A 56,470-nucleotide genomic window follows, 5' to 3' on the forward strand; every position below is an offset into this window, starting at 1 on the left:
GAGATCCCCGCCGCGATGTACAGCTGCGGCGCCACGATCTTGCCCGTCTGACCCACCTGCAGGTCATTGGGGGCGTAGCCCGCATCCACCGCCGCGCGGCTCGCCCCGATCGCCGCACCCAGCTTGTCCGCCAGCGGCGTCATCACCTCCTGGAACTTCTCCGCGCTGCCCAGCGCTCTTCCGCCCGACACCACGATCTTGGCCGCCGTCAGCTCCGGACGGTCGCTCTTGCTCACCTCCCGGCCCACGAACGCGCTCTTGCCGCTGTCGGCCACCGCGTCCTTCGTTTCGATGGCTGCGCTGCCGCCCGTGGCCGCGGCCGCATCGAAGCCCGTCGTGCGCACCGTGATCACCTTCTTGGGATCGTTGCTCTGCACCGTCGCGATCGCGTTGCCCGCATAGATCGGCCGCTCGAAGGTGTCGGCACTGACCACCTTGGTGATGTCGCTCACTTGCGCCACATCCAGCTTCGCCGCCACCCGCGGCGCCACGTTCTTGCCGCTGGCCGTGCTGGGGAACAGGATGTGGCTGTAGTCGCCCGCCAGGGCCAGCACCTGGGCTGCCAGGTTCTCGGCCAGGCCGTCCGCCAGGCTGGCCCCATCCGCATGGATCACCTTGCCCACCCCGGCGATCTGGCTGGCCGCCTTGGCCACCTCCCCGGCGTTGTGCCCGGCCACCAGCACGTGGACGTCGCCGCCGATGGCGCTGGCTGCGCTCACCGTGTTCAGCGTCGCGGGCTTGAGGCTCTGGTTGTCGTGTTCTGCAATGACGAGTGTGGTCATGGTCGGCTCCTCAGATCACCTTGGCTTCGTTCTTGAGCTTGTCCACCAGCGTGGCCACGTCCGGCACCTTCACCCCGGCGCCGCGCTTGGGCGGCTCGCTGACCTTCAGGGTCTTCAGGCGCGGGGCCACGTCCACCCCCAGCTCTTCCGGCTTGAGCGTGTCCAGCTGCTTCTTCTTGGCCTTCATGATGTTCGGCAGCGTCACGTAGCGCGGCTCGTTCAGGCGCAGGTCCGCCGTGATCACCGCCGGAACGCTCAGGGTCACGGTCTCCAGGCCGCTGTCCACCTCGCGGGTGACCTTGACCTTGTCGCCTTCCACTTCCACCTTGCCGGCGAAGGTGCCTTGCGGGAGATCGGCCAGCGCGGCCAGCATCTGGCCGGTCTGGTTGGCGTCGTCGTCGATGGCCTGCTTGCCCAGGATCACCAGGCCGGGCTGCTCCTTGTCCACCAGGGCCTTCAGCAGCTTGGCCACCGCCAGGGGCTGCAGCTCCTCGGCCGACTCCACCAGGATGCCACGGTCCGCGCCGATGGCCATCGCCGTGCGCAGCGTCTCCTGGCACTTGGCCTCGCCGCAGCTCACCGCGATCACCTCCGTGGCCACGCCCTTTTCCTTCAGCCGAACCGCCTCCTCCACCGCAATCTCGTCGAACGGGTTCATGCTCATCTTCACGTTCGCTATGTCCACCCCCGATCCATCGCTCTTCACGCGGACCTTGATGTCCTTGTCCACCACCCGCTTGACGGGCACCAGTACTTTCATGGCTTGACTCCTAGGAAATGAAATCGGAAATCAGTGAGGCGGGGCGCTCGGAGCCCGCAGGGTCCGGGGCATTCTAGGGTTCGGGGTCTTCCGCGATCCCCATGCGCCGCATGGACGGGATGCGCAAAAAAGAACGATCGTGCTTTTTCGATTATAGGCGAGCCTCGTCCACCGCCCCGGAAAGCCGACCGTCCGGCATGGACTCGATGCGCACCACGCGCTGCGGATACGGGATGTCGATGCGCGCGGCGCGCAGGCCTTCCAGGAGGGCGATGTTGATGGCCGAGCGCAGGTTGTCCCTGCCCTTCTCCGGGTCGCGCACCCAGAAGTGCAGCGTGAACTCCAGCCCGTCGGCCACGAAGCCGGTGAGGTAGGCCACGGGCGCCGGCTCGGCCAGCACCCGCGGCTGCGCCCGGGCCGCGCCGGTGAGGATGGCCTGCACCTGCGCCACGTCGCTGCCGCCGCCCACCACGATGCTGGTCGTGATGTTGAACTTCTGGTCGGCCAGCGAGAGGTTCTCCACCCGGCCGGTGATGATCGACTCGTTGGGCACGATGGCCTCGCGCCCGTTGCCGGCGCGGATGAGCGTGTAGCGCGTCTTGATGTCGGTGATGCGGCCCTCGAAGGTGTCGACCTTGACGTTGTCGCCGATGCGGATGGAGCGCTCCAGCAGGATGACGAAGCCGCTCACGTAGTTGGCCGCCAGTTTCTGCAGGCCGAAGCCCAGCCCCACACCGAGCGCGCCGCCCAGCACCGACAGCGCCGTGAGGTCCACCCCCACCGCCGACAGCGCGAACAGCAGGCCGATCAGCAGCAGGAAGGCGCGCACCGCGTTGGAGGCGACCTTGCGCATCGATAGGTCGGCCACCGCCTCGCGCAGGACGCGCTTCTCGATGGTGGCGGCGATCCACAGCGCGATGGTCAGCACCACGGCCGCCGAGAGCGTGCCCTCGAAGATCGTGCGCACGCTCACGCTCGTCTTGCCGAAACCCAGGGTGATCTCGTCGAGCTCGGCCAGCACCGGCGGCAGCAGCCCGACGATCCACAGCACCGCGGCGATCCACGCCAGCCAGGAGACGGTGCGCTCGATCAGCCGCGCCAGGGTGGAAGCCGGGAACACCGCATGCAGCACCCGCGCGAAGAGGCGGATGACCGCCAGCGCCAGGAACACCGAGACGCCCACGCGCAGCACCAGCACCGGATGGCCCAGGCCTGCCAGCCCGCGGCGCGACAGGTCGGCCAGCAGCAGGGCCAGCAGCGGGAACAGCAGCCCGTCGATGGTGCGCACGCCGAACCACACCGAGTCCCTGGGCTGATCGCGCCCGAACCAGCGGGCCACGGCCCAGGCCAGCGCCACGGCGGCCAGCAGCAGCGCCACTTCCAGCGACAGGCTGCGCGCGTCGGCGCGCGACAGCCGTTCGACGAAGCCGTTCCAGTCGGTCATGCGCGCGGGCAACGGGCGGCGTCAGAGATCGGCCAGCACGCGCACGTGGGTCTCCACGCTGCGCGCCAGGGCGTCGAGGTGGTAGCCGCCCTCCAGCAACGACACGATCCGCCCCTTGGCATGGCGCCTGGCCACGTCGCGGATGCGCTCGGTGATCCAGGCATAGTCGTTCTCGTTCAGGCCCAGCTGGCCCAGGTCGTCCTCGCGGTGCGCGTCGAAGCCGGCGCTGACGAAGATCATCTGCGGCCTGAAGGCCTCCAGCCGCGGCAGGCAGACCATGTCGAACACCTCGCGCACGTCCATGCCCTTTGTGTAGGCCGGCACCGGCACGTTGGCCATGTTCTCGGCCGGATGCTCGGTGCCGCTGAAGGGATAGAAGGGGTGCTGGAAGATGCCGGTCATCAGCGCGCGCGGATCGCCGGAGAGGATGTCCTCGGTGCCGTTGCCGTGGTGCACGTCGAAGTCCACGACGGCCACGCGCGAGAAGCCGTGCTCGTCCAGCGCATGGCGCGCCGCGATGGCGACGTTGTTGAGGAAGCAGAAGCCCATGGCCTGCTCGCGGCAGGCATGGTGGCCGGGCGGGCGCACGGCGCAGAAGGCGTTGGCCAGCTCGCCCCGCGCCACCGCGTCGGTGGCGGCGATGGCGGCGCCGGCCGCCCGGCGCGCCGCCAGCAGCGTGCCGCGGTTCAGCGCCGTGTCCGGGTCGACCTGGGCGTATTCGGGGCCGCCCACGCCTTCGTCGGCCACCAGGCGCTGGTGCAGGGCTTCGAGGTGTTCCAGGTGGGCCGCCGAATGCGCCCGCGTGATCTGCGCCAGCGTGGCCAGCGGCATGTCGTCGTGGCGGGCCAGCGCATCGGCCACGCCAGTGACGAGCAGGCGGTCCTCGATGGCGTCCAGCCGCTGCGGGCATTCGGGGTGGCCCCGGCCCATCTCGTGCTTCCAGAAGTCGCGATGGATGTAGTAGCCGGTGGATGCCATGTCTCGGGGCTCGTGCGCGCTATCGCTATACCTCACACGGCACGGGGCGATGGCCGTGGGGTATCGTCTGCAGCATATGGATACAAAGATGGACGTGGCGACCAAGCTCGCCAGCCTGCTGGGTCAGCTTAACACGGTGATCGTGGGCAAAGAGGCGCAGGTGCGCGACTGCGTGGCCTGCCTGCTGGCCGGCGGCCACCTGCTGATCGAGGACGTGCCGGGGGTGGGCAAGACCACGCTGGCGCACGCGCTGGCCCACACCTTCGGCCTGCAGTTCTCGCGCGTGCAGTTCACGGCCGACCTGATGCCTGGCGACCTCTCGGGCGTGGCGATCTACGACCGCGGGCAGCAGGGCTTCGTCTTCCATCCCGGGCCGCTGTTCACGCAGGTGCTGCTGGCCGACGAGATCAACCGCGCCAGCCCGAAGACGCAGAGCGCGCTGCTCGAGGCGATGGAGGAGAAGCAGGTCACGGTGGAAGGCGAGACGCGTCCCCTGCCCTCGCCCTTCTTCGTCATCGCCACGCAGAACCCGCAGGACCAGCTGGGCACTTTCGCGCTGCCCGAGTCGCAGCTGGACCGCTTCCTGATGCGCATCTCGCTCGGCTACCCCGACCGCGCTGCCGAGCGCGAACTGCTCGCCGGCGCCGACCGGCGCGAGCTGCTGGCCGGACTGTCGGCGCTGCTCACCGCCGCCGAGCTGGGCGCGCTGCAGCAGCGCGTGCTGCAGGTGCATGCGGCCGACCCGCTGCTGGGCTACCTGCAGGACCTGGTGGCAGCCACGCGCTCGGGCCACTGGTTCCTGCAGGGGTTGTCGCCGCGCGCCGCCATCGCCGTGCTGCGCGCGGCCAAGGCGCAGGCGCTGCTGGCCGGGCGCGACTACGTGGCGCCCGACGACGTGCAGGCCGTGCTGCCGCAGACCATCGCGCACCGCCTCACACCGGTCGGCGATGCCGGCCGCGGCGCGGTCGAGCAGGTGCGCGCGATGATGGCGGCGGTGCCCTTGCCGTGAATCCGGCCGCCGCGCTGCGCCGCCGGCTCGACGGCTGGTTCCTGTCCCGGCGCCCGCCATCGGACCGCCTTCGGCTGACCCAGCGCAACGTCTACATCGTGCCCAGCCGCGCCGGCTGGATGCTGGGCGCGACGCTGGGAGTGCTGCTGCTGGCCTCCATCAACTACCAGCTCAACCTGGGCTACCTGATGACCTTCCTGCTGGCCGGCTGCGCGGCGGTGGGCATGCACGTGTGCCACGCCACCCTGCGCGGCCTGGGGCTGCACCTGGCGCCGCCGGAGCCACAGTTCGCCGGTGACAGCGCCACGCTGCGCGTCACGCTGCACAACGAGCGGCGCGGCACGCGCCACGGCATCGGGCTGGCGGTGCGCGGCAGCGGCCAGTGGTCGTGGACCGACGTGCCGGCCCAGGGCACGGCGACGGTGGACGTGGCCTTCCGCGCGCCGCGGCGCGGGCGGCACCCGGTGCCGGTGCTCACCGCCGAGACGCGCTTCCCGCTGGGCACCTTCCGCGTCTGGACGGTCTGGCGGCCGGCGGCGCAACTGCTGGTCTACCCGAAGCCCGAAGCCCATCCGCCGCCCCTGCCGGCGCCCGAGCCGCGGCCCGGCGAGGCGCCCGCCAGCCTGCGCGCACGCGCCGGCGGCGACTTCGACGGCGTGCGTGCCTACCACCGCGGCGACCCGCTCAAGCTGGTGGTGTGGAAGCGCGTCGCGCGCGCCCAGGCGGCCGGGTCGGACGAACTCGTCAGCCGCGACGCCGACGAGGCCCGCCGGCACGAACTCTGGCTGGATGCGCAGGCCGCCGGCCTGGCCGACCCCGAGGCACGCCTGGCCCGCCTCGCGGCCTGGGTGCTGCAGGCCGAGCGCCTGGGGCTGGACTACGGCCTGCGCGCCGGCGGCCGCACGATCGCGCCGGCGCAGGGCGAAGCCCACAAGCGCAGTTGCCTGGAGTGGCTCGCCACATGCTGAAGCTGCCGCGCCAGATGCCGCGCGACACGCGCGACACGCTGTTCCTGCTCGGCGTGATCGCGCTGATCGTGCTGCCGCAGTTGCCCAACCTGCCGCTGTGGTGCATCGCGCTGGCGCTGGTCGTGCTGCTGTGGCGCGGCGCGCTGGCCTGGCAGGCGGCGCCGCTGCCCGGGCGCTGGTGGCGCATCGGCCTGCTCGCGCTGGCGCTGGGCGCCACCTTCGCCACCCACCGCACGCTGCTGGGCAAGGACGCGGGCGTGACGCTGGTCGTCGTGCTGCTGGCCCTGAAGACGCTGGAGCTGCGCGCGCGGCGCGACGCCTTCGTGATCTTCTTCCTGGGCTTCTTCGCGATGCTCACGAACTTCTTCTACTCGCAGTCGCTGCTCACCGCGGCGGCGATGCTGGTCGCCCTGCTGGGCCTGCTGACGGCGCTGGTCAACGCCCACATGCCGGCCGGCCGGCCGCCGCTGATGCAGGCGGCGCGCACGGCGGGCTGGATGGCGCTGGCGGGCGCGCCGGTCATGCTGGCCCTGTTCATGTTCTTCCCGCGCCTGGCGCCGCTGTGGGGCACGCCCAACGACAACATGACGGGGCGCACCGGCCTGTCGAACACCATGCAGGTGGGCACCATCGCCGAGCTGGCGCTGGACGACGGCATCGCGGCGCGCGTGCGCTTCGACGACGGGCGCATGCCGCCGCGCGACCGGCTGTACTTCCGCGGACCGGTGCTCTCCAGGTTCGACGGCCGCGAATGGACGGCGCTGCCGCCGTGGGAGCGCGGCTTCCTGCCGGCCAACCTGCGCGTGCGCGGCGAGCCGGTGCGCTACGAGCTGACGCTCGAACCCAGCAACCGCCCCTGGCTGCTGACGCTGGACGCCACGCCCCAGGCGCCGGCCGTGGAGGAACTGCGCATCTTCCAGACGCCCGACCTGCAGTGGATGAGCAGCCGCCCCATCGGCGACCTGCTGCGCTACCGGGCCGAGAGCTGGACCGACTTCGACAGCGGCCCGCAGCGCCGCCTGCCCGGCCTGCAGGTCTACACGGCGCTGCCGCCGGACCGCAACCCGCGCACCGCCGAGCTGGCGGCGCAGATGCTAGCGCAGGCGCGCGCCGAGGCCGGCGGCGGCGACGCCACCGCGGCGCTGGTCGCCCTGGCCCTGCAGCGCCTGCGCACCGGCGGCTACAGCTACACGCTGGAGCCGGGCGTCTACGGCGACGAGACCGCCGACGAGTTCTGGTTCGACCACAAGGCCGGCTTCTGCGAGCACATCGCCTCGGCCTTCGTCGTGCTGATGCGCGCCGCCGGCGTGCCCGCGCGCATCGTCACCGGCTTCCAGGGCGGCGAGATCAATGCCGTGGACCGCTACTGGACCGTGCGCAACAGCGACGCCCATGCCTGGGCCGAAGTGTGGGAGGAAGGCCGCGGCTGGGTGCGGGTGGACCCCACCGGCGCCATCTCGCCCGACCGCATCGGCCAGTTCCGCCGGCTGTCGCCGCAGCCGGGCCTGCTGGCCGGCGCCATCGGCGCCATGAGCCCCACGCTGGCGCAGAACGTGCGCGCCATCTGGGAAGCGATCAACAACGGCTGGAACCAGTGGGTGCTCAACTACACAAAGAGCCGCCAGCTCGACCTGCTGAAGAAGCTCGGCTTCGACAGCCCCAGCCTGGCCGACCTGGCCTGGGTGCTGCTGTGGCTGCTGGTCGGCGCCAGCCTGGCCGGCGGCGCCTGGACGCTGTGGGAGCGCAGCCGCATCGACCCCTGGCTGCGCCTGCTCGGCCGGGCGCGCGCCCGGCTGCTGCGCGCCGGCATCGAGCTGCCGCCCCAGGCGGCGCCGCGCCTGATGGGCGAGCGCCTGGCCGAGCGCTTCGGCGCCGAGGCCAGCGCGCCGGTGCGCGCATGGCTGCTGCGCCTGGAGGCGCAGCGCTACGGCCGCGCGCCCACCGAGTCGCTGCGTGCGCTGCGCGCGCAGTTCCGGCGCCTGCGCTGGCCCGCGGCCGGCGGGTGAGCCCGGGCACAATCGGCGCATGCGCTTCCCGCCCTTCCGACGACTGCGCCCGCTGGCGCTCGTGCTGATCGCCGCCACGGCCCACTTCGCTGCCGCCGCCCCGAAGGGCGCTCCCGCCAAGAAGCGGCCTGCCGCGGCCGCGCCGGCCGCCCTCTTCTACGCCCAGCGCGGCGACGCGATGCAGTTCGCCGACGAGGTGGCCCGCCGCCACGGGCTGGATGCCGCCTGGGTGCGCGACACCATCGGCCAGGCGCGCTTCCTGCCCAACGTGCCGCGCCTGATGCTGCCGCCGCCGCGCGGCACCGCCAAGAACTGGGTGCGCTACCGCAGCCGCTTCGTGGAGCCGGTGCGCATCGCCGCCGGCGTGCGCTTCTGGCGCGACAACGAGGCCACGCTGGCGCGCGCCGAGCGCGAGTTCGGCGTGCCGCCGGAGATCGTTGTCGGCATCATCGGCGTCGAGACCATCTACGGCCGGAACATGGGCAGCTTCCGCGTGCTGGACGCGCTGGCCACGCTGGCCTTCGACTTCCCCGACGCGCATCCGCGCGCGGACCAGCGGCGCAGCTTCTTCCGCGAGGAGCTGGAGAGCTTCCTCTCGACCGAAAGCCGCACGCACGACGACCCGACGCGCCCGCTGGGCAGCTACGCCGGCGCCATGGGCATGCCCCAGTTCATGCCCAGCAGCATCGCCAAATACGCCGTGGACTACGACGGCGACGGCCGCATCGACCTGGTGAACAACCCGCAGGACGTGATCGGCTCGGTGGCCAGCTACTTCAAGGCCTTCGGCTGGCAGCGCGACGTGCCCGCCACCTTCGGAGTGCAACTGGACGGCGCCCGGACCAACCTGCCCGTGCTGCTGGAGAAGGACATCCTGCCCAGCCTCAGCGCCGACGCCTTCGTCGCCGCCGGCGCGCAGCTCGACCGCGAGGGCCAGCGCCACCCCGGCCTGCTGGCGCTGGTCGAGCTGCAGAACGGCCCCGACGCGCCGCCCACCTACGTGGCCGGCACGCAGAACTTCTACGTCATCACCCGCTACAACTGGAGCAGCTACTACGCGATGTCGGTGCTGGACCTGGGGCAGGAGGTGAAGGCGGCGATGGCGCAATGAGCGATTTGCCGCGGACGCACTGGACCGAGGCCTGGCGCGCGCTGGACACCGAACCGCCTGCCGGGCTGCTCGAGCAGCTGCTGGCCGCCTACGCCGAGCCGCAGCGCCACTACCACGGCCTGCAGCACCTGGCCGAGTGCATGGCGCACTTCGGCCGCGAGCGCGTCGCCGCCGCGCATCCGGCCGAGGTGGCGCTGGCCCTGTTCTTCCACGACGCCGTCTACGACGTCCACGCGCACGACAACGAGGCGCGCAGCGCCGACTGGGCCCGCGAGGCGCTGCGGCAGGCCGGCGCCGGCGACGAGGCCGCACAGCGCGTGCATGCCCTGGTGATGGCCACCTGCCACGACGCACAGCCCGAGGGCGCCGACGCGCAGCTGCTGGTCGACATCGACCTCGCCATCCTCGGCGCGCCGCCGGCGCGCTTCGCCGAATACGAGCAGCAGATCCGCCGCGAGTACGCCCACGTGCCGCCCGAGGTGTTCGAGCCGCGCCGGCGCGCCATCCTGGGCCGCTTCCTGGCGCGCGATCCGCTGTACCTCACGCCCGGCCTGCGCGCGCGCTGCGAGGCGCAGGCGCGAAGCAACCTGCGCGGCGCGACGGCGCAGGCGGGGTGAGCAGCCGGCCTCGCGCCCGGTGCCCGCACTCAGGCGCCCAGGCCGTTCATCAGCCCGGTGCGCGGATGGCAGTTGACGTATTCGTAGAACTGCTCGTCCGGCCCGAGCACGGCCACCTCGTGGTACAGACGCAGCTTCAGGTCGAGATTCAGCGCCTGCACGTAGCGCATGAAGGCGCCGAAGATCTCGACATGGGTGGGGTGGGATTCGGACCAGCGCTCCATGTCGGCCAGCGCACGCCAGAAGCTCAGCCCGAATGACTTCTCCTGCGGCTGGCCCGCCGCGTCCAGGTGCCGCATGTAGCGGTTGCTGTAGCAACCCACCTGCAGGCCCTGGCGCTCCAGGAAATCCATCCCCGCGCGCAGCACCGGCTCGATCTGCTCCAGGTACAGCATGCGCTCCCTGCCTTGGGTCCCGCTCCAGTCCTGGCCCGAGCGGATCAGCGCGAGGTGGTCGTGGCCGGCGATGCGAACGCGCCGGCCGGGCTCCGGCACATCGGCGGCCACGGCACGCGCGCCCGACGGCCTCATCGCATCGGTCTGCGACAGCGGCAGGCGGTCGCGCATCGATCCCCAGTAGCCATGCTCCTGGATCTCGCCGCTCAGGCGCCCCATCGCCACGCCCGCGCCCTCCAGGGCGTCCGGCGTACTGAACAGGGTTTCGAAACGCGCCACGTGCGGCGTGGCGATCTCCCTGAAGTAGCCGATTCCCTCGTGCAGCCGTTCCTCCGACTGCCACCAGCCGCGCACGGCCGGCGCATCCCGCCAGCGGGCGAAGGCCTGGGCATCGGTCCAGTAGCCGATGGCCACCATGTTGTCGAATCCATCGGCGTCGACGCCATGCGTCAGGTCGTGATGCAGCGGGCCGTCGGGCGCCGCGAACCCGGCGGCGATGCCGCGCAGCGCGGCACAGGCCTGCCCCAGCCGCCCGGCACCCCGCGACTGCACGCCGAACAGGCCGATCACGACGCGGGTGACCGCGGCCGGTGCGTGCGCCGCCCAGGCCGGATAGGGAGGCGCATAGTCGTCCTCGACGCGGCGCTGGCGCGTCCGGGGGCATCGCAGGTGCTCGGCGATCGCGGATTCCATGGCAGGCTCCCCGTGCGTCAGGCCGCCACCGGCACGTGCACCGCCGGCGTAGGCTCGGAATCGTCCTGCGCGATTTCGACGGCATCGGCCTCCGGCCGGCCCTGCAGGACGACGGGCCGGCGGCGCGTGCGGTCCAGCAGCAGCCGCGTGACGTCGGGGCGGGCGTAGTGGCCGCTGGGGTCCGCGGCGGTCTTGGCCAGCGCGATCGCGCCGAGGTCGATGTCGACGACCAGCAAGCCCTCCTGGTCCTCGGCCAGCGGCGTTCCCAGCGAGGTGCCGTCCGGGCCGTAGATGCGCGCGAAGCCGCCGCCCGCCTTGAGCAGTTGCTGCTTGGCGGGGTCGGTGCACATCAGCTCGACCATGGCGGGAGAAACCGTGGCGCAGGGCGCGAGCACGAAGCACTGGCCCTCCACCGCGTAGATCTGGCTCGCGGCGTTGTTGACCTCCGGGCCCAGCGCATGCGCGGCGCCGCGGTACAGCGAGAAGCTCGGCCAGGCCGCGCAGTGGATCTGCTCGTTCTGCGCGTACAGCGCGTACTTGCTCAGCGGCTGCAGGTGCTCCCAGCAGCACAGCGAGCCGATGCGGCCGAGCGGCGTGTCCACCACCCCCAGGTCCGAGCCGTCGCCCTCGCCGTAGACCGTGCGCTCCACGTGCGTGGGCTTGAGCTTGCGCCGCGCCTGCACGGTACGGCCGTGGTCGTCGATCAGGGCCTGCGCGATGTACAGGCTGCCGCCCGCCTTCTCGCTGTAGCCCAGCGAGACCCACAGGCCATGCTCGCGCGCGGCCTGTGCGATGCGCTCGAATTCCGGCGAGCCCACCACCAGCGAGTTGTCGGCATAGCGCTGCGCGAACTGCATGCCCCAGGCCGGCGAGTCCAGCCAGATCCACCAGGGATAGCCCGGAATCCAGGTCTCGGGGAAGGCGATGAGCTTCACGCCCTGCGACGCCGCCTGCGCCATCAGGGCCAGGGTCTTGTCGATGGCGCCGTCGAGGTCGAGGAAGGCGGGTGCGGCCTGAACGGCGGCAACGCGGAGTTGGGGATGGATGGTGCTGGGCATGCGGGCCTCCGATGCGTGTGGTGGATGCGGTCCCCGTGCCGCACGCGCCGGGTTTGCGCTGTGGCATGCGGGTTGCATGAAGCGTAGATTTGCCGTGCCGCGACGCCTTGACCACGGCTTGCAGCGTTCTTGTCCCTGCGTCGCATTCCGCTCCCCAGGAGGTTTCCACGATGACCCCGTTGCTCAGCACCGATGCCGTGCCGCGCGCCCAGCGGCTGGCCTACTGGACGGACATGATCTGCAACGTCTACGTGCAGCTCGGCTGCGACCCGGTGCGCGGCGAGCGGCCCGGCGACTTCCAGGGCAGCATCCATCAGCACGCGCTGCCGGGGCTGGACCTCTCGGTGGTGCGCTCGGAGCCGCAGAGGGTGCTGCGCACGCCCGGCCACATCGCCAGATCGGGCGACGACTGCTTCCTGGTGAGCATCCAGGCGCGCGGGCGTGGCGTGGTGCGCCAGGACGGCCGCGACGCGATGCTGCAGCCCGGCGACTTCGCGCTCTACGACAGCACGCGACCGTACGAGCTGCTGTTCGAGAGCCGCTTCGCGCAGATCGTGCTCAAGCTGCCCGGCGAGCGGCTGCGCGGCGAACTGCGCGACACGCAGGCGCTGACGGCCACCACCGTCTCGGGCCGCGAAGGCGCAGGCCATCTGCTGCTGGGCATGGTGCGCACCCTGCACGAAGACGTCCATCGGCTGCCGCCGGCCTCGGCGCTCGCCGTGGCACAGGGCGTGCAGAGCATCCTGGTGGCGGGGCTGCAGAGCCTGCCGGCGGCGCGCGTGCCGGCGCCGAGCCGCCTGGCGGCCTACCACCTCGCGCGCGTCAAGCAGTGCATCGAGGAGCGGCTGTGCGACCCGGAGCTATCGGTGAGCCGGCTGGCGGCGGGCCTGGGCGTCTCGGCGAGCCACATCCACCGGGTCTTCCGCAGCGAGCCGCTGACGCCGGCGCAATACATCTGGGAGCAGCGGCTGCAGGCCTGCAGCCGCGACCTGCTCGACCCGCGCCTGGCGGGCCGGCCCGTGGCCGACATCGCCTATGGCCGCGGCTTCAGCGACGCGGCACACTTCAGCCGCGCCTTCCGCGAACGCTTCGGCCGCACGCCGCGCGAATGGCGGCGCCAGCAGGCCGCGCCTACAGCAGGAACGGAATGAAGCGCCGCGTGCGCGCCATGTAGTCGCGGTAGGCCTCGCCGAAGTGCGCCAGGCACTCCTGCTCGTCGCGCAGCGCGGTGAGCACCAGCAGCAGCGTGGCGGCCAGCACCAGCGCCGTGCCGGCCCACGAGGGCTGCTTGAGGAAGGCGGCCCACGCCAGCGCGATCAGCGCGGCGTACATCGGGTGCCGGATGTAGCGGAAGGCGCCGGAGGTCACCAGCGCGCTGGTGCGCTCGAAGCCGTAGAGCGCGGGATCGTCGTCGCGCTGCGCACCGGGGCGGCCCTCGCGCCGCAGCCGCCGCACGGCATGCAGCGGCAGCCAGGCCGACAGCACCAGCAGCGGCCACGACAGCAGCTGGTGCGGCGCCAGCGGGTCGTCGTGCCACACGGGCAGGTTCAGCACCACCAGGCCCAGGATGCATTCCCAGGCGAAGAAGCGGTAGAAGCCGTGCGAGCCGGGCCGGCGCAGCGGCCGGCGCGAGGCGTACGCGAGCGCGGCGGTGCCGGCGATGAACAGCAGGACCTGGAACTGGAGCATCGGGCGACTCTACTCCGGCACCCAGCGCTGCCAGGCCGTGCGCAGCCGGTCGCCGTCTTCCTCGACGCGGCCGAACAACAGCCCCGCGGGCGCCGCGCCGGCCAGCGCCAGCCGCAGCAGCGCCTGCGCGTCGCGGCCGGTCACGAAGGCCGCATCGCCGCGCCAGCCGAGCGCCTGCCCCAGCGCCGCCAGCATCATCGCCGGCTGGCCCTGCATGAAGTGGAAGGGCATGGGCAGCAGGCCGGCGCGCACCTGGCCGATGCCGGTGCGCATGGCGCCTTGCGCGCCGCTCAGGCTCCACACCCGCACGCGGGCCGCGGGCGGCAGCGCCGCCTCGCCCGCCTCGTCCAGGCAGCGGCATGCGCCGTACAGCGCCAGCTCGGCCCACACGCCAATGCGGCGCGGGCGCTGGCCGAGGCGCTGCGCCAGCGCATCGCGCCAGTCGGCAGGCAGCGCGGGCAGGTCCACCTGCGCCGCCAGGCGCCAGCCGGGCATTGGGGCGATCGCGTTCATGCGTCGCCGTCCTCCAGCACCAGCGCGGCATGGCCGCCGCCGAAACCGATCGACAGGGCCAGGATGTGGCGCGGGTGCAGGGGCCCGTCACCCGCGAACGCCACGCCCAGCGCGGGTTCGGCGATTTCCTGCATCGCCGGCCAGGCCTGCGCCTCGGCGCAGCCCATCAGCAGCGCCAGCTCGGCCGCGCCGGAGGCGCCCAGCGCATGCCCGATGGCGCCCTTGAAGCTCGCCATCGGCGGCGGTGTGCCGAACAGCGCACGCAGCGCGCCGGCCTCGACCGCGTCGTTGGCCGGGCTGCCGGCGGCCTGCGGCTTGACCAGGCCGATGTCGGCCGGCTGCAGGCCGCTGCGCGCCAGTGCCTGCCGGCACACCGCGACGATCGTGTCGTGCTGCGCGCCCGTCGGGTTGCGGCCGTCGGCGATGTTGGCGCCGCCGCGCAGCCGCCAGCGCGCCGGCGCCGCCGTCAGGTGCAGGGCGGCCACGGCCTCGCCGAGCACCAGCCCGTCGCGCTCCGCGCCGAAGGGCCGGGCGTGCTGCGGCGAGAGCAGCTGCATCGCGCCGAAGCCGGCCACGGAGAAGCGGTTGCGCAGTTCCACGCCCAGCACCAGCGCCTGCGTCGCCTCGCCGGCCTGGAGCAGGTCCATCGCCGCCAGCACGGCATTGAGCGACGAGGTGCAGGCGGTCGAGACGGTGAAGACCGGCCCGCGCCACGCCAGCGCCTGCGCCACGGCCTCGCCGAAGGTCTGCAGGTCGCCGGCGAAGGGGCCGGCCGGCGCGCCGCCCTCCTCCTCGAAGCCGGCGTCGAGCGAGGAGGAGCCGATCAGGAGCGGCACGTCCGCGCGCGGATCCACACCGCCACACTGCGCCGCCACCTCGCGCACGTGAGCGACCAGCCGGTCCAGCCACGCGCCGCCCGCATCGGGCAGGCGGTGGACGGGCCACGCGAAGCCTTCCGCCACATCCACATGCTCCGGCGCACCCTCACCAAGACGCAGCGCCTCAACCACGCCCGGTACGCCCTCGCCCAGTGGGCAAACGAGGCCCATGCCCGCAACGTAGACGCCGTGGCTCACACGCGCCGCTCGATCAGGTGCTGCGCCAGGCTGGCGATGGAGGCGAGCGCCCGGCGCGTCTCCTTGCTGTCGGGCATGCGCACGCCGTAGCGCTGCTGGATCGCCATGGAGATCTGCAGGGCGTCGAGCGAATCGAGGTCCAGCCGCGCGTCGGGGCCGAACAGCGGCTCGTCGTCGCGCAGGCCGCCTTCGGGCGGCTCCTTCTCGACGGCCTCCAGCAGCACCTGCCGGAGTTCGTCCGCCAGCGCGGCGGCATCGGGGGAAAGGGCTTCGTTCATTCGTCGTCAGGGAGTCAAAAGCCGCGTCGGCGGAACAGCCAGGCCGCCAGCGCCAGCATGGCCAGGCCGAACACCACCAGCCGCAGCACGTGGGGCGCCGCCTCCGCCAGGCCGCCGCCGCGCAGCAACACGGCCAGCAGCCCTTCCAGGCCCCAGTTCATCGGCGACCACTCGGCCACGCGCTGCATCAGGGGCGGCATCACGAAGCGCGGCACCATGATGCCGCCCACCGCGCCCATCAGCACGTTGAGGATCGGCCCCACCGTGGCCGCTTGCGCATGGGTGCGCACGGCGCAGGCCAGCGCCAGCGACAGGCCCACCGCCGCCACGCCGGTCGCCAGCAGCACCACGGCGAGCGCGGCGCCGTCCACGCCGGCCAGCGACAGCGCCTCGCCGCCCAGCAGCGGCATCACCCACACGCCCACCGCCAGCATCAGCAGCGCCTGCAGCGCGTTCACGCCCAGGTAGGGGATGGCCTTGGAGGCGAGCATCAGCGCCGGCGGCACGCCCAGGCTGCGCAGCCGCGCCAGCGTGCCACTGCTGCGCTCCTGGATGAACAGGCTGGACATCGAGGCGACGACGAAGAACATGCCGAACACCAGCCAGGCCGGCACGTTCTGCTGCACGGCCGTGGGCCGCACGGCGCCGCCGGCGAAGCGCTCGGCCTGCACCAGCGCGGCCATCGACGCGCCGGGCGAGGCGCCGGCGCTCATGTATTCGAGGCGCGCCTTGGCGTCGCCGGCGGTGCCGACCAGCTCGGCGCGCAGGGCGTTGAAGAAATGGCCGTCGATGCCCGGTTCGGTCAGCAGGCGCAGGTGGGCGGCGGTCGGCAGCGCGGGCGCATCCAGCGCGGCGGACAGGCCCGGCTCCAGCACGACGACGTACTTGAGTTCGCCGCTGCGCAGCGCCTCGCGCCAGTCGGCAGGCAGCGGCCGCGGCTCGCCGTGCGCGCGCACCCACAGGCCCTGCACCAGCCGCGCCGCGTCGCCGGCGTCGCGCACGTCCAGTGCGTACGGCAGCGACGCGGCCGGCGGGTTGTAGTAGTGCTGCAGTGCCAGCGACATCAGCACGATGAAGATCATCGGCATGACGAACAGCGCGCCCAGGCCGTGCAGGTCGCGGCGCAGGGCCAGCAGCTCCTTGCGGATCAGCGCGGCGAGGATGGCCCCCACGCTCCCCGCTTCGCGTGGTTCGCTGCCCCCCGAGGGGGCGCTCGCGCCTTCGGGCGGCCGGGCGGCGCTCGGGCGCAGCCCATCGTCGGCGGGTCGCCTATTCAGCATCGCGCAGCGAGCGGTGGGTGAGCGCCATGAAGAGCTGCTCCAGGTTCTGGCGCCCGAAGTCGATGTGCTGCGGCTGCACGCCGGCGGCGTCCAGCGCCGCCAGCACCTCGGCCGGCCGCGCCGCGTCGTCGAGCTGCACGCTCCACTCCTCGCCCATCCGCGCGACCCGGCCGAAGCGCGCCAGCGTGTCGGCATGCAGCCCCGGCGCGCGCAGGCGCAGGACGCGCCCCCCCTCGGACAGCAGCTCCGCCAGCGGCCCTTCGCGCAGCAGCCGGCCCTGGTCGAGGATCGCCACGCGGTCGGCGATGGCCTCGATCTCCTCCATGTAGTGCGAGGCGTAGATGACGGCCATGCCCCCGTCGGCCAGCGCGCGGATGGCGTCGAGCACGAAGGCGCGCGACTGCGGGTCCACACCCACGGTCGGCTCGTCGAACAGCACCAGCTGCGGCTCCGCCAGCAGCGCGATCGCCAGGTTGAGCCGGCGCTTGAGGCCGCCGGACAGGCGCTCCGCGCGCACGTCGGCGAAGGCTTGCAGTTGCGCCGTCGCCAGGCAGGCGTCGACGCGGGCCGCCCGCCGCGCCCCCGTCAACCGCGCCGCGGCGGCGAAGCAGGCCAGGTTCTCGGCCACGGTGAGCATCGGGTAGAAGGCGTAGTCCTGCGGCGCCACCGCGATGCGCGTCGGGGCCTCGGCGCGCAGCGCGGCAAGCGGCATGCCGTCCACCTCGACGCGCCCCTCCTGCACCGGCAGCAGGCCGGCCAGGATGGAGATCAGCGTGGTCTTGCCTGCGCCGTTGGGCCCGAGCAGGCCCAGCACCTGCCCCCGCTGCGCGCCGAGCGACACGCCGGCGAGCGAGCGCCGCGTCGCCGCGGGGTAGCGGAAGCCGAGCCGGTCGAGGACGAGCATGGCGTCGCTAGGCCACGGCGCGCCGCAGGTCGCGGAAGAAGGCCTCCTCCTGGTCGGCCTGCGCGCGCAGCAGTGCCGCCAGCCGAGGCGGGTCAACCGCCTCGCGCCCCTTGACCATGCGCGCCGCCTTCAGCGCGAAGGCGCGCCAGCCGTCGCCGATCGCGGTGAGCCGATCGGAGAAGGCCGCCAGCTGCGGCATCGCCACCGCGTCCGCCGCTTCCTGCAGGAAGGCGGCGTAGATGAAGCGGAAGCCCGCGCCGCCGGTGCCGATCTCCTCCTGCATGCGCACGAGGTGGCCGATGTAGTCGACGGTGTGCGCCGCCTGCGGCGGCAGCGCCTGCAGCCGCGCAGCCAGCCGGCGCATGCCGCGCACGCCCACCAGCGGGATCGGCGCCAGCATGCTGCGCACATTGCGGCGGATCGCCTGCGCCACCATCGCCTGCGTCAGTTCGGTGCGCGGCACGGCCTCGGGGTAGTACATCATCCCCTTGGGGGCCAGCACGCCCTTGGCGAAGCGGGCGCGCGCCAGGTCGGCGGCGGCGCAGCGCATCGGCGTCTCGAACACCGGGTCGCTGACGAGGTAGTCGTCGCCGTCCTTGCCGTAGACCAGCAGGTTATGCGCGTTGAAGTGGAAGCGCATGTCCGGCGGGAAGTACGGCAGCCAGTACACCGAGGTCTGCAGGCCGACCAGCCGGCCTTCGGCCAGCAGCGCGTCGAGCCGGCGCTGGCCGGCCTCGGGCGTGCGGAAGGTCTCGAAGCGGAAGCGCGCCGAGAGCGGCCCCAGCAGGCCCTTGATGATCGCGCGCGGCGGCATGCGGTACGAGACCAGCGGCAGCCCCGACAGCTTGACGAAGGGCAGGTACGCGAAGGACAGGCCCGCCGCCAGCCCGAAGGCCAGCGGCTCGGTCATCGGCACACCGTGGTGGCGCAGCATGTTCGAGATGACGCCGCTCTCGCAGTGCGCCGCGTGCCGGTGCTCGAAGCGCGTAAGAGTCGGTGCGATGGCGTTCATGGCAGTGTGCGCAGTTGCTGGACGTCCAGGCCCAGCGCCTCGGCGTAGCGCGCCAGGTGACGCAGCGGCAGGGCCGCGAAGTGGCGCGGCTGCAGGTGGCGCCGCACGCGCCACTGCCAGAAGCCGGTGACCTGCGAGAGCAGCGCCACGTCCATGCGGCGCCGGTACATCCAGTATTCCAGCGGCGAGGCGGCGCCGGCGCGCACGCGCTCGCGCGCCTCGGCGGCCTGGGCGTCGATGACCTCGATCGCGTGGCGGGTGACGATCTCCTCGGCCTCCCAGCCGCGTGAGCCGACCGCCACGCTGCGGCCCTCGGCATCGCGCGCGTACATCAGCTTGCGGTGGCCCGCCAGCGTCGCGTTGCCTTCCTGCGGTACGCCCTCGATGTCCATGGCTAGACAGCTTCCAAATGGATGAAGCCGCTGCCGAAGCGGCCGCTCTCGGGCACGAACATCAGCAGCTTGTGGCCGCGCTCGATGCGGCCCGAACGGAACAGCTCGTCGAGCATGATGTACGGCGAGGCCGAGCCCGTGTTGCCGCGCGTGGCGAGGTTGGTGAACCAGCGCTCGCGCGGGATCGGCAGGCCGACCTCCTCCAGGCACTGCTGCAGCGGCCCGGCGAAGTAGTGCGAGGACAGGTGCGGCAGGAACCAGTCGATCTGCGCCGCGCGCAGGCCGCGGCGGTCGATCAGCGCGCGCAGCGGCTCGCCGAGCGTGGCGCGCACGATGTGCTCGTTGAGCAGGCGCACGTCCTGCTTGATGGCGAAGGTGGACTGCGCCTGCCACTGCTGCGGCGGGATGCGCATGTAGCCCTGCAGCACGCCGTGCTCGTCGCGCTCGCCGCCGGCGTACATGCACACGGGCAGCTCGTGCGCCGCGGAGGACAGCTCGATCCAGTCCACGCGCAGCGACAGCGGCCCGCGCGGCGCACGCTCCAGCAGCACCGCGCCGGCGCCGTCGGAGAGCATCCAGCGCAGGAAGTCCTTCTCGAAGGCGATCTCCGGGTGCTGCTCCAGCGCCTGCACCTTGTGTGCGTGCTCGGCCTCGAAGTGGGAGGCCATCAGGAAGGGCGACACCAGCTCGGAGCCCGTGGCCACGGCACGCTCGGCCTCGCCGGCGCGCACCGCCAGCCACGCATGGCGCAGCGCCGCGGCACCGGCCAGGCACACGCCGGCGCAGGAGACGACCTCCAGCCGCGGCCAGCCCAGCTCGCCGTGCACCATCACGCCGTGGTTGGGCAGCAGCTGGTCGGGCAGCGAGGTGCCGGTGGCCAGGCAGTCCACGCGGCCGATGTCCTCGCCGAGCGCGCGCACGGCCTGCGCGGTGAGCTGCGCGTTGCTCATGGCCGGCAGGCCGGTGGCGCGGTCGATGGCGTAGTGGCGCGAGACGATGCCGTTGCTGCGCAGGATGAGCCGCCGCGCCCGCGAGGGTTTGCCGCCGACGCGGCCCAGGACGTCCTCGATCTCCTCGTTGCTGACCGGTTCGAAAGGCAGGTGGGCGGCGGTCCGGGTCAGGAAGACATCAGTCGTCATACAGGCGGCAGCGGTCGGTGGCCGAGCCGGAAGGGAGCTCGAATCGGTGTTTCATTCTAGTGAGCGCCCCGCGGAACAAGGGCCGCAGCAGGGCCTGCAGCGCCAGGCTCAGGGGCACCACCGTGACGATCAGCACGAACAGGAAGAGCACGTACAGCGCCACCACCGGCTGGCGCGCCGGATGGCCCGGCCCGCCGATGGCCATGATCAGCTTGCCCCACAGGTAGAAGCTGCGGGTGCCGGCCTTCTCGCTGACGTACAGGCGCGGCTGCGCCTGGACCGCGCCCAGGCCGGCCAGCAGCGGGCCGGGGCCGCGCTCCTCGCCGCGCGCCAATGCATCGCGCAGCGCCAGGCCGAAGCGGCGCGCACCGGCGATCTGCGCCGGCGTCAGTCCCGCATCGGGTAAACCCCAGAAGCCGCGCTTGCGTCCGGTCAGCAGCCACACGGGTGTGGTGAGGAAGGTCGCGAAGGTCGAGCCCGGGTCGGTCAGCACCACGTTGTCGATCAGGCGCGCGCCGGTGGCGGCCAGCAGCGCCTTGAGCTTCTCGTGCGCCATCAGCCACATGTTGCGGCAGGCGATCACGGTGACCACCGGCCGGCCGGCGAGTACCTTCGCCGCCACCGGGTCCTGCAGGAAGGCGGTGACCGGCTGCGAGGGCGCGAGGAACCACACCTGGTACGGCAGGATGACCAGGTCGAACACCTCGTCGCCGCGCAGGCCCGGCGGCTGCAGCGGCGCCGGGCGCAGGTGGGCCGTCTCGGGGAAGGCGTCGAAGAAGCGCAGGAAGGGCCAGGGAAAGGGCCAGGGCGTCGCCGGCCGCAGCACTTCCTCGTGGATGTGCACATGGCCGGCCTCGCGCAGCGGCGCGATCAGCCGGTCGGTGACCGCGTCGAGCTGGCCCGTCTGCGAATAGCGCACCACCAGGATGCGCTTGGGCGGCGAGGCAGGCGGATTCGGCGGGACGGACATCGGGAGCAGGCAAACAAAGGGCTCAAATGTAGGACAAGCCGGCCCCTGCGCCGCTCCCCCCGGCGCGGGGGCCCGCCGGCCTCCGTCGCGCGGGCGACGGCCGCCCGTTCAGGCGCCGCCGCGGGCGAACCAGGCCTGCACCTGCTCGCGCTGCTGCGGCGTGTAGCGCAGGCCGAGCTTGGAGCGGCGCCACAGCACGTCGTCGGCCTGCGTGACCCACTCCTCCTCGCGCAGGTAGCGCAGTTCGCGCTCGAACAAGCCCGGCGCCACCTCGGCGCCCAGGTCGGCCAGCGAGGCGGCGTCGCCGAGCACGCGCTCGATGCGCGCGCCGTAGGCATGCGCGAGGCGCTGCGCCAGCGCCGGCGGCAGCCACGGGTGGCGCTGCTGCACTTCGGCCGCGAAGCGCGCGAAGGCCTCGTCGGGCCGGGTACGGCGATCGGTCGGGCCGATCCACGGCGACAGGTCGCCGCCGGCCAGCCAGGCGCCCTCGGTCCAGGCCGGGCGCGCCTCGCCCAGCATGCGGCCGATCTCGCCGGCTGCGTCCTCCGCCAGCTTGCGGAAGGTGGTGATCTTGCCGCCCCATACCGACAGCAGCGGCGCCGCGTCGGCGTTGGTCTCCAGCAGGTAGTCGCGGGTGACGGCCGAAGGGTCGCCCGAGGCGTCGTCCAGCAGCGGGCGCACGCCGGCGTACGTCCACACCACGTCGGCCGGCGCCACGGGCCGGGCGAAGTAGCGGCTGGCCTGCTCGCACAGGTAGGCGACCTCGTCCTCGCCGATGCGTGCGGCGCCCGGGTCGCTGCCTTCCAGCTCCACGTCGGTGGTGCCGATCAGCGTGTAGTCGCCCTGGTAGGGGATGGCGAAGATGATCCGCTTGTCGGGGTTCTGGAAGATGTAGGCGTGGTCGTGCGTGAAGATCCGCGGCACCACGATGTGGCTGCCCTTGACCAGCCGCAGGTGCCGTGTGGCCAGCGCGCCGCCGCGCACCGGCCGCGCCGTCTGGCGCAGGAAGGACTCGGCCCACGGCCCCGCCGCGTTGACCAGCGCCCGCGCGCGCACGGTGAAGGCGCGGCCGTCCGCGCCCACCAGCGTCGCCAGCCAGTGGTCCTGGCCGCGCTGCGCCTCCACGCAGGCGGTGCGGGTGAGGATCTGCGCGCCGCGCTCGCGGGCGTCGATGGCGTTGAGCACGACCAGGCGGGCGTCGTCCACCCAGCCGTCGGAGTAGACGAAGCCGCGGCGGTAGTGCGCCTTGAGCGGCTCGCCGGCGGGATGGCTGCGCAGGTCCACCGAGCGCGAGCCGGCCAGCACCTCGCGCCGCGCCAGGTGGTCGTAGAGGAACAGGCCCGCGCGGATCATCCAGGCCGGCCGCATCGACGGGTCGTGCGGCATCACGAAGCGCAGCGGCGCCATGATGTGCGGCGCGCTGCGCAGCAGCACCTCGCGCTCGGCCAGCGCCTTGCGCACCAGCGAGAACTCGTAGTACTCCAGGTAGCGCAGCCCGCCGTGGATCAGCTTGGTGGAGGCCGAGGAGGTGTGCGAGGCCAGGTCGTCCTTCTCGCACAGCAGCACCTTCAGGCCCCGGCCCGCCAGGTCGCGCGCGATGCCGCAGCCGTTGATGCCGCCGCCGACGACGAGCACGTCGCATTCGAGCGGTGCCATGCGGGCCGAAGGCGCCTGCGCCGCCGGAAAGGTGGGCGCGAAGACGGCAGAATCCGCAGAGGAAGTCGATTCGCTTTGGTTCATTTCGATTCCTTATTGCGCGAATTATCTCAATATTTCCCCTGATTCGCTTCGGTTTTTTTCGTTTTAAAGTGATTTCCGTGAACGAGTCCAACCCCCGCCAACTGAAGCTGCTGGCCGCGGTGCGCGAGCGCGGCGCCGCCACCGTGGAGGAACTGGCCCAACTGCTCGACGTCACCCTGCAGACGGTGCGGCGCGACGTGCAGCGGCTGGCCGAGGCCGGCCTGCTGGCGCGCTTTCACGGCGGGGTGCGGGTGCCGGGCTCGACCACCGAGAACATCGCCCACGGCCAGCGCGAGGCGCTCAACGCCGAGGGCAAGTCGCGCATCGCCCGCGCCGTGGCCGGCGAGGTGCCGAACGGATGCTCGCTGATCCTGAACGTCGGCACCACCGCAGAAGCCATTGCCCGCGCGCTGCTGCGCCACAGCGGCCTGCGCGTCATCACCAACAACCTGAACGTGGCGGGCATCCTGGCGGCCAACGCGCAGTGCGAGGTGATCGTGGCCGGCGGCACGGTGCGCAGCCGCGACCGCGCGGTGGTGGGCGAGACGGCGGTGGACTTCATGCGCCAGTTCCGGGTCGACATCGCCGTCGTCGGCTGCTCGGGCATCGAGGCCGACGGCACGGTGCGCGACTTCGATCTGCGCGAGGTGAAGGTGGCGCAGGCCATCCTCGCCCAGGGCCGCGAGGTGTGGCTGGCCGCCGACGCGAGCAAGTTCAACCGGCTGGCGATGGTGCAGCTGGCCGAGCTGTCGCGCTTCGACCGCCTGTTCACCGACGCGCCGCCGCCGGCGCCCTTCCCCGACCTGCTGGAACGCGCGCAGGTGCGCTGCGTCGTTGCCGGCGCAGACGCTACAGGAGACCCGACACCATGACCTACCTGCTCGCCCTCGACCAGGGCACCTCCAGCTCGCGCAGCATCGTCTTCGACGCCGCCGGCCGCATCGTCGCCATGGCGCAGCGCGAGCTGCCGCAGATCTACCCGCAGCCCGGCTGGGTGGAGCACGACCCGATGGAGATCTGGCAGGGCCAGCTCGCCACCGCGCGCGAGGTGCTGGCCAAGGCGAAGCTCAAGCCCACCGACATCCGCGCCATCGGCATCACCAACCAGCGCGAGACCACGCTGGTGTGGGAGCGCGCCACCGGCCGCCCGGTGCACCACGCCATCGTCTGGCAGGACCGTCGGGCCGAGCCGCTGTGCGCGAAGCTGCGCGCCGACGGCATGGAGGACACCATCCGCGAGAAGACCGGCCTGGTGATCGACGCCTACTTCTCCGCCACCAAGCTGGTCTGGCTGCTGGACAACGTGCCCGGCCTGCGCGCGCGGGCCGAGCGCGGCGAACTGGCCTTCGGCACGGTCGACAGCTGGCTGATCTGGCAGCTCACCGGCGGCAAGGTGCACGTGACCGACGTGAGCAACGCCTCGCGCACCATGCTCTTCAACGTGCACCGCAACGCATGGGACGCCGACCTGCTCGCGGCGCTGAAGGTGCCCGCCGCGCTGATGCCCGAGGTGCGGCCGTCGAGCTGCCACTTCGCCGATGCGGATGCCGCGCTGCTGGGCGCGCCGCTGCCCATCGGCGGCGTGGCCGGCGACCAGCAGGCCGCCCTGTTCGGCCAGGCCTGCTTCGGCCCCGGCATGGCCAAGAACACCTACGGCACCGGCTGCTTCCTGCTGATGCACACGGGCGAGAAGTTCCAGCCCTCGCGCAACGGCCTGCTGGTGACGAGCGCGGCGCAGACATCGGCGCAGCCGCAATACGCGATGGAAGGCAGCGTCTTCGTCGGCGGCGCCGTGGTGCAGTGGCTGCGCGACGGCCTGCAGGCGATCCAGGGCAGCGGCCAGGTGCAGGCGCTGGCCGAGAGCGTGCCCGACGCCGGCGGCGTGATGGTGGTGCCCGCCTTCACCGGCCTGGGCGCACCCTACTGGAAGGCCGACGCGCGCGGCACCATCACCGGCCTCACGCGCGGCACCACCGTGGCCCACATCGCCCGCGCGGCGCTGGAGAGCATCGCCTACCAGAGCGCCGCCCTGCTCTTCGCCATGAGCCGCGACGCCGAAGCCGCCGGCGGCGCCCCGGTGGCCGAGCTGCGGGTGGACGGCGGCGCCAGCGTGAACGACCTGCTGATGCAGTTCCAGGCCGACCTGCTGGGCATCCCGGTGGTGCGGCCGGAAGTCGTCGAGACGACGGCGCTGGGCGCCGCCTACCTGGCCGGCCTCGCCTGCGGCGTCTACGCCGGCACGGAGGAGCTGAGCCGCCAGTGGCGCGCGCAGCGCCGCTTCATGCCGACCATGAGCCGCGCCCAGGCCGACGAGGCGATGGCGCGCTGGGAGCACGCGGTGCGCCAGGCGACGGCCGCCTGACCCACCCTGCCGCCTACCGGCTCAGCGCCCGCCAGACAAGCTCCACGCCGGCGGCCCACAGGTCGACGGTGCCCTCGCGCCGTGCCTTCTCTTCCTCGCGCAGCGCACGCTGGCGGTCGCGCTCGATCGCCACCAGCGCATCGGCCAGGTCGACCTGGCCCGCCGCCGGTGCGACCGGCCCGCGGGCCGCGTGCGCGGCGCCGTCGGCGTGGCGCCTGAGGGCCTGCTCCACCGCCTGCGGATCGAGCAGCGAGAAAGGCGCGCGGCAATGCGGGCAGGCATGGTCGCGGCGGATGTCCACCGGCGCGCCGCAGCCGCTGCAGTAGATGGCCTGCACCCGCTTGGCCAGGTCCTCGATCTCGGGCTTCGTCATCATCCGCACGAAGCCCTTCTCGATCATGAAGGACGAGAAGGTGGCGAAGCGCCCGTGCCGCTGCGGGCAGCGGTAGGTGACGTAGCGGCCGCTCTTCACCACGTCGAAGCCGTGCAGCAGCGTGCGCCGGCAGTGCGGGCAGGCCAGCGAGGCGCCGAGCGGGCCGTGCGCGTCGTCGCGGTGGTCGTGCAGCCGCTCGAACAGCTCCAGCACGGCGGCCGGCGCCAGCCGCTGGCTCTCCTGCGGGTCGAACCACAGGCCCTGGCAGGCGAAGCAGATGTCCAGCTCGGTCGGCACGCCGGTGTGCGTGGCGAGCTGGTGCACTTCCATCGGCTGGCGGCAGGAGGGGCAGGCGGGCGGCGAGGACGACATGGCCCGTGGAGCATACTGGACGGGACCATGAACACGCCCACCCTGCCCGGCCCCGACGGCCGCCTGCGCTGCCACTGGTGCGCCGCCACCCCCGAGTACACGACCTACCACGACCGGGAATGGGGCTTCCCGGTCGACGACGACCGGCGCCTGTTCGAGAAGCTGAGCCTGGAGGGATTCCAGTCGGGACTGAGCTGGCGGACGATCCTCGCCAAGCGCGAGAACTTCCGCGCCGCCTTCCACCGGTTCGACATCGACCGCGTGGCCCGCTTCGGCGAGCGCGACGTCGAGCGGCTGCTGCAGGACGCCGGCATCGTGCGCCACCGCGGCAAGATCGAGGCGGTGATCCACAACGCCCGCTGCGCGCAGGCGCTCATCGCCGGCGAGGGCTCGCTGGCCGCCTACGTGTGGCGCCACGAGGCGCCGCCGGCCGAGGCATCGGCGCCGGTCTCGACCTCGGCTGCCTCGATCGCGATGTCGAAGGACCTGAAGAAGCGCGGCTGGAAGTTCGTCGGCCCCACCACCGTCTATGCCTTCATGCAGGCGATGGGCCTGGTCAACGACCACGCGCGCGACTGCGTGACACGCGCCGAGGTGGAGCGCGCCCGCGCCGCTTTCCGACGGCCGGGCGGCCAGCCCGGACTCAGAAGGTGTGAATGAATCCGGCGTGCCCGAGCAGGCCGTCAGAACGTGCCCGATCAAGGCGCAAAGCGCAGCCATAGCTCGGGCTATGGCGAGCATTTGCAACGCGGAGCGGGTGCGTTTTGGCGGGATGAGCGGGCATGTCGGTTCGCTCACACCTTCTCAGTGCGCCGGCACCAGAAAGTCCTGGCTGATGCGCCCGCCCAGCTCGTTCACCCGGTCGAGGAACTGCGTGAGGTAGGCGTGCAGCCCGGTGGCGAGGATCTCGTCCACCCGGCCGTACTGCAGCTCGGCCAGCAGCTTGCCGGCGCGGCGCAGCGTCTCGGCGCTCTGGTCGTTGGCGACCTTGCCGAGGTTGTTGACCACCTCGTTCAGGCTGTGGTGCAGCGAGCGCGGCATGTCCACGCGCAGGATGAGCAGTTCCGCCACGCGCTCGGGCTTGATCACGTCGCGGTAGACCTTGCGGTAGACCTCGAAGCCGGAGACGCTGCGCAGGATCGCGCTCCAGTGATAGAAGTCGTACTCCTGGTGCTCCTCGGTGGTGGCGCCGAAGAACTCGCTGCCCATGGCGTGGAACTTCACGTCCACCAGCCGCGCGGTGTTGTCGGCGCGCTCCAGGAAGGTGCCCAGGCGCGAGAAGTGGAATGCCTCGTCCTGCAGCATGGTGCCCAGCGTCACCCCGCGCGAGAGGTGCGAGCGGTGCTTGACCCACTCGAAGAAGGCGCCGGGGTCGCGCTCGAACTGGCCCGGGCGCAGCATGCGGTTGACCTCCAGCCAGGTGGTGTTCTGCGTCTCCCACGACTCGGTGGTCAGCGCGCCGCGCACGGCGCGCGCGTTCTCGCGCGCGGCCTTCAGGCAGGAGATGATCGACGAGGGGTTGCTCTCGTCCCCGACCATGAATTCCATGACGCCCTCGGGCGTGATGGCGTCGTGCTTGGCGAAGTAGGCCGGCCGCAGCTCGCTGATGGACAGCACGCCCTGCCAGCCGAGCTGCGCGACCTCGGCCGACTGCGGCAGCATCGAGGTCTGGTAGTTGACGTCGAGCATGCGGGCGGTGTTCTCCGCCCGCTCGGTGTAGCGCGACATCCAGTAGAGGTGGTCGGCGGTGCGCGAAAGCATGTTCTGGTCCTCCCCCGGGTTCAGGCCGACTGGCTCTGCGTCTGGCTCTGGCCGCCGCCCTGGCGCTGCGACTGCGACTGCGATTGGGACTGCGAGCCGAAGCGCCCCTCGGGCTCCAGGATCCAGGTGTCCTTGGTGCCGCCGCCCTGCGAGGAGTTGACCACCAGCGAGCCCTCCTTCAGCGCCACGCGCGTCAGGCCGCCGGGCACCATCTGCACCTCCTTGGCGCTCAGCACGAAGGGCCGCAGGTCGATGTGGCGGGGCGCGATGCCCGATTCGACGAAGGTGGGCGAGGTCGAGAGGCTGAGCGTGGGCTGGGCGATGTAGCCGTCGGGCTTGGCGCGCACCACCTCGCGGAACTCGTCGATCTCGGCCTGCGTGGCGGCCGGGCCGATCAGCATGCCGTAGCCGCCGGCGCCGTGCACTTCCTTGACCACCAGGTCCTTCATGTTCGCCAGCACGTAGTCCAGGTCTTCCTTCTGCCGGCACATCCAGGTGGGCACGTTCTTCAGGATCGGCTGCTCGCCCAGGTAGAACTCCACCATCTTCGGCACGTAGGGGTAGATGGACTTGTCGTCGGCCACGCCGGTGCCCACCGCGTTGCAGATCACCACGTTGCCGGCCTTGTAGGCGCGCATCAGGCCGGCGCAGCCCAGCGTGGAGTGGGGGCGGAACACCTCCGGGTCGAGGAAGTCGTCGTCCACCCGGCGGTAGATCACGTCCACCCGGCGCGGGCCGCGCGTGGTGCGCATGTAGACGAAGTCGTCCTTGACGAACAGGTCCTGCCCCTCGACCAGTTCCACGCCCATCTGCTGCGCGAGGAAGGCGTGCTCGAAGTAGGCGCTGTTGTACATGCCGGGCGTGAGCACCACCACGGTGGGCTCGGCCGCGGTCGGCCAGGCGCTGGCGCGCAGCGTCTCCAGCAGCAGGTCGGGGTAATGCGCCACCGGCGCCACACGGTTCTGCGCGAACAGCTCCGGGAAGAGCCGCATCATCATCTTGCGGTTCTCCAGCATGTAGCTCACGCCGCTGGGCACGCGCAGGTTGTCCTCCAGCACGTAGTACTCGCCCTTGCCCGAGGAGTCCGGCGCGCGGACGATGTCGATGCCGGAGATGTTGGAGTAGATGTCGTTGGGCACCTGCACGCCGATCATCTCGGGCCGGAACTGCGCGTTGCCCTCGATCTGCTCGGCGGGCACGATGCCGGCCTTGACGATCTCCTGGTCGTGGTAGATGTCGTGGATGAAGCGGTTGAGCGCGGTGACGCGCTGCACCAGGCCCTTCTCCATCGCGGCCCACTCGTCGGCCGGGATGATGCGCGGCAGCAGGTCGAAGGGGATGAGGCGCTCGGTGCCGGCACCGTCCTCGTCCTTCGCGCCGTAGACGGCAAAGGTGATGCCGACGCGGCGGAAGATCATCTCCGCCTCCTCCCGGCGCGACCGCATCACTTCCGTGGGCTGCTTCGCAAGCCATTGGTCGTACCGTTGATAGTGCTGCCGGATGCCGGCGCCCTCGTAGGGCAGCCGGTCGTACATTTCATCGAACTTGTGCATGGAACGACCGATCTCCTTGACCATAGCTTAGCAAGTTCAGGACCAGCTTCACGCGCACTGCAGGTGGCTTTTGTCGGGCATGTCACGGCAGCGGCGGCGGCGCGTGGTGCCAGTAGCGCCGCCGCACGCTGCGCTCGCATTGCACGGCACCGGGCTGCGCGCTGTGCCAGCCCAGGGCGCCGCAGCGCGGTGAATCGACCACCTGCGCGCCCTGCCTGCGCAGGCGCGCCACCACCTCCGGCGCCGGATGGCCGAAGCGGTTGCGCCAGCCGGCCTGCACGATGGCCAGCCGGGGCCGCACCGCCGCCAGGAAGGCCGCGCTCGACGAGGTCTTGCTGCCGTGGTGCGGCACCAGCAGCACGTCGGCGCGCAGCGCGGCGGCGCTGTCGGCCACCAGCGCCAGTTCCTGCGGCCGCTCGATGTCGCCGGCCAGCAGCGCGCTGGTGCGGCCGTTGTCCACCCGCAGCACGCACGACACGGTGTTGGGCCGCGCGCCCTCGACCGCCTGCCCGGGCTGCGGATGCAGCACGGCGAAGCGCACGCCGTCCCATTCCCATTGCAGCCCGGCCGCGCAGGGCTGCTGCGGGCGCAGCGCCCGCAGCGGATGGCCCGCCTCCAGCGTGCCCAGCAGCGCGGCGCCGGGCTGCATCGCCAGCACGGCGGCGGCGCCGCCGGTGTGGTCGGTGTCGCGGTGGCTCAGCAGCAGCGTGTCGACGCGCGCGTCCAGCGCGCGCAGCAGCGGCACCAGCACACGGTGGCCGGCATCGCTGTCCTGGCTGTAGCGGGGGCCCGCGTCGTACAGCAGCGTGTGCCCCGCGGTGCGCACCAGCACGGCGTTGCCCTGGCCGACGTCGACGGCCAGCAGTTCGAACTCGCCTGGCGGCGGACGCGGCGCCTGCCACAGCAGCACCGGCAGCAGCAGCGGCACGCCCATCAGGCGCAGCGAGGGCGGCAGCCGCATCACCAGCAGCAGGCCGCCCAGCACGCCCGCGGCCCCGGCCCACAGCGGCGGTGCGGCGGCCGAGAAAGTGGCGCCCGGCCACGCCGCGAGCGCCTGCAGCAGCCATCCGAGCAGCCCGACCGCGCCGGCCGCGGCATCCCACAGCGCCGGCACCAGCACGCCCAGCATCGCCAGCGGCGTGACCACCAGCGTCACCCACGGAATGGCGACCAGGTTGGCTGCCAGCCCCACCAGCGACACCTGCTGGAACAGCAGCAGGCCCAGCGGCGCCAGCGCCAGCGTCACGACGGCCTGCTCGCGCAGCAGGCGTACGAGCCGTGCGCCGGCATGCCGTGCCGCCCCCGCCTGCGCGGGCATGGCGCCGGCATCGGTGGCGAACAGCACCCCCACCGCGACGAAGCTGAGCCAGAAGCCGGCCTGCATCAGCGCCCACGGGTCCAGCGCGACGACGCCCGCGCACACCAGCAGCCAGGCCAGGGGCCAGGGCCAGCGGCGCGCGCCCAGGCGCAGCAGCGCCGCCAGCGCCAGCATCCAGACGGTGCGCTGCGCCGGTACGCCCCAGCCGCTGAACAGGGCATAGGCCGCCGCCAGCGCCAGGCCGCCGGCCAGCGCCGCCTGCTGTGCCGGCAGCCGCAGCATCAGCCGCGTGCTGCGCCGCCACAGCGCGCCGACCACGGCGCCGGCCAGCCAGGCGAACATCGTCACGTGCAGGCCCGAGATCGACATCAGGTGCGCCACGCCCGTGGCGCGGAAGATGTCCCAGTCGGCCCGGTCGATGGCGGCCTGGTCGCCGGTGACGAGGGCCGCGACCACGCCGGCGCGCTGGCGGTCGGCCACCCGTTCGAGGATCGCGTCGCGCACCGCCTCGCGGGCGCGCTCGACGGGCCGGCGCAGGGCGGCGCGCGAGCCATCCAGGCGCTCGGGCGCCGCATCGCGCGGCCCGGCGCGCACCGTGCCGGCGGCCTGCACGCCCTGCTCCCACAGCCACAGTTCGTAGTCGAAGCCGTGCGGGTTGAGCGTGCCGTGGGGTGCGCGCAATCGCACGGTGAAGCGCCAGCGCTCGCCCGCGTGCACGGCCGGCAGCGGCGCGGCGGCGTCCGCGTCCTGCGATCCCGCCCACGTGCCGGGCGCATACCAGCCCAGCGCCAGGCTCGGCGGCAGGCGAGGCGCCGGCGCATCCGGCCCGCCCGCGGGCCAGCGAGCCGATGCCACGTCGAGGCGGAACTGCTGCCCCGCAGCATTGCGCCGGGGCATCTGCGCGACCACGCCGACCACCTCCACGTCGCGCCCCTCCATCCACGCCGGCAGGGCATCGGACAGATGCATGCCGGCGCGCAGGCCGGCGGCGGCCAGCCCCAGCGCGATGCCGCACAGCATCGCCGGCAGGAACGCAAGGACCGGCCCCGGCCGCAGGCGGCGCAGCAGCCACAGCCCGGCGAGCGCACCCAGCGCCCCCGTCGCATAGACCGCGGCCGGCCAGAGCGCCGCCTGCTGCAGTTGCAGCGCCGCCCCCGCCACCGTGCCCGCCAGGCACGCCATCCGCGCATGCCACGCGGCCGCATGCCGCCCCGCGATGCCTCCCGCCATCCTGCCTGCTCCCTGTGCTTTGCCGCCCCGGACCGGCAGGCTCCGTGGCGCATTAATTGCTTTTGCGTCGGCTAGTATGACGCCGCGCCTGCACCGGGCGGCTTTGCGTCATGCACACGATCCAGCACGAGACCTCATCAGCCATGTCGATCCACGCCGCCCTCCACCACGTCACCCGCTACACCTACGACCGCCCCGTGCAACTGGGCCCGCAGGTCGTGCGGCTGCGGCCGGCGCCGCACTGCCGCAGCAAGATCGTCTCGTACTCGCTGCGCGTCGAGCCCGCCGAGCACTTCATCAACTGGCAACAGGACCCCTTCGCCAACTACCAGGCGCGGCTGGTGTTCCCGAAGAAGACCACCGCGTTCACGGTCACGGTGGACCTGGTGGTCGAGATGGCGGTCTACAACCCCTTCGACTTCTTCCTCGAACCGCATGCCGAGACCGTGCCCTTCCAATACGCGAAGGCGCAGGCGGAGGAACTGGCGCCCTACCTCGCCGCCGAGCCGCTGACGCCCCTGGTGGCCGCCTACCTGGAGAAGATCGACCGCAGCGAGCAGCGCACGGTGGACTTCCTGGTCAAGCTCAACCAGCAGGTGCAGCAGGACGTGCGGTACCTGATCCGCATGGAGCCCGGCGTGCAGACGCCGGAGGAAACGCTCGCCAACGCCAGCGGCTCCTGCCGCGACTCCGGCTGGCTGCTGGTGCAGCTGCTGCGCCACATGGGCCTGGCGGCGCGCTTCGTCTCGGGCTACCTGATCCAGCTCACGCCCGACGTCAAGTCGCTCGACGGCCCGAGCGGCACCGACCACGACTTCACCGACCTGCACGCCTGGTGCGAGGTCTACCTGCCCGGCGCCGGCTGGATCGGCCTGGATGCCACCTCGGGCCTGCTGGCCGGCGAGGGCCACATCCCGCTGGCCTGCACACCCGCACCCTCCAGCGCCGCGCCCATCGAGGGCCTGGTGGACGAGGCCGAGGTCGACTTCGGCCACGAGATGAAGGTCACGCGCGTGTACGAGTCGCCGCGGGTGACGCGGCCCTACACCGACGACCAGTGGGCCGCCGTGCTGGCGCTGGGCGACGCGGTCGACGCGCGCCTGGCGGCCGGCGACGTGCGCCTGACCATGGGCGGCGAGCCCACCTTCGTCGCCAGCAGCGACCGCGATGCGCCCGAGTGGAACACCGACGCCCTCGGCCCCACCAAGCGCGGCTACGCCACCGAACTGGTGCACCGGCTGCGCGAGGAATACGGCCAGGGCGGCTTCCTGCACTTCGGCCAGGGCAAGTGGTACCCGGGCGAGCAGCTGCCGCGCTGGGCGCTGTCGATCTTCTGGCGCGCCGACGGCCAGCCGGCCTGGCACGATCCGGCCCTGTTCGCCGACGAGCGCCAACCGGCGAACTACACCAGCGCCGACGCCGAGCGCTTCACGCACCGGCTGGCGCAGAAGTTGGGCCTCGCGCCCTCCTTCATCCAGCCCGCCTACGAGGACGTCTACTACTACCTCTGGCGCGAACGCCGCCTGCCGGTGAACGTCGACCCCTTCGATTCGAAGCTGGACGACGAACTGGAGCGCGCCCGCCTGCGCCGCGTGTTCACGCAGAAGCTCGATGCGGTGATCGGCTACGTGCTGCCGCTGGAGCCGGCCTCCAACGCGAGCGGCAGCCCGCAGCTCACCGGCCCGCGCTGGAAGACCGGCCCCTGGTTCCTGCGCGACGACCGGCTCTACCTCGTGCCCGGCGACTCGCCCATGGGCTACCGGCTGCCGCTCGATTCGCAGCCGTGGGTGAGCAAGGGCGAATTCCCCTACCTGATTGAGCGCGATCCGAATGCGCCGCCGACGGCACTGCCCCCGGCAGACGACCTGCGCGGGCGCTACGCCGGCCAGAGCGTGCCGGCCACCGACCTGGGCGACGTGCCCTACGCCTTCGGCCCGCCGCCGCAGCCGGGCGCCGCGCTGCGCATGCAGCACCCCGGCGCCGCCCCGCTGCCGCCGGCCGGCGACGACACGCGAGCGCCCGGCCGCTTCCAGTCGGCGCACGGGATCACCCGCACCGCCCTGTGCGTGGAGGCGCGCGATCCGCGCCGCGCCAACGGCCCCGCCGCGGAAAAGCAGGGCAGCGCCTCCGGCATCCTCTACGTCTTCATGCCGCCGCTGGCCTTCCTGGAGGACTACCTCGACCTGCTCGCCGCCGTCGAGGCCACCGCCGGGGAACTGAGCGTGCAGATCGTGCTGGAAGGCTACCCGCCGCCGCGCGACGCGCGCCTGAAGCTGCTGCAGGTCACGCCCGACCCCGGCGTGATCGAAGTCAACATCCACCCGGCCCACGACTGGGGCGAGCTGGTGCAGCACACCGAGTTCCTCTACGACGCCGCCTTCCAGACGCGCCTGGCGGCCGAGAAGTTCATGACCGACGGCCGCCACACCGGCACCGGCGGCGGCAACCACTTCGTGCTGGGCGGCGCCACGCCGGCCGACAGCCCCTTCCTGCGCCGGCCCGAGCTGCTGGCCAGCCTGCTGCTGTACTGGCACAACCACCCTTCGCTGTCGTACCTGTTCTCGGGCCTGTTCATCGGCCCGACCAGCCAGGCGCCGCGCGTGGACGAGGCGCGCAACGACCAGGTCTACGAGCTGGAGATCGCGCTCAAGGAAATCGGGAGGAGCCGCGAGATCTACGGGCAGGCGAGCAGCGCCGGGCCGTCCCACGCCGCGAGCGCCCCCTCGGGGGGCAGCGAGCCACACGAAGTGGGCGAGCGTGGCGGCTATTTCGCGCCCTGGCTGGTCGACCGGCTGCTGCGCAACATCCTGATCGACGTCACCGGCAACACGCACCGCAGCGAGTTCTGCATCGACAAGATGTACTCGCCCGACGGCCCCACCGGCCGGCTGGGCCTGCTGGAGCTGCGCGCCTTCGAGATGCCGCCGCACGCGCGCATGAGCATCGTGCAGCAGCTCCTGATGCGCGCCTTCGTCGCCCGCTTCTGGGACGCGCCCTACCAGGCGCCCGCCACCCGCTGGGGCACCGAGCTGCACGACCGCTTCCTGCTGCCCACCTTCGTGAAGATGGACTTCGAGGACGTCATCGCCGAGATGCGCCAGGCCGGCTTCGCCTTCGAAAGCGAGTGGTTCGCGCCGCACTTCGAGTTCCGTTTCCCGCTGGTGGGCGGGGTGCAGGCCATGGGCATGCAGCTCGGCCTGCGCAACGCGCTGGAGCCCTGGCACGTGATGGGCGAGGAAGGCGCCGTCGGCGGCACCGTGCGCTATGTCGACTCCTCGCTGGAGCGCATCGAGGTGCGCGTGAACGGCCTGAACCAGAGCCGCTACGCCGTCACCGTCAACGGGAAAGTGCTGCCGCTGCAGCCCACCGGCGTGGCCGGCGAGTACGTGGCCGGCGTGCGCTACAAGGCCTGGAACCCGCCCTCCTCGCTGCACCCCACCATCCAGCCGCACGCGCCGCTGACCTTCGACCTGGTCGACACCTGGATGAAGCGCTCGGTGGGCGGCTGCCAGTACCACGTGGCGCACCCGGGCGGGCGCAACTACACCACCTTCCCGGTCAACGCCTACGAGGCCGAGAGCCGGCGCCTGGCGCGCTTCTCGCGCATGGGCCACACGCCTGGACGCATGGAAACGCCGCCGGCCAACATCGAGGCGCCGGGCAGCCGGGAGTTCCCGTTCACGCTGGATCTGCGGCGGTGAAAGGGCGCCGGTGACGGCGATGTGACAATGCCGCCGCCGTGGACCCGCTGAACGACTTCCTTTTCGACGCCCAGGCGCTGGAAGCGCCGGCCGCCTTCGCGGCGGCGCTCGCGCCGCCGGCCCGGCCGGGGCATTTCGACGAGCTGCGCGGCACCGCGACGCCGCTGCCGGCGCCCGCCCGGGTTGCAGCGGCCGCCGCCGCGCCGCTGCACGACGCCACCCAGCCGCAGCCCGAACCCGCCGACGCCGAACCGGCCGCCGCGCCCGCCGCGCCGCTCACCCCCGCCTGGAGCCGCTTCTTCGAGACATTGGGCCCCGCCGGCTTCGCCGACCTGCCGCGCCGCGCGCTGAGCCTGGCGCGGCAGATCCGCGACAACGGCGTCACCTACAACGTGTACGCCGACGCCGGCGGCCCGCAGCGCCCCTGGTCGCTCGATCTGTTCCCCCTCATCGTCGAGCCGCAGACCTGGGCGCGCATCGAGGCCGGCGTGCTGCAGCGCACCCGCCTGCTCGACCGCGTGATGGCCGACGTGTACGGCCCGCAGCACCTGCTGGCCGAGGGCCTGCTGCCCGCCGCGCTGGTGCGCGGCCACCCCGGCTACCTGCGCGCCATGCACGGCGTGCAGCCGCCGGGCGACACCTGGCTGCGCATCGCCGCCTTCGACCTCGCGCGCGGCCCCGACGGGCACTGGTGGGTGGTCTCGCAGCGCACCCAGGCGCCCTCGGGCCTGGGCTACCTGCTGGAGAACCGGCTGGCCATCGCGCGCCAGTTCCCGCAGGCCTTCGAGTCGCTGCAGGTGCAGCGCCTGGCCGCCACCTACAGCGCGATGATGGACGGCCTGCAGGCCATGTGCCCGCCCGGCCCCACGGGTGAACCGCCGCACATCGCGCTGCTCACGCCCGGCCCCTACAACGAGACCTACTTCGAGCACGCCTACCTGGCCCGCTACCTGGGCGTCACGCTGGTCGAGGGCAGCGACCTCACCGTGCGGGGCGAGCGCCTGTACCTCAAGACGCTGCAGGGCCTGCAGCCGGTGCACGGCCTGATCAAGCGGCTGGATGACGCCTTCCTCGACCCGCTGGAGCTGCTGCCCGACTCGACGCTGGGCGTGCCCGGGCTGCTGCAGGCCATCCGCGCCGGCAACGTGCTGGTGGCCAACACGCCGGGCTCGGCCTTCCTCGAATCGCCGGCGCTGCTGGGCTTCCTGCCGGCGCTGGCCGAGCAACTGCTGGGCGAGCCGCTGGCGCTGCCCTCGCTGCCCACCTGGTGGTGCGGCGAGCGCGCGGCCATGGAGGCGGCACTGCCGCAACTGGCCGAATGCGCGATCAAGCCGACCTACCCCGGCTCGCGCGTGCACCCCGGCTTCGACGCCGTGCTGGGCACGCAGCTCGACCGCCGCGCGCTCGACGAATGGGCCGGCCGCATCGTGCGCCAGCCCGAGTCGCACACGGTGCAGAGCCACCTGCCGATGTCGCAGATGCCGACCTGGGCGCAGGACATCGGCCCCGGCCACATCGCGCCCAAGGCGGTGATGCTGCGCGTGTTCGCCGTCAACGACGGCCCCCGCTCCTGGCGTGTGCTGCCCGGCGGCATGGCGCGGCTGGCCGGGCCGGACGCGCAGATCGCGTCGATGCAGCGCGGCGGCAGCAGCGCCGACGTGTGGGTGCTGACCGACGGCGAGGTGGACCGCAGCACCCGTCTGCACACGCAGGCCACGCCGGCCTCGCTGGCGCGCCACCGCGCGCCGGTGACCAGCCGCGCGGCCGAGAACATGTTCTGGCTCGGCCGCTACACCGAGCGCGCCGAGAACACCCTGCGCCTGGCGCGCCTGGCGCTGGACCTGCTGGGCGGCGAGGACCAGTCCTCCCCCGCCCTGGCGGCCTGGCTCGACGCGGTGGCGCGGCGCAACGCGCTGGTGCCGCGCGAGCTGCCCGAGCCGCAGGGCGGCGCCCGCGCGGCGCAGGCGCGCCGCGTGTTCCAGCGCGCGCTCGTCGCCGAACTCGGCGACACCGACCGCGGCCGCAGCGTCGGCTTCAACCTGCACTGCCTGCGCCAGGCCGCCGCCGCGGTGCGCGAGCGCCTGTCGCAGGAGCACTGGAACCAGATCGTGCGCGCCGAGGACGACTTCCTGCGCCGCATGCAGGAGCAGGCCGGCGAGCCGGGCGAGGCGCGCTACGCCCTGGGCGCCACGCAGCGCACGCTGGAGGCGGCCGGCATGGCGCTGGCGGCCATCACCGGCGCGCAGACCGACCGCATGACGCGCGACGACGCCTGGCGGCTGCTGTCCATCGGCCGCCACATCGAGCGCCTGGGCTTCCTCGCCAGCGCGCTGGCGGCCGGCCTGGAGGCGGGCTCGCTGCACGAGGTGAGCGGCTTCGAGGCCATGGTCGCCCTGTTCGACAGCACCATCACCTTCCATGCACGGCACCAGCAGCGGCGCGACCTCGCCACCCTGGCCGACCTGCTGGTGCTCGACGGCGACAACCCGCGTTCGCTGGCCTGGGTCGCGCAGACGCTGCGCGGACGCATCGCGCGCCTGGCCGGCAGCGCGCCGGGCCAGCTCACCGCCCTGTCGCACGAGCTGCCCGACCCGGCCGCCTGGACGCTGGAGGACCTGTGCGAGCCCGGCGACGACGGCCGCCCTGTACGGCTGCTGGCGCTGCTGCAGGCCTGCGAGGCAGCGGCCTGGCGCGTCTCCGACGCCATCGGGGCGCGCTACTTCACGCTCACCCACGAGACCGTGCGTTCGGTCGGGGCCTGAGGGTTTTTCAGCCATGCGCCTGCACGTCGTCCACGAGACCCGCTACGCGTACGCGCCGCCGGTGGAGACGGCGCAGCACATGGCGCACCTGCGGCCGCTGGAACGCCCGGCGCAGCAGCGGCTGCTCGGCCATGCGCTGCACATCACGCCCGAGCCGGTGCAACGCAGCGAGTCGGTGGACGTGTACGGCAACGTGCGTACCTTCTTCGCGCTGGGTTCGACGCACGGCGAACTGGTGGTGCGGGCCGAGAGCCTGGTCGAGACCGCCGCACCGCCGACCTTCGTGCCGGACACCGCGCCCGGCACCCCGTGGGAGGCGGTGCGCGAGCGCTTCCGCTACCGCAAGGGCGTGCGCGACGACCCGGCTTCCGAGTTCGTCTTCCCCTCGCCGCACGTGCCGCTGCACGACGACTTCGGCGCCTACGCGCGCCCGAGCTTCGCGCCCGGCCGGCCGCTGTTCGAGGCCGCGATGGACCTGACGCTGCGCATGCACCGCGACTTCGCCTACGACGCCGACAGCACCGAGGTGGGGACGCCGGCCGTGCAGGCGCTGGCCCAGCGGCGCGGCGTGTGCCAGGACTTCGCGCACATCCTCATCGGCTGCTGCCGCGCCATGGGCCTGCCGGCGCGCTACGTCAGCGGCTACCTGCTGACGCAGCCGCCGCCCGGCCAGCCGCGCCTGGTGGGCGCCGACGCCTCGCACGCCTGGGCGGAGCTGTACGTGCCGCCCGCCGCCGGCGCCCCCGCGCGCGCGCCGGGCGGCTGGGCCGGCTTCGACCCCACCAACGGCCGCCAGCCCGGCGAGGACTACGTGCTGCTGGCCGTGGGCCGCGACTTCGCCGACGTCTCGCCCATCCGCGGCGTGCTGCACGGCGGCGCGCGGCACGTGCTGCACGTCGGGGTGACGGTGCGGCCCGAGGACGAGGAAAACGCCGGCTGAGTCCCACAGTGGCCACGGCCGCAGGCGTCGGACAATGCCCCCAACCCCTCGCCATCCACGCCGAGAAAAAGCCATGACGAACACGCCGAACTCCTCCACCCCGCGCATGACCAACCTCTTCCTGCAGCTCGGGCTCGATGCCGACGAGGCCGCGATCGCGCAGTTCATCCGGTCCCATCAGCTGGCGGCCGACGTCGGGCTGGCGGACGCGCCCTTCTGGAACGAGGCGCAGCGCCAGTTCCTGACCGAGCAGCTCAAGGCCGATGCCGCCTGGGCCATCGTGGTGGACCAGCTCAGCGAATCCCTGCACGAGGACGCCGTCAAGGCACGCACCGGGCTGGACTGACCCACCGACACTTCCACACACCAACCAGTAAAGGTCCTTCCATGAGCATCTACGACAAGCTGAAGTCGCTGAACATCGAACTGCCGCCCGTGGCCACGCCCGCGGCGGCGTACGTGCCCTTCGTGCGCACCGGCAACCTGGTCTTCCTCTCCGGCCACGTGGCGCGCAAGGGCGGCAAGCCCTGGGTCGGCCAGTTCGGCGTGAACATGGGCACCGACGAGGGCAAGGCCGCCGCGCGCGCGGTGGCCATCGACCTGATGGGCACGCTGCACGCCGCCGTGGGCGACCTGAACAAGATCCGCCGCATCGTCAAGCTGATGAGCCTGGTCAATTCCGCGCCTGACTTCACCGAGCAGCACCTGGTGACCAACGGCGCCAGCGAACTGATCGGCGAGGTCTTCGGCGAGCGCGGCGCGCACGCGCGCAGCGCCTTCGGCGTGGCGCAGATCCCGCTGGGCTGCTGCGTCGAGATCGAACTCATCGCTGAAGTCGAATGACGGCCCCGCGCGTGGCCCTCGTCACCGCCGGCGGCAGCGGCATGGGCGCCGCCGCGGCGCGCGGCCTGCGCGCAGCCGGCTTCGAGGTGGCGGTGCTCTCCTCCTCCGGCAAGGGCGAGGCGCTGGCGCAGGAACTGGGCGGCGTCGGCATCACCGGCTCCAACCGCAGCGAGGCCGACCTGCAGCGCCTGGTCGATGCGGCGCTGGCGCGCTGGGGCCGCATCGACGCGGTGGTCAACAGCGCCGGCCACGGCCCCAAGGGCGAGCTGCTGGCGATCAGCGACGAGGACTGGCACCTGGGCATGGAGTTCTACCTGCTCAACGTGGTGCGCATCGCGCGCCTGGTCACGCCGGTGATGCAGCGGCAGAAGGCCGGCTCGATCGTCAACATCGGCACCTACGCCACCTTCGAGCCGGAGCCTGCCTTCCCCACCTCCGGCGTGCTGCGCGCCGGGCTGGCCTCCTTCACCAAGCTGTACGCCGACCAATACGCGGCCGACGGCATCCGCATGAACAACGTGCTGCCGGGCTTCATCGACAGCCTGCCCGAGAAGGAAGACCGCCGCGCGCGCATTCCCATGGGCCGCTACGGCACCGCCGGCGAGGTGGCCGAGCTGATCGTCTTCCTGGCCTCGGACAAGTCCGCCTACATCACCGGCCAGAACATCCGCATCGATGGCGGCATCACGCGGTCGGTCTAGGGCCCGTGAACGCCATGGAGCGCACGGCGTCGCGCGCCTTGATGGGCAGGCTGCGATGAGCTTCGCGACCCCTTCCGTCGCGTTCACAGGCCCTGGCCAGGCGCGCACCTGGCTCGCGATCTTCGGCAGCGCTTACGTGCTGGCGCTGGCGCTGTGCGTCGTGACCGTCCTCACGCCGGCGCCCTACGGCGACCTCACCCGCATCGGGCGCGTGCCGGAATCCGATTTCGGCTGGCGCACGGGCCAGGCGGCCGTCCCGCGGGCCGCGCTGGCCGATGCACCCCTCGCCGAAGCCGACGTGCTGGTGATCGGCGACAGCTTCTCGGTCGGCCGGCTCTGGCAGTCGGTGCTGGTCGGGCAGGGCCTGAAGGTCGCGAGCACCCACTGGGACCAGATCGGCAATGCGCTGTGCAGCGACCTGGACGAGTGGCTGCGCAGCCAGGGCTTCCGCGGCCGGACGGTGATCGTGCAGACCGTGCAGCGATGGGTGGTGCGGCGCATGGACCGCTCGGCGGCATGCGCCCGCACGCAGGGCGTCTACCGGCCGATGGGCGACTCGGCCGCGCCGCCGGACGAACCGCCCGGCTGGGCGCTGAACGACCGCGCCAAGCTGAGCACCGGCATCACGACCTGGACGCACGGCCTGCGGGTGCGGCGCGACCTGCGCGAGGTGGTATTCCGCGACCCGGACAACGACATCCCGCTGGTGAGCGTGCGCCCGCTGGCCGACGGCTGCGTCCAGTTCAGCCACCGGCTGTGCGACCGTGGCCTCTTCCTCGCGGAGGACGTGATGATGGATGTGCCGGGCGACAGGCAGAGCGCCATCGCGCGCCGCATCAGCAGCGCCCACCCGGCGCTGCGGATCGTGTGGATGATCGTGCCGGACAAGACCACGGTGTACGCCGAACCCGGCCGCGGCGCCGGCTTCGCCCGGCAGATCGAAGCGGCCGGCCTGGGCCCGGACCTGTTCGCCCACGCCCAGGCCGCCCGGCGCTCGATCCGGGACTTCTACTGGCCCAACGACACGCATCTGTCCACGCGAGGCATGCTGGACGTCGGCGAGGAGATCCGGCGCTGGATCGAGCGCAGCGCCTCCTGAGCGGCATGGCGCACCCGGTCTAGCACGATCCGGCTACGCGCCCCCGGCACCTGCACCTCCGCCATAGCGCGGCCGTCTGCGGCGCCTGCCCTCCGGCAGGTTCCGCGCCGGCGCACCGCTGCCTAGACTGGCCGCCATCGACGCTCAGCGCAGGCTGCGCAGGAGGAATGGCACCGTGGCTCGATCCATCCAGGCATCCGTGGGGCTGGGCGGCGCCAACCGCGCGGACGACGTCTGCACCGTGCAGTCGCTGCTCAACGACGTGCCCGCGGGCAGCGGCGGCCCGCCCGCCCCGCTGGACACCGACGGCAAGTGCGGGCCCCTGACCGTCGGGGCCATCCTGCGCTTCCAGCAGACGCAGTTCCACTGGGCCGACGGGCGCGTCGACGCCGGCGGCCAGACCATCGGGCGGCTGGGCGAGTTCGATGCCGGCACCGGCCCCGCGACGCCGCCGGTGCCGGGCGGCATCGATCCGCCGCAGATCGTCACGCCGCCGGGACACGTGCCGCCGGCGCCACCGCCACCGCCGCCCTCCTCGGTGTCCATCCCGGCCGGGCTGTCGGCCCTGCGCCGGCGCGTGCTGGAAGTGGCGCTGGGCGAGGCGCTGCCCGCCACCGCGGTGTCCGACCTGATCACCAGGCAGGAGGACGGCCTGCTGGTGCGCGCCGGCTGGCGCCGCCTCAAGCAGTACTTCGACGAAGGCGTGGACGGCTGGAACGAGAACAAGTGGAAGGACAAGTCCACGCTGGACGGCGTGCGCATCCCGGGCCGGCGGATCCCGCAGCCGGGCACCTCCGGCGTCTCCTGGTGCGGCATCTTCGCCACCTGGGCCGTGCGCACCGCCGGCGTCGAGACGAAGTGGCGCATGGGCCTGGGCCCCAGCGGGCTGGCGCTGAAGTTCTCCCGCGACTGCCGGCCCGGCGACATCTGCGTGATGAAGGAGCACATCCACCACTTCATCGTCGCCTCCATCGACGGCGACAACATGGTCACGGTCAACGGCAACTCGGAGAACCAGGCGATCCTGGTCAAGAACCGCCCGCTGAGCTGCGTGCGCTACTTCTACAGCGTGGATTGACCGGACGCGGCCGCGTCGGCCTGCAGGCGGCGCAACTGCCGCGCCACGAAGCCCCAGACCAGCGCCGAGGCGTCGGGCCCGCGCGGGTCGGTGAAGGGGCTGGCCGTGGCGCCGCCGCTCCAGTCGTGCCCCAGGCCGTGGATGTCCACCTGCACCACCTGCGTGCGGCCGCGCCGGCGGTACGCGGTGACGCGCATCGGCAGGCGCTGGCCGCGCTGGCGCTGCTGCGCGGCGGCGGGGCGTGCGCCGCCGGCCTCTGCCCAGGCCCGTGCCGCGCGCTCGCCGTTGACCGGCGCCACCACCGCATCGGCATCGCCCTGCAGCACCAGCAGCGGCGGCAGCGGCACGGCCGGCGACGCGCCCAGCGCGGGTGCACGCCGCCCGGCCATGGCCGCCAGCGCGCTGTGGCGCGAACGCGCCGCGCCCGGCGCCACGCCGGAGTGCATGGCCACGGCGACGAAGCGCTCCGGCGCGCTCAGGCCCAGCAGCGCGGCCATGCCCGCGCCGGCGGACAGGCCGGCCACCGCCACCCGCGCCCGGTCGCCGCCGTGGGCCATGCACACCCGGTCGATGGCGGACAGCAGGGTGGCGGCCTCGGCCAGCGCCTGGCCGGAGCGCAGCTCGAACCAGTTCCAGCAGCCCTGCGGGTTGGCCAGCAGGTCCTGCTCCGGGTAGAGCACGAGGAAGCGCTCGCGCGCGGCCAGCCGGTTCATGCGCGTGCCGATGGCGAAATCGCGCGCCGTCTGCCCGCAGCCGTGCAGCATCACCAGGAGCGGCAGCCGCTCGTCGGGCGCCATGTCCGGCGGGCGGTAGACGTGGAAGCCGCGCACGCCGCCCGGCCCCGCGGCCATGCCTGCGATCCACTCGCCCGGGCCCGGCGGCGGCCGCTGGCGCATGACGCTCTGCAACTGGCCCGCCATGCGCCGGCCGCCCTGGATCGCGGCGCGCGCCAGCGCCCTCACCTGCCTCGGATTGGCGCAACGGAACAAGGCGGGGACGAAGGGGCGGCGGGCCATGGGCGAAGTGGCGCGACCATAGCAGCCGCGGGCGGGACGGTCCTGCGCCCCCGGGCGGAGAAACCGGCGATCCGTGACATCGTGGCGCCGGGCCGACGCCCGCGCGCCACAGGCGCTGTCACATCGACGTCACGCGGCTGACACACGATCGGCCTGCTGCCGCGCCCCGCCGCTCCCGTCCGACCATGCCCGACCGCCCGCTCCCGCCTCCCAGCCTGTCCTACGGCGGCGACGCCGCCGGCCTGATCTGCGGCTGGCGCTTCGGCCCCGCGGGCGATGGCGCCGCCGTGGCGCTGGACGCCGACGAGGCCGCCGCCTGGCTCGCGCAGCCGGCGCCGGCGCCGGGCGAGTTCGCCTGGCTGCACTTCAACCTGAGCCACGCGCCGGCGCGCCGCTGGCTGGAGCGGCACGCCGCCCTGCCCGACAGCTTCCACGAGGCGCTGGACGGCGGGCTGCACTCCACCCGCGTGGAGCGCGACGACGACACGCTGGTCGCGGTCATCAACGACGTGCACTACGACTTCGGCTTCGAGCCCTCGGACATCTCGACGCTGTGGATCGCCGTCGGCCCGCGCCTGGTGGTGACGGCCCGCACCCGGCCGCTGCGCTCGGTCGACACGCTGCGCACCGCGGTGCGCGACGGCGACGTGCCGCGCTCCCCCGCCGAGCTGCTGGAGCACCTGATGCGCGCCCAGGCCGACGTGCTGGTGGGCATCGTGCGCGGCGTCACCGCCCGCGTCGACGCGGTGGAGGACGACCTGCTGGCCGGCCGCCCCGGCCCGCAGCGCGCGCGCCTGGGCGAGCTGCGCCGCGTGCTGGTGCGGCTGCAGCGGCTGCTGGCGCCGGAGCCGGCGGCCCTGTTCCGCCTGCTGACCCGCCCGCCGCCCTGGATGGCCGAGGCGGACGCGCAGGGGCTGCGCGACGCCTCGGGCGAGTTCTCGGTGGTGCTGCGCGACATGGCCGGGCTGCAGGAGCGCGTGAAGCTGCTGCAGGAGGAGGTCGCCGCGCGCGTGCAGGAGGGCAACAACCGCAGCCTGTTCGTGCTGACGGTGGTGACGGTGCTGGCCCTGCCGATCAACATCCTGGCGGGCCTGTTCGGGATGAACGTGGGCGGCATCCCGCTGGCGGAGAACCGCCACGGCTTCTGGATCCTGGTGGCGGTGGTGGCCAGCTTCACCGCGGCGGCGGCCTGGGTGGCCTTCAGGAAGGCCGGCCGGCGGTGAGCCCCGGCAGGCTCAGGCCGGTGCCGAGGTCGACAGCTCGCTGACCTGCACCGACAGGTCGAACAGCTTGGCCTTGCCCGCGTAGTAGCGGTCCAGCCGCCACTCGCGCAGGATGTCGATGGCGAGCTGGAAGGCGTCGTAGTCGAGGTCGTAGAGCGTGACCAGCTCGAAGCCGTGGTCCGTCTCCAGGGCGAGCACCAGGCGCGCGAGGATGCGCGCCGAAGCGTCGTCCGGGTTCTTCTCGATGAAGCGCCGGGCTTCCTTGATGGCATTCATGGGGTCCCGTCCTCCGCTCCCGCGGCGGCGTCCTGAGTCATTTCGATGGACGTATTCTTGCCGCCACCCCCCGCCAGAAATATGACAACGCCTGTCACACGGGCGGGTTGCTATGGTTTTCGCAGCAACCCGGCGCCAGCGCGTTCCGGCACCGCTCCGTAAAATCGCGCAGGTGAGCGCCATCCTCAACGCCGACCTGCACTGCCACTCCGTGGTGTCGGACGGCACGTTGACCCCCGAGGAACTGGCCGCCCGCGCCAAGGCCAACGGCGTGGACCTGTGGGCGCTCACCGACCACGACGAGCTCGGCGGCCAGCACCGCGCCGCCGAGGCCGCCCGCGCGGTCGGCCTGCGCTACCTGACCGGCACCGAGATCTCCGTCACCTTCGCCGACGAGACGGTCCACATCGTGGGCCTGGGCTTCGACCCGGACGATGCGGCGATGACGCAGGGCCTGTACGACACCCGCGGCGGGCGCGGCAAGCGCGCGCAGGAGATGGCCGCGCAGCTGGCGCAGGTGGGCATCCACGGCGCCTACGAGGGCGCGCTGCGCTTCGTCGGCAACCCGGAGCTGATCTCGCGCACCCACTTCGCCCGCTTCCTGGTCGAGCAGGGCCATTGCCGCGACACGTCCGAGGTCTTCCGCAAGTACCTCACCGAGGGCAAGCCGGGCTACGTGCCGCACCGCTGGGCCACGCTGCGCGACGCGGTGCGCTGGATCAGCGAGGCCGGCGGGCTGGCCGTCATCGCGCACCCGGGGCGCTACAAGTTCACCGCCAACGAGGAATACGCGCTCTTCACCGAGTTCCAGGCCCACGGCGGGCGCGCGGTGGAAGTCGTCACCGGCAGCCACACGCCGGCCGAATACGTCGAATACGCCGACAAGGCGCGCGAGTTCGGCCTGGCCGCCTCGCGGGGCAGCGACTTCCACAGCCCCGACGAGAGCCACTGCGACCTGGGCGCCCTGCCGCCCCTGCCGGCGGGCCTGACGCCCGTGTGGGAGCTGCTGGCGGACCGCATCCGGTGAGCGCCGCGCCGGGCCGCCCCCAGCAAGCGAAGGCCCCCTCGGGGGGCAGCGAGGACACGAAGTGCCGAGCGTGGGGGCCGGCTTGAGCGGCCCCGGCGCCACGCCCACGCCGCCCACCATCCTGCGCGACCGCCAGGCCGAGCGCGTGCTGGCCGGCATCGCCATGGCGGTGCTGGCGGTGGCCTGCTTCGCGGCGCTGGACACCGCCACCAAGCTCGCCGTGATGACGGTGCCGGTGCTCATGGGCGTGTGGTTCCGCTACAGCTTCCAGGCCGTCGCCACCACCGCCGTGCTGCTGCCGCTGCACGGCCCGGCCCTGCTGCGCACGCGCCACCCGCGCTACCAGGCGCTGCGCGGGCTGCTGCTGCTGGGCAGCACGGTGTTCGCGTTCCTCAGCCTGCGCTACATGCCGATGGCCGAATTCACCGCCGTCGTGATGGTCGCGCCGCTGGCCATCACCGTGCTGGCGGCCACGGTGCTCAAGGAGCGCGTGTCGCCGCTGCGCTGGGCGCTGGTGGCCGGCGGCTTCGCCGGCACGCTGGTCATCCTGCGCCCCGGCGGCAAGGCTTTCGGCTGGGCCATGCTGCTGCCGCTCGGGCTGGTGGTCAGCAACGCCTGGTTCCAGGTGCTCACCAGCCGCATGGCGCAGACGGAGAACCCGCTGACCATGCACTTCTATACCGGATGGGTGGGCGCGCTGGCCACCTCCTTCGTGCTGCCGCTGGCCTGGCAGGCACTGCCCTCCTGGCACAGCTGGGCGCTGCTGTGCCTGATGGGGCTGCTGGGCACCGTGGGCCACTTCCTGCTCATCCTGGCCTACCGGCGCGCGCCCGCCTCGACGCTCACGCCCTACCTGTACGCGCAGATCGGCTTCGCGATGCTGGGCGGCTGGTGGGTGTTCGGCCAGGTGCCGGACGCAGCGTCACTCGTGGGCATCGCGCTGATCACCGTCTGCGGCGCCGCCGGCGCCTGGCTCACCATGCGCGAGCGGCGCGTGCCCATCGAGCCGGTCGAGACATGAATGCCATGGGTGCCGGCCGCACAATGCGGCCATGGCCCAGCATTTCGAAGTCCATCCCGACAACCCCCAGCCGCGGCTGCTCAAGCAGGCCGCCGCCCTGCTCGCGCGCGGCGAGGTGCTGGCCGTGCCCACCGACTCCAGCTACGCCCTCGCCTGCCGGCTGGACGACAAGGACGCGGCCGACACGCTGCGGCGCATCCGCCAGGTCGACGAGCGGCACCACCTCACGCTGCTGTGCCGCGACCTGAGCGAGCTGGCCAACTACGCGCGCGTGGACAACCGGCAGTACCGCCTGCTCAAGGCCGCGACGCCGGGCCCCTACACCTTCATCCTGGAGGCGACCAAGGAAGTGCCGCGCCGCGTGAGCCATCCGCAGCGCAAGACGATCGGCCTGCGCGTGCCGGCGCACCGCGCGCTGGACGAACTGCTGATGCTGCACGGCGGCCCGCTGCTGGCCACCACGCTCATCCCGCCGGGCGAGAGCGAGCCGATGAACGACGCCGCCGCCATCCGCGAACGCTTCGAGAAGCTGATCGGCGGCGTGGTGGATGCCGGCGCCTGTCCGTCGCAGCCGACGACCGTGGTCGACCTCGTGCCGATGGGTGACGGCGGCGAGCCGCAGCTCGTGCGGCAGGGCCGCGGTACGCTCGCGCCATTGGGTCTCTGAGACAATGCCCCGCCGGGTGAACACCGCCGGCCCATTGGGCCGTCGCATCCGAAAACCTTCGTATCCAATTTCATGATGGACCGTGGCGCGCACGTGCGCCGAACCTGCAATCCATGCCTTCCCAGCCCTCCCAGGTCACGCGTTTCCTGACCGGCATCACGACCACCGGCACGCCGCACCTGGGCAACTACGTCGGCTCCGTGCGCCACTCGGTGCGCTTCAGCCAGCGCGCCGACGTGCAGAGCTTCTACTTCCTCGCCGACTACCACGCGCTCATCAAGTGCGACGAGCCGTCGCGCATCCAGCGCTCCACGCTGGAGATCGCCGCCACCTGGCTGGCCTGCGGCCTCGATCCCGAGCGCGTGACCTTCTACCGCCAGTCCGACATCCCCGAGATCCCCGAGCTGACCTGGCTGCTGAGCTGCGTGACCGGCAAGGGCGTGCTCAATCGCGCCCACGCCTACAAGGCCGCGGTGGACCGCAACGCCGCCGCCGGCGCCGACCCGGACGCCGACGTGACGGTGGGCCTGTTCATGTACCCCGCGCTGATGGCGGCCGACATCCTGATGTTCAACGCGCACAAGGTGCCGGTGGGCCGCGACCAGGTGCAGCACATCGAGATGGCGCGCGACATGGGCAACAGCTTCAACCACCTGTACGGCGAGCACTTCACGCTGCCCGAGGCGGAGATCGACGACGCGGTGGCGCTGCTGCCCGGCCTGGACGGCCGCAAGATGAGCAAGAGCTACGGCAACACGATCCCGCTGTTCGTGCCGCGCGAGCAGCTTCGCAAGCTGATCGGCGGCCTGCTCACCGACTCGCGCGCGCCCGGCGAACCCAAGGACACCGAGGGCTCGGCCCTGTTCCAGATCTACCAGGCCTTCGCCACGCCGGCCGAGACCGAAGCGCTGCGCAAGGCGTACGCCGAGGGCATCGCCTGGGGCGACGCCAAGCAGCTGCTGTTCGAGCGCATCGACGCCGAGGTCGCGCCGCTGCGCGAGCGCTACGAGGCTCTGATGGCCGACCCGGCGCAGATCGAGCGCACGCTGCGCGCCGGCGCCGAGAAGGCCCGCGCGCTGTCGCGGCCCTTCATGCAGCGCCTGCGCGAGGCCGTGGGCCTGCGCAACCTGGCCTCGGCCGCAGCGGCGGCGGCGCCCGCCGCCGCGGGCAAGCCCTCGGCCAAGACCGGCGCCGCCTTCAAGCAGTACCGCGAGAAAAGCGACGGCCGCTTCTACTTCAAGCTGGTGGATGCGCAAGGCGCCGCGCTGCTGCAAAGCCGCGGCTTCGCGACGCCGCAGGAGGCAGGCAGCGCCATCGCCGCCCTGCGCGGCCGCCCGGCCGCCGCGCTGGCCGAGCTGGCCGCGCAACTGGAGGCGCTCGACCCTGCGGCATCGCAGGCCGCCGCCGAGGCCCTGCAGCAGCTGGCCGGCGACGACGCGCACTGAACGAACACACACGAATGCAGGGAATGCAACGCCAATGCACTGCCGCTCCGCACACTGCGGGGCAGAACGGTCGCCAAGCCGTCGGCGGGCCTGTCTGATTGAACCAAGCGAGCCAGAAATGAGCATCTACGTCATCGACGACCACCCCCTCATGCGTGACGCCATCGTCATGGTCCTGCGCCGGCTGCGTCCGGCCGAGAACATCGTGGAGATGGAGCGCCTGGACAAGCTGGAATCCAGCGTCAAGCAGCATGGCGAGCCCAAGCTGTTCTGCCTCGACCTGAAGCTGCCCGACGTGACGGGCGTGTCCGGCGTCATCGCGCTGAAGAAGGGCTGGCCCGAGGTGCCCATCGCCGTGTATTCCGCCTCGCCCTCCGCCGACATGGAGGAGGCCTGCATCGAGGCCGGCGCCGACATCTACATCGAGAAGTCCGCCGGCTCGGGCGAGCTGGCCGCCGCGCTCAAGGGTCTGCTGCAGGCCGACGCCGACGGCGAGGAGCCGGCGCCCGCCAGCCCCGGCAAGCTGTCCAAGCGGCAGACGCAGCTCATCGCCATGCTCGACCAGGGCATGAGCAACCGCGACATCGCTGCACAGCTGGACATCAGCGAGCACACCGTCAAGGTGCACCTGTGGCGCCTGTTCCGCCGGCTGGGCGTCAAGAGCCGCACGCAGGCGCTGCACCACGCGCGCAGCCACGGCCTTCTCTCCCCGAATAGTTGACCACCCCCAGGCTTCGCGGACTTCGTTCCGCTTCGCCCCCCTGCAAGGGGGCTGAGCCCGTACACAAAAGGTCCAGTGGACCTTTTGTGACTGGCGAAGAGCCGGGCCACTGGCCCGGCGCGGCCTGCAAGGCCTCCCCTACGGTCGGGCAGAGCCCGTTCCGTGGGTGTTCCTGCATGGCCTGCTCCGCGGCCTTTTGATGGTGTCGGTACCGTCTTAGCCGACGGCGCCGGAGATGCGGGTCTGCGCCTGCGCCTCGTCGGCGTCGTGCAGCAGCACGCGGAACACGCTGCCCTTGCCCAGGCGCGAGCGCACGCTGACGGGGTGGCCCAGGGCGTGCGACAGGCGCGCCACGATCGCCAGGCCGAGGCCGAAGCCGTCCGAGGTGCCGGCATGGTCGGCCACCTTGTAGAACTCCAGGAACACGTCGCGCAGGTGCTCGCGCGCGATGCCGATGCCCGTGTCCCAGATCTCCACCCGCAGGCCGGCGTGGGTCTGGCGGGTGCACAGCAGCACCCCGCCCTCGGCCGTGTACTTGATGGCATTGGACAGCAGGTTGCCCAGCATGCGCCGGATGCGGATCGGGTCCGTGAGCACCGAGCCGGGCGTCACGTGGACCTTGAAGCGCAGGCCCTTGGCCTCGGCCACCGGGCGGTACTGCAGCTCCAGGTCGTGCAGCAGCTGCGCCACGTCGACGCGCTCGATGTGCAGCCGCACCTGGCCCGAGTCGATGCGCGCCAGGTCGAACAGCGAGTCGAACAGCGCGTTGACCGCGTGGGTGGCGCGCACGATCTTCGGCGCGATCTCCTGCACCAGCTCCGGCTCGTTGCGCAGCCAGTCGGCGTACAGCGACAGCGCCAGCACCGGCTGGCGCATGTCGTGCGCCGCGCTGGCCAGGAAGCGGTTCTTCATCGCCACCGCCGACACCGCCGCCTGGCGCTGCTGCGTGAGCGAGTTGATGAGGATGTGGTTGTGGAACAGCAGCTCGAAGCTGTTGCGCGCCGTCTCGTGGATGCGCCGCCCGGCGCGCAGCAGCAGCCACCAGTGGAACATCGGCAGCAGCAGGAAGCCGTAGTTGAAGTGCAGTTGCGCGAAGTCGAGCTGCACCAGCCGCAGGAACACCGAAACCATCATCGCCGCGAACAGCGTGTTGACATAGCGCTTGAGCAGCGGCGGATGCAGCGCCAGGCTGTTGAGCGGGAAGGTGGCCGCGCCGGCCACGATCAGCCAGCTCATGAACTGGTTCATCAGCGGCACGCGCTCGAAGAACAGCAGCACCGACACGCCCCAGGTGAAGGCGCTGGCGCTCCACAGGTGCCGGTAGCGGTGGATGAAGCTCTCTTGCGCGCTCGCGTCGCGGCCGGCGTAGCGCCGCGTGTAGACCCGCTCGAAGACCATGCGGCCGATGGTGATCGTGGCGCCCAGCGCCAGCCACAGCATCAGCTGCCACATGGGCACGTGGCCCCATGCCAGCCCGACCACTGCCGGCATCAGCGCGGCGGAGAAGATGTAGCTGCCGCGCGAGGCCCGCATCAGGCTGCGGATGAGCTCGCCGCGCACCCACGGCTCGGCCTCGTCGGCCGAGGCCGGCGCCGGCGCCAGGTTCGCGAAGGACGAAGTCCCCAGGTTGCCGAACGACGTGTACCCCTTCATGGCCCGCCCTCCTGCTTCACGTGTTTGCCTCATCCGAAATAAGCCCCTCGGTCAACCGCTTCGCGCTTGCCCGATCCCGGAGGGGATGCTTCTTGTCCTAGGGCGGCCCGGCGACGAAAAAGACCCCTCGGTCAACCGCTTCGCGCTTGCCCGATCCCCCGAGGGGATGCTTTTTGTCTTGGGGCGGCCCGGCGACAAAAAAAGACCCCTCCGAGGGGGCCCCTGGCCGGCGTCATGCACGCCGGCATGTCTGTGTCTGTCTGGTGAAGCCGCCGGGACCGCGGGGCCCTGCCGGGCCTCGCGCGTCACCCTGCTTCGCATCGTCGGCCGAGTCTACCAAGGCCCGGACGGCGGCCGCGGCTTTCAGGCGGCAAGGAGTTGCCTGAGCACGAAAGGAAGGATCCCGCCGTGCCGGTAGTACTCCACCTCGATCGGCGTGTCGATGCGCAGGCGCACGGCCAGTTCCTGGCGGCTGCCGTCGGCGCGGTGGATGACCAGCCTGACGTCGTCGCGCTGCGGCCTGAGCTCGCCGTCGATCACCACGTCGATCCGCTCGTCGCCCACGAGGTTCAGGCCCTGCCACGAGTCGGCGCCCAGGAACTGCAGCGGCAGCACGCCCATGCCGACCAGGTTGGCGCGGTGGATGCGCTCGAAGCTGCGCGCCACCACCGCCTTGATGCCCAGCAGTTGCGTGCCCTTGGCCGCCCAGTCGCGGCTGGAGCCGGTGCCGTATTCCTCTCCGGCGAAGATCACCGTGGGCGTGCCCTGGGCGATGTACTTCATCGCGGCGTCGTAGATGAACATCTTTTCGCCGCCGGGCTGGAACAGCGTGACGCCGCCCTCCTCGCGCGAGCCGTCCGGCCCGGCCGGGATCATCAGGTTCTTGATGCGCACGTTGGCGAAGGTGCCGCGCATCATCACCTCGTGGTTGCCGCGGCGCGAGCCGTAGCTGTTGAAGTCGACCTTGCCCACGCCGTGGGCCTTGAGCCACTGGCCCGCGGGCGAGCTCTCCTTGATGGCGCCGGCCGGCGAGATGTGGTCGGTGGTGATCGAGTCGCCGAACAACGCCATGACGCGCGCGCCGGTGAAGCCCGGGCTCGTCGCCTGCGGCTGCATGCCGAAGCCCTCGAAGAAGGGCGGCTCGGCGATGTAGGTGGAGCGCGGCCAGTTGTACACGTCGCCGGTCACGCCGCGGATGCTGCTCCACAGCTTGCCAGGGTTGTCCTTGATCTGCTCGTAGTTCCGGCGGAAGGCCGGGGCGTTCATCGCGAAGCCCAGCAGGTCGGCGATCTCCTGCGCGCTCGGCCAGATGTCGCCCAGGTAGACGTCCTTGCCGCCATGGCCCTGGCCGACCGGCTGCGTCATCAGATCGACCATCACGTTGCCGGCGATGGCGTAGGCGACCACCAGCGGCGGCGAGGCCAGGAAGTTGGCCTTGAGGTTCGGATGGATACGCGCCTCGAAGTTGCGGTTGCCCGAGAGCACGGCGGCGCAGACGAGGTCGTTCTTCGTGATCACCTCGTTGATCTCGGGCGCCAGGTCGCCGGCGTTGCCGATGCAGGTGGTGCAGCCGTAGCCCGCCAGGTAGAAGCCCAGCTTCTCCAGGTAGGGCAGCAGCTTCGTCTTCTCCAGGTACTCGGTGACGATGCGCGAGCCCGGCGCCAGCGAGGTCTTCACGTGCGGCTTGACGGTCAGGCCCGCCTCCACCGCCTTCTTCGCCAGCAGGCCCGCGGCCAGCAGCACGCTGGGGTTGGAGGTGTTGGTGCAGGAGGTGATGGCGGCGATCAGCACGTCGCCGTTGCCCAGCGAGAAGGGCTCGGGCGCGCCGCTGGCCGCCCGGGCGGCCGCCTCGTCGCGCAGCGGCCGGTTGGCCACCATCTCCACCTGCTCGCGCGGGGCGCCCGCCGGAAAGGGCGCCGGCGCCGCCAGCGGCTCGACCTCGCCGGAGCCCACCGGCAGGCGCATCCCCAGCCGTCCGGCCGGCTGGTTGAAGCCGTTGGCCTCCACCGGCTTGCTGTACAGCTCGGCGAAGCGGGCGGCGAGGTCGCCCAGGTTGATGCGGTCCTGCGGACGCTTGGGGCCGGCGAGGCTGGGCGTGACGGTGCCCAGGTCGAGCCGGACGATCTTGGTGTAGTCCAGCTCGCCGGGCGCCGGCATGCCGAACAGGCCCTGCGCCTTGTAGTACGCCTCGAAGCGCTCGATCTCCGCCTCGGTACGGCCGGTGCCGCGGAAGTAGTCGATGGTCTTCCCGTCCACCGGGAAGAAGCCCATGGTCGCGCCGTACTCGGGCGCCATGTTGCCGATGGTGGCGCGGTCGGGCACGGGGATGGAGGCGGCGCCGGGCCCGAAGAACTCGACGAACTTGCCCACCACCTTCTCCTGCCGCAGGATCTGCGTGACGTAGAGCACCAAGTCGGTGGCGGTGACGCCCTCGCGCAACTGGCCGGTCAGCTCGAAGCCCACCACGTCGGGCGTGAGGAAGTACACCGGCTGGCCGAGCATGGCCGCCTCGGCCTCGATGCCGCCGACGCCCCAGCCCACCACGCCCACGCCGTTGATCATGGTGGTGTGGCTGTCGGTGCCCACCAGCGAGTCGGGGTACCAGGTGGGCACGTCGGCCTTGTCGTCGGCCGACTTGTAGACGCCGCGCGCCAGGTACTCGAGGTTGACCTGGTGCACGATGCCGAAGCCCGGCGGCGTGACGCCGAAGGTGTCGAAGGCCTGCATGCCCCACTTCATGAACTGGTAGCGCTCGTTGTTGCGCTGGAACTCCAGCTTCATGTTCAGGTCCAGCGCCTGGGGCGTGCCATAGTGGTCGACCATCACCGAGTGGTCCACCACCAGGTCCACCGGCACCAACGGCTCCACCGTCTTGGGCGACTTGCCCAGCCGCGCGGCCACGCTGCGCATGGCGGCCAGGTCGGCCAGCAGCGGCACGCCGGTGAAGTCCTGCAGCACCACCCGCGTGACGACGAAGGGGATCTCGTCCACCCGCTCGGCATTGGGCTGCCAGTTGGCGACCTGCTCCACGTGCTCGGCCGTCACCTTCTGCCCGTCGCAGTTGCGCAGCACCGACTCCAGCACGATGCGGATGGACACCGGCAGCTTCTCGACGTTGGGGTATTTCTTGGCCAGCGCCTTGAGCGACCAGTACCGGCCGGCCTGGCCCGATGCGGTCTTGAAGGTCTTGAGGGCGGATGCAAACGCGTGGGCTTGAGCCATGGGGCGCTCCTTGCAGGTGTGTTCGTTCGGGTGAGCCCATCGAAGATAGCAGGCTTCGATGACCCGCGCGGTAGGCCCAGGGCGCACCCGGCCGGCGCGAATTGCTACTTTTCCGATAGCAGGCGAGGCAGCCGGCTCAGCGCCGCGGCGGCGCGGTGCTGCCCCGGTGGACGATCTCGATGGGGAAGGACTGGAACAGCGCGTGCTCCTGCCCGTCCAGCCGCGCGATGAGCTGGGCCGCCGCCGCATGGCCGATCTGCGTGATCGGCGTGCTGATGCTGGTCAGCCCCGGCGTCTGCGTGGCGCCCAGGTCGGTGTTGTCGACACCGGTGATGGACATGTCCTCGGGGATGCGCACGCCCGCCTTGCGGCATGCCATCATGGCGCCGACGGCGAACACGTCGTTGGTGGCGACCACGGCGGTGGGCGGCCGATCCTGCGCGAGGATGCGCGCCATGCCCTCCTCGGCCGCGCCCAGCGCGATGGGCGCGTACTGCACGCAACGCTCGTCCAGCAGCAGGCCGGCCTCGGCCAGCGCCTCGCGCACGCCGGCGCCGCGCGTGCGGGCCCGGTCGTTGCCCTCCACCGGCGCGCTCAGCAGGCCGATGCGCCGATGGCCCAGCGAGATCAGGTGCCGGGTGATCTCGCGCGTGGCGGCCTGGTTGTCGAAGCCGATGCTGGGATGCCGCCGCGCCGGGTCGGTGCCCCAGGTCAGCACGTAGGGGCGCCCGTAGTCCTCCAGCAGCGCGAACAGGGCCGGGTCGTGGTCGACACCGACGAAGACGAAGGCGTCCACGCCGCGCTGGGCGAGCTGCGCGGCGATGCGCGCCTCGACGGCCAGGTCGTAGTGGTGCTCGGCCAGCACCAGCGCATAGCCGCGCGCGTCCAGCCGCTGCTGCAGCGCGCTGGTGGTGCGGGCATACAGCGCGTAGTCGAACGAGGGCACCACGGCACCCACCATGCGGCTGCGCTGGCTGCGCAGCGAGCGGGCGGTGGCGTGCGGCACGTAGCGCAGCTTCTCCACCGCCTCCATCACGCGGCGCAGCGTCTGCGGATCGAGCTGCTCGGGGTTGTTGAGGGCGCGCGAGACGGTGGCCGTGGAGACGCCGGCCAGTTGCGCGACGTCCTTGGCGCCGGCCCGTGCGCGCGCCTCGCGCAGGACGGGGACGGCGGGCGGGCGCGAGGGGCTCGGCATGGCCGCATTGTAGGGAGCTGCTCGCCTGCAATCGATTTCTCGTGGCTGGCAGAAACTGGGGAAATCCCCGAGATTTTCCCTGTGACGAAATCCTGAT

The 56,470-nt window shown here is 72.2% G+C and carries 49 protein-coding genes; 23 read left to right on the forward strand and 26 right to left on the reverse strand.

Features of this window, described 5'->3' with window-relative positions; translation table 11 throughout:
* From Q392_RS16335 to Q392_RS16350, 4 genes are all read right to left on the reverse strand, one after another.
* Nucleotides 1-782 (reverse strand): electron transfer flavoprotein subunit alpha/FixB family protein (locus Q392_RS16335; RefSeq protein WP_038210036.1); only part of this gene is annotated, 782 nt, incomplete at its 3' end.
* Between the two features lie 10 nt (nucleotides 783-792).
* A complete protein-coding gene (locus Q392_RS16340) occupies nucleotides 793-1,542 on the reverse strand; it encodes an electron transfer flavoprotein subunit beta/FixA family protein (protein ID WP_038210038.1) in 750 nt (249 codons plus the stop codon).
* Nucleotides 1,543-1,693: 151 nt separating this feature from the next.
* Nucleotides 1,694-2,986, reverse strand: a complete 1,293-nt coding sequence (locus tag Q392_RS16345; RefSeq protein ID WP_038210039.1) for a mechanosensitive ion channel family protein — start codon at nucleotides 2,984-2,986, stop codon at nucleotides 1,694-1,696.
* A gap of 21 nt (nucleotides 2,987-3,007) precedes the next feature.
* Nucleotides 3,008-3,964 carry a histone deacetylase family protein gene (locus tag Q392_RS16350; protein WP_038210041.1) on the reverse strand — a complete coding sequence of 319 codons (957 nt, stop codon included), beginning with the start codon at nucleotides 3,962-3,964 and terminating at the stop codon, nucleotides 3,008-3,010.
* A gap of 88 nt (nucleotides 3,965-4,052) precedes the next feature.
* Here Q392_RS16350 and Q392_RS16355 point away from each other — a divergent pair, with 88 nt between their 5' ends.
* From Q392_RS16355 to Q392_RS16375, 5 genes are read left to right on the forward strand one after another with little or no spacing between them, the layout of a single operon-like run.
* On the forward strand, nucleotides 4,053-4,973 hold the full coding sequence (locus Q392_RS16355; protein WP_038210043.1) for an AAA family ATPase: 921 nt from the start codon (nucleotides 4,053-4,055) through the stop codon (nucleotides 4,971-4,973).
* On the forward strand, nucleotides 4,970-5,941 hold the full coding sequence (locus Q392_RS16360; protein WP_038210045.1) for a DUF58 domain-containing protein: 972 nt from the start codon (nucleotides 4,970-4,972) through the stop codon (nucleotides 5,939-5,941). The genes Q392_RS16355 and Q392_RS16360 overlap by 4 nt, the downstream gene beginning before the upstream one ends.
* Nucleotides 5,935-7,947, forward strand: a complete 2,013-nt coding sequence (locus Q392_RS16365) for a transglutaminase TgpA family protein (RefSeq protein ID WP_038210054.1) — start codon at nucleotides 5,935-5,937, stop codon at nucleotides 7,945-7,947. The genes Q392_RS16360 and Q392_RS16365 overlap by 7 nt, the downstream gene beginning before the upstream one ends.
* Nucleotides 7,948-7,966: 19 nt before the next feature.
* Nucleotides 7,967-9,058, forward strand: coding sequence for a lytic murein transglycosylase B (gene mltB / locus Q392_RS16370; protein WP_038210157.1), 1,092 nt, complete (start codon nucleotides 7,967-7,969; stop codon nucleotides 9,056-9,058).
* The gene (locus Q392_RS16375; protein ID WP_038210056.1) at nucleotides 9,055-9,675 is read left to right on the forward strand and encodes an HD domain-containing protein; all 621 of its coding nucleotides are present in this window, start codon (nucleotides 9,055-9,057) and stop codon (nucleotides 9,673-9,675) included. Before mltB ends, Q392_RS16375 begins: the two co-directional genes overlap by 4 nt.
* Nucleotides 9,676-9,704: 29 nt before the next feature.
* On the opposite strand, the gene Q392_RS16380 is transcribed toward Q392_RS16375, so the two are convergent.
* Both Q392_RS16380 and Q392_RS16385 read right to left on the reverse strand, forming a co-directional pair.
* Nucleotides 9,705-10,763, reverse strand: a complete 1,059-nt coding sequence (locus tag Q392_RS16380) for a phenylacetaldoxime dehydratase family protein (RefSeq protein WP_038210057.1) — start codon at nucleotides 10,761-10,763, stop codon at nucleotides 9,705-9,707.
* 17 nt (nucleotides 10,764-10,780) lie between these two features.
* Entirely contained in the window at nucleotides 10,781-11,821 is a 1,041-nt protein-coding gene (locus Q392_RS16385) for a carbon-nitrogen hydrolase family protein (protein WP_038210059.1), read from the reverse strand.
* Nucleotides 11,822-11,991: 170 nt separating this feature from the next.
* On the opposite strand from Q392_RS16385, the gene Q392_RS16390 reads away from it, so the two are divergent.
* The gene (locus Q392_RS16390; protein WP_038210062.1) at nucleotides 11,992-12,972 is read left to right on the forward strand and encodes an AraC-like ligand-binding domain-containing protein; all 981 of its coding nucleotides are present in this window, start codon (nucleotides 11,992-11,994) and stop codon (nucleotides 12,970-12,972) included.
* Here Q392_RS16390 and Q392_RS16395 read toward each other — a convergent pair.
* The 11 genes from Q392_RS16395 to glpD all read right to left on the reverse strand — a co-directional run bounded on the left by Q392_RS16395 (nucleotide 12,953) and on the right by glpD (nucleotide 22,730).
* Nucleotides 12,953-13,510: a methyltransferase family protein gene (locus Q392_RS16395; RefSeq protein ID WP_038210064.1), complete on the reverse strand. Its 558-nt coding sequence runs from the start codon at nucleotides 13,508-13,510 to the stop codon at nucleotides 12,953-12,955. The two genes, Q392_RS16390 and Q392_RS16395, sit on opposite strands and share 20 nt — an antisense overlap.
* A 9-nt stretch (nucleotides 13,511-13,519) precedes the next feature.
* The gene (locus Q392_RS16400) at nucleotides 13,520-14,023 is read right to left on the reverse strand and encodes a hypothetical protein (protein WP_038210066.1); all 504 of its coding nucleotides are present in this window, start codon (nucleotides 14,021-14,023) and stop codon (nucleotides 13,520-13,522) included.
* Nucleotides 14,020-15,099 carry a beta-ketoacyl synthase N-terminal-like domain-containing protein gene (locus Q392_RS16405; RefSeq protein ID WP_245610733.1) on the reverse strand — a complete coding sequence of 360 codons (1,080 nt, stop codon included), beginning with the start codon at nucleotides 15,097-15,099 and terminating at the stop codon, nucleotides 14,020-14,022. Before Q392_RS16405 ends, Q392_RS16400 begins: the two co-directional genes overlap by 4 nt.
* The gene (locus tag Q392_RS16410) at nucleotides 15,096-15,377 is read right to left on the reverse strand and encodes an acyl carrier protein (RefSeq protein WP_051953579.1); all 282 of its coding nucleotides are present in this window, start codon (nucleotides 15,375-15,377) and stop codon (nucleotides 15,096-15,098) included. The genes Q392_RS16405 and Q392_RS16410 overlap by 4 nt, the downstream gene beginning before the upstream one ends.
* Nucleotides 15,378-15,391: 14 nt before the next feature.
* The gene (locus Q392_RS16415) at nucleotides 15,392-16,549 is read right to left on the reverse strand and encodes an ABC transporter permease (RefSeq protein WP_245610734.1); all 1,158 of its coding nucleotides are present in this window, start codon (nucleotides 16,547-16,549) and stop codon (nucleotides 15,392-15,394) included.
* 97 nt (nucleotides 16,550-16,646) lie between these two features.
* Complete coding sequence (locus Q392_RS16420; protein ID WP_038210068.1) at nucleotides 16,647-17,561, reverse strand: ABC transporter ATP-binding protein; 915 nt, start codon at nucleotides 17,559-17,561, stop codon at nucleotides 16,647-16,649.
* A gap of 7 nt (nucleotides 17,562-17,568) precedes the next feature.
* Nucleotides 17,569-18,573, reverse strand: coding sequence for a BtrH-related acyltransferase DarH (darH, locus tag Q392_RS16425; protein WP_038210070.1), 1,005 nt, complete (start codon nucleotides 18,571-18,573; stop codon nucleotides 17,569-17,571).
* Nucleotides 18,570-18,965 (reverse strand): DarG family dialkylresorcinol biosynthesis protein, encoded by a 396-nt coding sequence (locus Q392_RS16430; protein ID WP_038210072.1) that lies wholly within the window; start codon nucleotides 18,963-18,965, stop codon nucleotides 18,570-18,572. The genes darH and Q392_RS16430 overlap by 4 nt, the downstream gene beginning before the upstream one ends.
* Before the next feature lie 2 nt (nucleotides 18,966-18,967).
* The gene (locus tag Q392_RS16435) at nucleotides 18,968-20,104 is read right to left on the reverse strand and encodes a beta-ketoacyl-ACP synthase III (RefSeq protein ID WP_038210074.1); all 1,137 of its coding nucleotides are present in this window, start codon (nucleotides 20,102-20,104) and stop codon (nucleotides 18,968-18,970) included.
* Nucleotides 20,094-21,074 carry a hypothetical protein gene (locus Q392_RS16440; protein ID WP_038210076.1) on the reverse strand — a complete coding sequence of 327 codons (981 nt, stop codon included), beginning with the start codon at nucleotides 21,072-21,074 and terminating at the stop codon, nucleotides 20,094-20,096. The genes Q392_RS16435 and Q392_RS16440 overlap by 11 nt, the downstream gene beginning before the upstream one ends.
* 108 nt (nucleotides 21,075-21,182) lie before the next feature.
* Nucleotides 21,183-22,730, reverse strand: a complete 1,548-nt coding sequence (glpD, locus tag Q392_RS16445) for a glycerol-3-phosphate dehydrogenase (RefSeq protein WP_245610735.1) — start codon at nucleotides 22,728-22,730, stop codon at nucleotides 21,183-21,185.
* A 155-nt stretch (nucleotides 22,731-22,885) separates the two neighbouring features.
* Here glpD and Q392_RS16450 point away from each other — a divergent pair, with 155 nt between their 5' ends.
* Together Q392_RS16450 and glpK are read left to right on the forward strand one after the other, a co-directional pair.
* Complete coding sequence (locus tag Q392_RS16450) at nucleotides 22,886-23,686, forward strand: DeoR/GlpR family DNA-binding transcription regulator (protein WP_084217122.1); 801 nt, start codon at nucleotides 22,886-22,888, stop codon at nucleotides 23,684-23,686.
* The gene (glpK, locus tag Q392_RS16455; RefSeq protein ID WP_038210079.1) at nucleotides 23,683-25,176 is read left to right on the forward strand and encodes a glycerol kinase GlpK; all 1,494 of its coding nucleotides are present in this window, start codon (nucleotides 23,683-23,685) and stop codon (nucleotides 25,174-25,176) included. Before Q392_RS16450 ends, glpK begins: the two co-directional genes overlap by 4 nt.
* 13 nt (nucleotides 25,177-25,189) lie before the next feature.
* On the opposite strand, the gene Q392_RS16460 is transcribed toward glpK, so the two are convergent.
* Nucleotides 25,190-25,921: a zf-TFIIB domain-containing protein gene (locus Q392_RS16460; RefSeq protein WP_038210081.1), complete on the reverse strand. Its 732-nt coding sequence runs from the start codon at nucleotides 25,919-25,921 to the stop codon at nucleotides 25,190-25,192.
* 27 nt (nucleotides 25,922-25,948) lie between these two features.
* Here Q392_RS16460 and Q392_RS16465 point away from each other — a divergent pair, with 27 nt between their 5' ends.
* Complete coding sequence (locus tag Q392_RS16465; RefSeq protein ID WP_038210083.1) at nucleotides 25,949-26,581, forward strand: DNA-3-methyladenine glycosylase I; 633 nt, start codon at nucleotides 25,949-25,951, stop codon at nucleotides 26,579-26,581.
* 144 nt (nucleotides 26,582-26,725) lie between these two features.
* On the opposite strand, the gene Q392_RS16470 is transcribed toward Q392_RS16465, so the two are convergent.
* The 3 genes from Q392_RS16470 to Q392_RS16480 form a co-directional block, all read right to left on the reverse strand.
* Nucleotides 26,726-27,682, reverse strand: a complete 957-nt coding sequence (locus Q392_RS16470; protein WP_038210085.1) for an alpha-E domain-containing protein — start codon at nucleotides 27,680-27,682, stop codon at nucleotides 26,726-26,728.
* A gap of 20 nt (nucleotides 27,683-27,702) precedes the next feature.
* Nucleotides 27,703-29,235, reverse strand: a complete 1,533-nt coding sequence (locus tag Q392_RS16475) for a circularly permuted type 2 ATP-grasp protein (protein WP_038210170.1) — start codon at nucleotides 29,233-29,235, stop codon at nucleotides 27,703-27,705.
* Nucleotides 29,236-29,317: 82 nt separating this feature from the next.
* On the reverse strand, nucleotides 29,318-31,783 hold the full coding sequence (locus Q392_RS16480; RefSeq protein WP_051953582.1) for a DNA internalization-related competence protein ComEC/Rec2: 2,466 nt from the start codon (nucleotides 31,781-31,783) through the stop codon (nucleotides 29,318-29,320).
* A gap of 143 nt (nucleotides 31,784-31,926) precedes the next feature.
* Here Q392_RS16480 and Q392_RS16485 point away from each other — a divergent pair, with 143 nt between their 5' ends.
* The 8 genes from Q392_RS16485 (at nucleotide 31,927) to Q392_RS16520 (ending at nucleotide 42,907) form a co-directional block, all read left to right on the forward strand.
* Entirely contained in the window at nucleotides 31,927-35,484 is a 3,558-nt protein-coding gene (locus Q392_RS16485) for a transglutaminase family protein (RefSeq protein ID WP_038210086.1), read from the forward strand.
* Nucleotides 35,485-35,522: 38 nt separating this feature from the next.
* Nucleotides 35,523-38,246: a circularly permuted type 2 ATP-grasp protein gene (locus Q392_RS16490; protein ID WP_038210087.1), complete on the forward strand. Its 2,724-nt coding sequence runs from the start codon at nucleotides 35,523-35,525 to the stop codon at nucleotides 38,244-38,246.
* Nucleotides 38,247-38,259: 13 nt separating this feature from the next.
* Complete coding sequence (locus Q392_RS16495; protein WP_038210090.1) at nucleotides 38,260-39,186, forward strand: transglutaminase family protein; 927 nt, start codon at nucleotides 38,260-38,262, stop codon at nucleotides 39,184-39,186.
* A 73-nt stretch (nucleotides 39,187-39,259) separates the two neighbouring features.
* On the forward strand, nucleotides 39,260-39,532 hold the full coding sequence (locus Q392_RS16500) for a DUF2789 domain-containing protein (protein WP_038210091.1): 273 nt from the start codon (nucleotides 39,260-39,262) through the stop codon (nucleotides 39,530-39,532).
* A gap of 41 nt (nucleotides 39,533-39,573) precedes the next feature.
* Entirely contained in the window at nucleotides 39,574-40,029 is a 456-nt protein-coding gene (locus Q392_RS16505) for a RidA family protein (protein ID WP_038210093.1), read from the forward strand.
* A complete protein-coding gene (locus Q392_RS16510; RefSeq protein WP_038210094.1) occupies nucleotides 40,026-40,730 on the forward strand; it encodes an SDR family oxidoreductase in 705 nt (234 codons plus the stop codon). The genes Q392_RS16505 and Q392_RS16510 overlap by 4 nt, the downstream gene beginning before the upstream one ends.
* Nucleotides 40,731-40,785: 55 nt before the next feature.
* Nucleotides 40,786-41,829, forward strand: coding sequence for a hypothetical protein (locus Q392_RS16515; RefSeq protein WP_038210097.1), 1,044 nt, complete (start codon nucleotides 40,786-40,788; stop codon nucleotides 41,827-41,829).
* Between the two features lie 175 nt (nucleotides 41,830-42,004).
* On the forward strand, nucleotides 42,005-42,907 hold the full coding sequence (locus Q392_RS16520; RefSeq protein WP_157008033.1) for a peptidoglycan-binding domain-containing protein: 903 nt from the start codon (nucleotides 42,005-42,007) through the stop codon (nucleotides 42,905-42,907).
* Here the strand turns inward: Q392_RS16520 and Q392_RS16525 are convergent.
* Entirely contained in the window at nucleotides 42,892-43,923 is a 1,032-nt protein-coding gene (locus Q392_RS16525) for an extracellular catalytic domain type 1 short-chain-length polyhydroxyalkanoate depolymerase (RefSeq protein ID WP_038210101.1), read from the reverse strand. The genes Q392_RS16520 and Q392_RS16525 overlap by 16 nt on opposite strands.
* A gap of 185 nt (nucleotides 43,924-44,108) precedes the next feature.
* On the opposite strand from Q392_RS16525, the gene Q392_RS16530 reads away from it, so the two are divergent.
* The gene (locus tag Q392_RS16530; RefSeq protein WP_038210103.1) at nucleotides 44,109-45,146 is read left to right on the forward strand and encodes a transporter; all 1,038 of its coding nucleotides are present in this window, start codon (nucleotides 44,109-44,111) and stop codon (nucleotides 45,144-45,146) included.
* A gap of 12 nt (nucleotides 45,147-45,158) precedes the next feature.
* Here the strand turns inward: Q392_RS16530 and Q392_RS16535 are convergent, their stop codons facing one another.
* Nucleotides 45,159-45,422 carry a hypothetical protein gene (locus Q392_RS16535; RefSeq protein ID WP_038210105.1) on the reverse strand — a complete coding sequence of 88 codons (264 nt, stop codon included), beginning with the start codon at nucleotides 45,420-45,422 and terminating at the stop codon, nucleotides 45,159-45,161.
* A 172-nt stretch (nucleotides 45,423-45,594) separates the two neighbouring features.
* On the opposite strand from Q392_RS16535, the gene Q392_RS16540 reads away from it, so the two are divergent.
* From Q392_RS16540 to Q392_RS16560, 5 genes are all read left to right on the forward strand, one after another.
* Nucleotides 45,595-46,449 carry a 3',5'-nucleoside bisphosphate phosphatase gene (locus Q392_RS16540; RefSeq protein ID WP_038210113.1) on the forward strand — a complete coding sequence of 285 codons (855 nt, stop codon included), beginning with the start codon at nucleotides 45,595-45,597 and terminating at the stop codon, nucleotides 46,447-46,449.
* 163 nt (nucleotides 46,450-46,612) lie between these two features.
* On the forward strand, nucleotides 46,613-47,470 hold the full coding sequence (locus Q392_RS16545; RefSeq protein ID WP_084217124.1) for a DMT family transporter: 858 nt from the start codon (nucleotides 46,613-46,615) through the stop codon (nucleotides 47,468-47,470).
* Nucleotides 47,471-47,501: 31 nt separating this feature from the next.
* Nucleotides 47,502-48,137, forward strand: coding sequence for an L-threonylcarbamoyladenylate synthase (locus tag Q392_RS16550; protein ID WP_038210114.1), 636 nt, complete (start codon nucleotides 47,502-47,504; stop codon nucleotides 48,135-48,137).
* Between the two features lie 113 nt (nucleotides 48,138-48,250).
* Nucleotides 48,251-49,582: a tryptophan--tRNA ligase gene (locus tag Q392_RS16555; protein WP_038210116.1), complete on the forward strand. Its 1,332-nt coding sequence runs from the start codon at nucleotides 48,251-48,253 to the stop codon at nucleotides 49,580-49,582.
* Between the two features lie 118 nt (nucleotides 49,583-49,700).
* On the forward strand, nucleotides 49,701-50,303 hold the full coding sequence (locus Q392_RS16560) for a response regulator transcription factor (protein ID WP_038210118.1): 603 nt from the start codon (nucleotides 49,701-49,703) through the stop codon (nucleotides 50,301-50,303).
* Nucleotides 50,304-50,519: 216 nt separating this feature from the next.
* Here the strand turns inward: Q392_RS16560 and shkS are convergent, their stop codons facing one another.
* From shkS to Q392_RS16575, 3 genes are all read right to left on the reverse strand, one after another.
* Nucleotides 50,520-51,956: a surface-behavior sensor histidine kinase ShkS gene (gene shkS, locus Q392_RS16565; protein WP_051953586.1), complete on the reverse strand. Its 1,437-nt coding sequence runs from the start codon at nucleotides 51,954-51,956 to the stop codon at nucleotides 50,520-50,522.
* A 363-nt stretch (nucleotides 51,957-52,319) separates the two neighbouring features.
* Nucleotides 52,320-55,178, reverse strand: a complete 2,859-nt coding sequence (locus tag Q392_RS16570) for an aconitate hydratase (protein WP_038210120.1) — start codon at nucleotides 55,176-55,178, stop codon at nucleotides 52,320-52,322.
* 136 nt (nucleotides 55,179-55,314) lie between these two features.
* Nucleotides 55,315-56,373 (reverse strand): LacI family DNA-binding transcriptional regulator, encoded by a 1,059-nt coding sequence (locus tag Q392_RS16575; protein WP_051953588.1) that lies wholly within the window; start codon nucleotides 56,371-56,373, stop codon nucleotides 55,315-55,317.
* Nucleotides 56,374-56,470: the final 97 nt, after the last annotated feature.

The sequence above is a fragment of the Xenophilus azovorans DSM 13620 genome (assembly GCF_000745855.1).
In the GTDB taxonomy this organism is placed as follows: Bacteria; Pseudomonadota; Gammaproteobacteria; order Burkholderiales; family Burkholderiaceae_C; genus Xenophilus; species Xenophilus azovorans.

Coding starts and splice junctions, on each gene's coding strand:
- Q392_RS16340 (WP_038210038.1), bottom strand. CDS start 1,542: ATGAAAGTACTGGTGCCCGTCAAGCGGGTGGTGGACAAGGACATCAAG.
- Q392_RS16345 (WP_038210039.1), bottom strand. CDS start 2,986: ATGACCGACTGGAACGGCTTCGTCGAACGGCTGTCGCGCGCCGACGCG.
- Q392_RS16350 (WP_038210041.1), bottom strand. CDS start 3,964: ATGGCATCCACCGGCTACTACATCCATCGCGACTTCTGGAAGCACGAG.
- Q392_RS16355 (WP_038210043.1), top strand. CDS start 4,053: ATGGACGTGGCGACCAAGCTCGCCAGCCTGCTGGGTCAGCTTAACACG.
- Q392_RS16365 (WP_038210054.1), top strand. CDS start 5,935: ATGCTGAAGCTGCCGCGCCAGATGCCGCGCGACACGCGCGACACGCTG.
- mltB (WP_038210157.1), top strand. CDS start 7,967: ATGCGCTTCCCGCCCTTCCGACGACTGCGCCCGCTGGCGCTCGTGCTG.
- Q392_RS16375 (WP_038210056.1), top strand. CDS start 9,055: ATGAGCGATTTGCCGCGGACGCACTGGACCGAGGCCTGGCGCGCGCTG.
- Q392_RS16380 (WP_038210057.1), bottom strand. CDS start 10,763: ATGGAATCCGCGATCGCCGAGCACCTGCGATGCCCCCGGACGCGCCAG.
- Q392_RS16385 (WP_038210059.1), bottom strand. CDS start 11,821: ATGCCCAGCACCATCCATCCCCAACTCCGCGTTGCCGCCGTTCAGGCC.
- Q392_RS16390 (WP_038210062.1), top strand. CDS start 11,992: ATGACCCCGTTGCTCAGCACCGATGCCGTGCCGCGCGCCCAGCGGCTG.
- Q392_RS16395 (WP_038210064.1), bottom strand. CDS start 13,510: ATGCTCCAGTTCCAGGTCCTGCTGTTCATCGCCGGCACCGCCGCGCTC.
- Q392_RS16400 (WP_038210066.1), bottom strand. CDS start 14,023: ATGAACGCGATCGCCCCAATGCCCGGCTGGCGCCTGGCGGCGCAGGTG.
- Q392_RS16410 (WP_051953579.1), bottom strand. CDS start 15,377: ATGAACGAAGCCCTTTCCCCCGATGCCGCCGCGCTGGCGGACGAACTC.
- Q392_RS16420 (WP_038210068.1), bottom strand. CDS start 17,561: ATGCTCGTCCTCGACCGGCTCGGCTTCCGCTACCCCGCGGCGACGCGG.
- darH (WP_038210070.1), bottom strand. CDS start 18,573: ATGAACGCCATCGCACCGACTCTTACGCGCTTCGAGCACCGGCACGCG.
- Q392_RS16430 (WP_038210072.1), bottom strand. CDS start 18,965: ATGGACATCGAGGGCGTACCGCAGGAAGGCAACGCGACGCTGGCGGGC.
- Q392_RS16435 (WP_038210074.1), bottom strand. CDS start 20,104: ATGACGACTGATGTCTTCCTGACCCGGACCGCCGCCCACCTGCCTTTC.
- Q392_RS16440 (WP_038210076.1), bottom strand. CDS start 21,074: ATGTCCGTCCCGCCGAATCCGCCTGCCTCGCCGCCCAAGCGCATCCTG.
- glpD (WP_245610735.1), bottom strand. CDS start 22,730: ATGGCACCGCTCGAATGCGACGTGCTCGTCGTCGGCGGCGGCATCAAC.
- glpK (WP_038210079.1), top strand. CDS start 23,683: ATGACCTACCTGCTCGCCCTCGACCAGGGCACCTCCAGCTCGCGCAGC.
- Q392_RS16460 (WP_038210081.1), bottom strand. CDS start 25,921: ATGTCGTCCTCGCCGCCCGCCTGCCCCTCCTGCCGCCAGCCGATGGAA.
- Q392_RS16465 (WP_038210083.1), top strand. CDS start 25,949: ATGAACACGCCCACCCTGCCCGGCCCCGACGGCCGCCTGCGCTGCCAC.
- Q392_RS16470 (WP_038210085.1), bottom strand. CDS start 27,682: ATGCTTTCGCGCACCGCCGACCACCTCTACTGGATGTCGCGCTACACC.
- Q392_RS16475 (WP_038210170.1), bottom strand. CDS start 29,235: ATGCACAAGTTCGATGAAATGTACGACCGGCTGCCCTACGAGGGCGCC.
- Q392_RS16480 (WP_051953582.1), bottom strand. CDS start 31,783: ATGGCGGGAGGCATCGCGGGGCGGCATGCGGCCGCGTGGCATGCGCGG.
- Q392_RS16485 (WP_038210086.1), top strand. CDS start 31,927: ATGTCGATCCACGCCGCCCTCCACCACGTCACCCGCTACACCTACGAC.
- Q392_RS16495 (WP_038210090.1), top strand. CDS start 38,260: ATGCGCCTGCACGTCGTCCACGAGACCCGCTACGCGTACGCGCCGCCG.
- Q392_RS16500 (WP_038210091.1), top strand. CDS start 39,260: ATGACGAACACGCCGAACTCCTCCACCCCGCGCATGACCAACCTCTTC.
- Q392_RS16505 (WP_038210093.1), top strand. CDS start 39,574: ATGAGCATCTACGACAAGCTGAAGTCGCTGAACATCGAACTGCCGCCC.
- Q392_RS16510 (WP_038210094.1), top strand. CDS start 40,026: ATGACGGCCCCGCGCGTGGCCCTCGTCACCGCCGGCGGCAGCGGCATG.
- Q392_RS16515 (WP_038210097.1), top strand. CDS start 40,786: ATGAGCTTCGCGACCCCTTCCGTCGCGTTCACAGGCCCTGGCCAGGCG.
- Q392_RS16525 (WP_038210101.1), bottom strand. CDS start 43,923: ATGGCCCGCCGCCCCTTCGTCCCCGCCTTGTTCCGTTGCGCCAATCCG.
- Q392_RS16530 (WP_038210103.1), top strand. CDS start 44,109: ATGCCCGACCGCCCGCTCCCGCCTCCCAGCCTGTCCTACGGCGGCGAC.
- Q392_RS16535 (WP_038210105.1), bottom strand. CDS start 45,422: ATGAATGCCATCAAGGAAGCCCGGCGCTTCATCGAGAAGAACCCGGAC.
- Q392_RS16545 (WP_084217124.1), top strand. CDS start 46,613: ATGGCGGTGCTGGCGGTGGCCTGCTTCGCGGCGCTGGACACCGCCACC.
- Q392_RS16550 (WP_038210114.1), top strand. CDS start 47,502: ATGGCCCAGCATTTCGAAGTCCATCCCGACAACCCCCAGCCGCGGCTG.
- Q392_RS16555 (WP_038210116.1), top strand. CDS start 48,251: ATGCCTTCCCAGCCCTCCCAGGTCACGCGTTTCCTGACCGGCATCACG.
- Q392_RS16560 (WP_038210118.1), top strand. CDS start 49,701: ATGAGCATCTACGTCATCGACGACCACCCCCTCATGCGTGACGCCATC.
- shkS (WP_051953586.1), bottom strand. CDS start 51,956: ATGAAGGGGTACACGTCGTTCGGCAACCTGGGGACTTCGTCCTTCGCG.
- Q392_RS16570 (WP_038210120.1), bottom strand. CDS start 55,178: ATGGCTCAAGCCCACGCGTTTGCATCCGCCCTCAAGACCTTCAAGACC.
- Q392_RS16575 (WP_051953588.1), bottom strand. CDS start 56,373: ATGCCGAGCCCCTCGCGCCCGCCCGCCGTCCCCGTCCTGCGCGAGGCG.